We start from the raw sequence: 52,259 nt of genomic DNA, 5'->3' as shown, positions 1-52,259 counted from the left end.
ATGCAATAAGCAGCTTAAATACAGTAACTATGTGGCTTTCAGCCACTTTCACGGCACAGCTGTGAATAATTCAGGTTAAATATATCTATAAAATAATTATATATAATATATTTTAATCTATCAAAAAAAGGAACTTCAGAAGTGTTTTTAGGCTTCGGCGTAAAAACAAATTTGCAAAACCGGGGGTGTATAATTTAAATAAAAAAAGTGAGGAGAGATGTGCTTATGAAAGAGAAAAAACATGTTATTTCTGTGAGTAATGAGCCAGGTGCGGAGCTGGAACAAGAATTTAGCGAACGCCGCGCGGGGGAAAAGTTTCGCAGTCTGCGGAGAGGCGTGTGGATTGGATTTCTGCTGTTGTTTTGCTGTCTGTATGTTTTACCTGTAAAAGCTGCCGGGATGACGCTTGAACAGCTGCAGCAGAAATATCCCAACGGGGCTTACTGGAATCACTATAAGGCGTCGGGGCATGGTGATAGTCAATGCTATGGAGCCTGCGATAATCCGGACGGTTATACATGGAGCCCATGCCAGATACATGGAGGCGTGGCGGCTATGGGACGGGCAGACTGTAATAATTTCTATAAATATGGATATAGCCAGCAGTGCTGCGGGTTCGTGCGTAAGCTGGCAGATGACGTGTATGGGCAGAACTGCAAAGAATGGGGAGCGACCTGGGATGTTAATGCCATCAAGCCCGGAGATGTAATTTATTACAGCAATCACTGGGTTATGGTTATTGGCGTATCGGGAAATACGCTAACTTTTGGAGAGTGTAATTACCATGCGCATTATACAGAGTGCCCATGCTGTAACTGTAAGATCAAATGGGGACGTCAGATGAGCAAAGGAGAACTCAGGAAGAAAGGAGCAAAGATTTATTCTGCCCCCTATACGCTGCCGACTGTTTCCGGTTCTGCGCCTGCGGCGCCGGGAACGGTATCAGCCGCTGTAAATGATATGGGAATCGGCGACGCCCTAAACGTCAGCTGGAGCGTGGCTTTGGGAGCATCTTCCTATAGGGTGGATTTGCGCTGTGCAGCAAATGCAGCTTTAAACCAGTCAAAGGAAGTATTTGGAACTGGGACAGCTTTTAGCGTTTCCGGCGCCGGGACATATCAAGTGACAGTTTACGCTAAAAATGCTTATGGCACCAGTGGCGGGAAGACGTCCGGTAATATAACAGTGCATGGAAATGTAACGGTTACGTGGCAGGATTTTGACGGAAGCAGCCTGAAAACCCAGAGTGTAAAATGGGGAGGAAATGCTTCTGCGCCCGGTACGCCGGCCAGGGAGGGATATACATTTCAGAGTTGGAGCAGTGATGGCAAGAGTGTAAAAGAAGATACGGTTATTACGGCAAACTATCAGATTAATTCCTATGTTGTTACGTTTATGGACTATGAGGGAAATACGGTTGGAAGGCCGCAGAAAGTGAACTACGGAAGCGCCGCTGTTCCGCCGGAAGGAATTCCGGCAAAGCCGGGGTATATTTTCACAGGCTGGAATTCAGACGAATATCTGTGCGTGAAAAAGGCATTGAATATAGAAGCGGTCTATGTATGGGAAAATACGAATCTGCCCATTGTGACAGAAATCTTGTCTGCTAAAAGGAATGACGAAGGGACAGGGTATCAAATTTCTGTAAAAATGTCAAACTTTCCCAATGATTTTACGAAGGGGAAACTGGTAACGGCGCTCAAGACGAAAAACGGTAAAATGGCAGCGTCTGAAACGGATTCAGTCAGCTTACCTGTGTCGGGAGAATTGACGAAGGAAGTTTTTATTTTATATTCAGGACTGGCTACAAGTGTGGAGGTTTCCCTCGTGGGCGTAGCGGACGATGATACGACGGGAACTCCCAAGGCCAAAAGTGTCACAGCTTCCGTAGATGTGGGAAACGAATGGTCAGACTGGTCAGGGAATCCGGCTCCTGAAGGAAATAATATTCTGTCAGAAAGCAGGACGGAATATCGGTACAAAAAGAGAAAAACCATCAGGGCGTGTGCGAAGCCTGCAACGCCGGAAGGATATACCTACAGCGGATGCAAGGCGACGGGGACTTATACTGGCTGGGGCGCCTGGAGCGGCTGGAGCAGAAATTATTGCGCGTCTAATGTACAGACGAATGTGGGGACGCAGACAATGTATCGTTACTTTGCTTTTCACTGTTCAAACTGCGGGCAGCGGGATGATTTGTCCGGGGCATGTTCCAGGTGCGGGCAGTATACGCTAAACTGGGTAGAGGACTGGGGAACATGCAGAGGATATGACTATGGTCCGGGCTGGGTGAAATGGGGAAACAGAGGAAGAATATACTGGCAGAATACGTACTGGTACTTTGAACTGGACGGCACTTCCAATGGAATAGACCGGTCGGGTCAGGTGACAGCGCTGTTCTACCGCTATCAGACGCGGCAGGAATATTATGACTATGAATATTGGCAAACGGACTTTAGCGGCTGGCAGGGAGAGCGGGTTGCCGCAGATAAAGATACACAGGTAGAAACGAGAACGGCATACCGTTTTAAGACGAACTCTGTGGAAATTCCATGTTACAATTACAAGAGATATAAATACCAGAATCTGAATTCCGGCAATACAGTTTATACATATACCAGTGTTTATGCAGACAGCATGGACTTCCCGGGGGAATGGGAATACAACAAATCCTTTACGCAGCTACAGAAGATTGCGACGGTGGAGGAAGGGATTGATCTGTTTCATGGATATGGGGATTCGTCCTGGTATCGGGCAGATATTAACCAGGAGGGGGAAAGTACGCAGTTTGAGACAGTATCCTCTCTGGAGAATGGAAATGGAACCAGGCGGACGGCAGAAGGCATTGTTGAAGGAGCGGGAGGAAAATATGCGACTCTTTTAGTTTATAAAGGGCAGAATACGGATCCGACGGCCAGCCAGATTGAGTATGCAGCCCAGACACGGCTGGATGCAGACGGACATTATGAGTTTACGTTCATTACCAAAGAAGAGCCTACGGTTGAGACAGGGGATTTCATTATTACATTAGGAGTTGAGGGCGCGACAAATTATGCGACAGTGGGTACGATAGAGGCTCCAAAACCGGTCTATACGGTTGAATTTGTAGATGAAACGGGAGCAGGTATCGGCAGCCCTGTTAATGTAGTTTCCGGAGGGGACGCAGAAGCGCCGCAGGCGCCGGAAAAAGAAGGCTATGAGTTTATCGGATGGGATACAGGACTTCGCAATGTGCGCGAGAATCTGATTGTGACGGCACAGTACAGAAAGAAAACATATGCGGTGGTATTTGTGAACTGGGACAATACCAGTGTAGCGGTAAAGGAATTCGCGTATGGCGATGCGCTCACAGCAGATGTGATACCGGAAAAAGCAGGATTTACCTTTACTGAATGGGCAGACAAAGACGGAAATGCTGTTACAAATGTTACAGAGAACATGGTAGTTACTGCATCATATAAAGAAGCAGACTATACAGTTACGTTCCTTGACTGGGATGGAGAAATATTGAAACAGGATATCGTGGGATACGGAGAAGCAGCAAAGGCTCCTGAGATTGGAGCGCCCGCGGATGCAGACCTCTGTTTTGACGGCTGGAGCAGCAACGGTGAGGAGAACTTTGTGACAAGAAATCTAAAGATTTCTCCGGTCAGCAGACATGTCAGGACAGCAGAGGAGCCGAAATGCAGCGTTGCGGAAGGAATCTATAAAGAAGCTCAGACAGTAACCTTGACAACGGCTACGGAAGGAGCGGATATCTATTATTATATCTGCGATCCGGAGGAGGCATACTGTGCTTCTAAGCTTCTGTATGCAAACGCGCAGAAATATACGGAACCGATTCGGGTAGCCCAAAGCGCCTATTTATGTGCATATTCATCAAAGGATGGCATGGGTAACAGCGCAACAGCTTATACAGGAATCACTATTGAAGGGCCTGTTTCGGTATCAAAGATTACGCTGAGCAGCAGCCAGATTGCTTTGGATATTAACGGAAAAATGCAGCTTACAGCACAGGCGTTTCCGGAAGCGGCGTCGAACAGGCAGATTAAATGGAGCAGCAGCAATGAAACGGTAGCGATCGTTTCACAGACAGGTATGGTGATTGCTCTCGCTGAAGGAACCGCGGCGATTATTGCAGAGGCGGCAGATGGAAGTGGGAACCGCGCGGTTTGCAGCGTGACGGTAAAGAAACAGAAAGATGTGCCGGAAGGCGGTTCCGGGCAGAAACCAGCCGCGCCGTCAAAGCCGGATGCTTCTAATAAACTGACGGTTGGCGAAAAACTTTTGGATAGCGGCGGGAAAGGAATATACAAAGTACTCGGAACAGGAAGCCAGGCGTCCGTAGAGTATACAGCTCCGGCGAAGCAGCTGAAAACAATATCTGTGCCGGATACGGTTACAATAAAAAATAAAACGTTCTATGTGACGGCTGTTTCAGCCAATGCATTTAAGGGATGCAAGAAACTGCGGTCAGTAACCATAGGAAAAAGTGTAAAGACAATAGGTTCGAAAGCTTTTTATGGCTGCAAATCCTTAAAAACGATTAACTGTAAATCGATGAAGCTGAAAAAAGTAGGAAAAAACGCTTTTAAAGGCATTCATAAGAAAGCAAAAATTAAAGTGCCCAAAAGTAAATTAAAAGCTTACAAAAAGCTGTTTAAAGGAAAAGGGCAGGCAAAGAGCGTCAAGATACAGAAATAAAGAAAAGCGCTCAGGGTTTTTGCCAAGTATGGCGGAAACCCTGCAAAATCGGAAAAAGTATCAATAAAATAAAAAAGGAGAGATACGTTTATGAAAGAACAAAAAAATTTTAGTGCTTCAGGCAATGAACAAGGTATTGGGGTTACAAGGGAATTTGGAAAATGCTGCGGCAGGAGGAAAAACCGCGGTTTGCAAAAAGGAGCCTGGCTTGGGTTTGCAATGGCGATCTGCTGCACGCTGTTGTTTAGCATTCGCGCGTCTGCCGGGGACGTTACTATGCAAAACAAGAAATGGGTATCCGGGCAGCGGTATTCCTATACAGACGTAAACAAGGATGGGGAACTGGAGGAGCAGGATCATGGGATTGGATGCTATAAGATTAAGATAACAAAGCCGGGATATATCCGTGTGGAGGTAAAGACATCGCCGATTCCGGGGGCAAAGGGTTATGTTTCTCGGGGAACGTCAGTAAGAGTATTGGATTCCAGGAAAAAAGAGATTTATGATGATCCTAATGTTTATGCGGAGAAACGAGACTTTGACGTAGCGCTCAAAAAGGGGATTTATTATCTGGAGATAGATACGAATAAGAAATATCAAATGCGCTATACGTTTACGGCGACCGGGAAAATCAAAGGAAAGAAGCCTGCTGTGACAGCTTCTAAAGCATCTTTGCTTCCGGCGGGAAAGACTGTAAAGGGCGCCCTGTATTGGGATAGTTACGTACCTTATTATAAAATTGAAGTCCCTAAAAAGAAGAAAGTTACCATATCATTTAACGGTAAAATAAATGGCGAGATAGGAATTCAGATATTGGCGTTCAAAGGGAAAGAGTTTCGGACAATAAATAAAAAAGGCAAGATGGATGGAAAAGACAGTCTTAGCTGGTGGGATTTCATAGGGAGAGGAAAAAATAAGGTGTCGGGAAAGCTGGCGGAAGGCACGTATTATATTTGTCTGGTGGATTTTTCGGGAAGAGGGCAGTATTATACAATGAAGTGGAAATAAAGTGACAGTTTAGCCTGGGACTTTGCACTTGCAAATACCGCAAGGGGCAGGCGGCCGGCGGGTCGGAGAGTCCAAAATTCAGCAGAAGGGTGATTTTTTGAAACAGGGGTCTGAAAGCCTTATAAAATAAGGGCTTAAGATTCCGAAAAGTTATGATATTAAAAAGGAGGTCATGCTGATGAAACAAATAATTGTACTTATTTTATTAAGCCTGGCGATTTGCTGCGGGTGTGAAAAAAACGATGTGTCAGAACATGAAAGTGCCGCAGTGAGTATAAATGCAAATGATACGGCATCCTGGAGTTCTTCTCATGATACGGCGCCGATGCCGGAAAAAGTAGTTGAAGAAGAGGACTTAGTTGGATATTGGTCGCCAAATCCAGAAGAGGGGGAACCTGACGTTATTGAGTTTTATAAAGAGGACGGTATATTAAAGTACCGCTATTTCAGCGTCCTTTTGGGGAATGGAAACGGTTTTGGCATAGGAAAGGAGCGCACGATTTTTGAATATAATGCAGGAAACGTTGTACTCCGGGGTAATCAGGGAAGCTGCAGTTGCCAGATTGGAGAATCAGAGAGAGCATACATCTCTTTTTACTGCATGGATCCGGATATGGAAACCATCGCTGACCAGAAAGACGGAACGGTGTTTTACCGATGGGAAGAATTTACCATGCCGGAATAAACTCTTGGCGGAAAATACAAATTTTTACGGTTTACATCATAGAGTTATAAAATAAAGATAAAGGAGAAAAAGTAAATGGAAAAACAAAATACAACGGAAAATACAAAAAATAATTCGGAAAGTGGAAGCACACTTTTGGGAATGATCGTTTTAATTCTGATAGGCGTAGCGGTATGGCATTTTTGGGGTGGGAAGAAGTCTATTGTTGGGACATGGCAGTATGTAGGTATGCAAACAGATGATGGGTATAAAAATGAAGAAAATGATAAACTCATGATAAGTTTTCATAAAGATGGAACATATGTTGTGATATTCAATGGAATGGAGGATATTGGTACTTATAGCTATGACAATGATGAATTGGTTACACGGCAGCCGGGACGATATGATACCTTTGTTAAATGTGAGATTGACGGAGATAAGATGATTCTAACGACGGATGGGGGGTCAATAGAATGTAAACGTCAATAGATTTTGAGAAATGATGCGGAGATATCCAGAGGCGCGGAATACGCGTTGGATATCTCCGCATTGATAATCACCGCTTCTTTTTTACGCAAAGACATATAGGAATTTAAATAGCGCTTTCTTGGGAAGCGGGAGACCGGGATATATATGCATACAAAATCCCCGGTACATATCCCAGGCAAATCCCCGCTCTTCTTTTGTCATAGGCTTGCAGTCGAAGTTTGCCCGCACCGCCAGATCTAAAAGTTTCAAGACAGAGTCCTGTTCGAGCCACGGGAAGCTTTTTAGCATACCCGCTGCAAATGTTTCATCCTGGCAGTCTGCGTCCTCCTGGAAGCCTGCGAGGGACATCAATTTGCAGATATCGCAGAAAATCTCACGTACATCCGTCTGCCGACGCCGTTTGAGAAGCAGGCGCCGTCTCTGGCAGACAGCGAATACAGCCAGCGCCGAAAGCAGGAGCATACACAAGATCCAGACAGAAACAGCAGAGAGTGAGTTGCTGTTCCGGTCTTTTCCAGCGTTTGTGTTGCTTTCATTCTGCGGCCTGGTCATCGGCTGATTTTGGTTATTTATGTTCCTGTCGGTTTCATTTTCATCCATAGACGCCTGGGAATAGCCCGGCGTGACTTCTACCGGAACCCAGCCCTGGCCGGACAGATAGATTTCTGTCCAGGCGTGTGCCTGGCTGTCTTTTACCCATGCACGGTATTCCTTTCCGTTTTTGCGGAAAGAGTCCCTGGGGACTACATAGCCTGTGACGTAGCGCGAGGGGACGCCGTACATGCGGAACATCAGCGTCGCTGCAGTGGCAAAGTGTACACAATAGCCTTCATGCTTTTCAAACAGGAAATACTCTGCGAAATCTTTATCTTCAGGAAAATGCCCTATGCTCAGGTTGTATGTGGCATTTTTGTGCAGATAGTTTATGATAAAATTGCGCAGATCCAGAAAATCCTGGGGCTGGTAGGAGTTACATAAGTCCCGCAGCCTTCCCAGGCGTTCCTCGGGATAGGATGTGTAGTTCTGGTAAACAAAACCAGAATATTTCAGTTCTTCCTCTGCGTTGAGTGGCAAGGATGTATAATACCGTTCGTTTAGCTGGTCTCTGAAATAGCAGGTGTATAACAGGGAGTCTTCTGTTTTTTGGGCAGGTCTGGAGAGATAGGGGCGGTATGCGTAATCGCCCGCATCATCCTGTGGCTCTACCGTCAAGGTATGTCTGATAGGGGAGTCGGTATACAGACTGGAATCCAGGCTGTCAAGGGCGCTCTGATATACGGTTTCTTCCAGCGCATCTTCAGCCGCTTCCCATTTATCGCCCGTGTATTCCGCTCCAGTGTAGCATCTTAAATAAACCATATCGTCCGGCTTCTCGTCCAGCGTTACCCTCAGTACATCCTTGTTTTGGTCAGATACAAAGTCCGCATTGCCCAATTCACCGTTTCCAATTCCTGATGTAGCCCAGGTGCTGTTCCAGTCCGAAAACCAGCGGTTGATTTCCTGGATGACAGAGGTGCTTTGCAGTTTCTTTCTTATCTGCGGCGCGTCGGAAAAATACGGTTCCAGAGACGGCGCAACGAAATAAGAGCCTCCCGCCATCAGCAGGGCGAGGAGGGCGGTAAGGAAGAATACGCCTGCGCTCTGCCCTTTGGCCTGGCTTAAACCATCGGTAGCAAGCGCCCCGGAAAAGCAGCCGATCATCATACAGAGGGGGAGAAAATCAGGGATTTTTCCGACTGCGAGGGAAGCGCTGACAACGGCTGTCATGCTTACAAAGGCAAACATGCGGCCTCCGCGGAGCAAAAAGCCGGAGAACAGGATAGCTGCCCAGGGAAAAATCACGGTCAGCAGAAAGACAAACGCCTCTCTGGCGCCGGGCATGATATCCCTCGTCTTGGCGACGCCCCCGGTCTGGTATGCGCTGATTACCCGATAGATCACTTCTTCCGCTACGCTTCCGCCCTCCAGGAGCAAATCAAAATTTTTGTAGATAAGCCATGCATAAACCAGGCATGTCAGAATAGTCAGCAGTTTTGTATATCTTCCGGCCAGGCAGACAACGGCAAAAAAGAGTCCCATCAGAAGAAGGGCGGCAGACAGCAAAGCAAAATCACAGGGAATTTTAAACACGCTGAGAAAGCCGAATACACAGCCAAAAAGACCAAGATAGAAATAAATCAGCAGAACGGAAAGCCCGAGGACGCGCTCTCCAAGCCCGGCTTCGTGTTCTGGCTGTATCAGTTTGATTCCTGTCGTTTTCTTTTTCATAAGTTCCCCTTTCTGAAGCACATGCTTGTGCCATCTTGGCGGAGTTGGAAGCCTGATTCGGGACTGTCGGGAAATGACTGCATATATACAATATATTGTTATAATTTTCTACATAATGCACAATATATTGTGGACAAATCACATTTTTCGATAGCCCCACTTATTTCCTGGTTTATACTTCCAGGCGGCAGCCGGAAATCTGCGCTTCCAGATTCTCCGTTTGAAGCGCCATGATTTCCGTGCCGTTTACGGAAACAGAGGGGCGCATATCTATCCGCAGAATGCTTCCGAAATGTTCTCCCGGATATTCCATCCGGCAGGCTTCTGACAAGTCAAGTTCCTGTGTGTAAGGGACAGCCCCCAGAAGGCGGTCAGCCATTTCATAGACCTGTTCCTCACTCTGCACACAGCTCCGGCACACGCAGTCCTGCGTTTTATCGTACCATGCTGCATAATGGTACACGTTCGCCTGCTGCAGAGAAAAAGATACGGCGGCTGCCAGCTCAAATATGCCGTTCGCTTTCAGGAGAAGGTCTTTTTCGATTTTATTTGTATGGAAATCTATCAGGACAAGGACACTGCACCCGACTGGGCGGCTGAGTTCCTTTGTCATCAGTTCATCTGCCTTCGCGCTCAGTTTCCAATGCACGCGCTGCAGGGTGTCTCCGTCCCGGAATTCCCTGATTTGAAAAATTTCCGAAGGGTCATCCCCGCTCCGGTGCGGATCGTATTCGTTTCCGTCTACCGGAAAATTCCGGGTGCGTCCGCTAACTTCAACGTCCATCTGGTAAAATCCGGGAAGCACGTTTATAAAAGTATCTCCCTCGCAGGAGATTTTACGGGAAAATAGTCCCAGATAGTCAAAGACCTTTCCGCGCGTCCCATGAAAATAGTAGCGGCCGCAGTGTTCGGCGTATGCCATGCAGAAGGCAGCGCTTTCTTTCCGTGCGGGGATGCTCGCTGCGACTGGAAGTTTTTCGCTTTGGGATGTCCATGTGTGGCGCGCTTCTATCTGAAAACGGATTTTCGTTACCGGGAGAATTCCACGGTTTTTTAGTTTCAGAGTTATTTTGGCTTCTTCATCCCTGGAAGCTGCGGGTATCCTGGCTTCCAGCCTCGCAGAAACTTTTCGCTTCAGATACCAGGATAGCAGGAACATGGCTGCAAACAGCAGGATTTCGAAAGCCAGAAGAGTAGTGCCGTAGAAATTCTCGTACATGATTTCCACGTAGACAGTCAGCAGGACAATTCCGATGTAAAAAATAATCCGTTTCATAGTTAGAGCCTCTTTGGAGTAGGCCTGTCCACCTGTTCCAGGACGCTGTCGGCCACGGCGTCGGCGGTTACACGGCTCACTCTCGCTTTGGAGCTTAGGCGGATTCTGTGCAGAGCCACATCTTTAAATATAAAAACTACATCCGCAGGGGTTACATAATTTCGGCCATTTAAAAATGCCGCGGCTTTTGACATTTTAGCAAGGGCGAGGGTACCTCTGGGACTGAGCCCAAGTTCCAGCATGGGGTGAGTTCTGGTTGCCGCCGCCAGTTCCGCCATATAAGTAAAAATCCGGTCATGGATAAATACCTGCTCTGTTTCTTTCTGCATCAGCAGGAGCTCTTCGCCCCGGATGATGGGCAGGATATCGGAAATTGGGTTTCCGCTGTCACGCCCCTTTAAGATGGCAATTTCATTTTCCACATTTGGGTAGCCCATAGACAGGCAGATCATAAACCGGTCGAGCTGTGATTCCAGAAGCATCTGCGTTCCGGCGGAACCAACGGGATTCTGGGTAGCGATGACCATGAAAGGCTTCGGGACATCCCTGGTGATTCCGTCTACAGTTACGTGTCCCTCCTCCATAACCTCCAGAAACGCCGACTGGGTTTTGGGGGAGGTACGGTTGATTTCATCTGCAAGGAAAAGGTTGCACATAGCGGCGCCTGGACGGTATTCAAAAATGCCCGTTTCTTTTCTGTAAATCGAAAAACCTGTAATGTCAGAGGGCAGCACATCCGGCGTAAACTGTACCCTGTTCTGCTGCAGGGCGCAGGCTTTCGAAAATGCAAGCGCCATCGTGGTTTTTCCTACGCCTGGAATATCTTCGAGCAGGATGTGCCCGCCTGCCAGCATCGCCATCATCACTTTATAGATACAGTCATCCTTTCCGATGACCGCCCGTTTCACTTCCTGTATAATCATTCCCGCCTTTTCTGCGTACATGCGGTTTACCTCCTTTAAAAATGCCGGATCATAACGGCTGATAATCTATTCCCGCGAGCAACGAGCCAAGTGACTGCCTGCAGGCATTTGGCGACTGCCGCGAGGATCAAATACCCCGCCCCTTGGGGCGCTTCAAGTTTGATGCCCGTTGCTTGCCGCGGGGGCTTTGACTTCATCATATCATCCCGGACATGCATTTACAAGGAAATTTGTGACGGCGCAGGAATTACAAAGCAAATAGATAATAAGAGATTAAAAAATACAAAATAAAACCTTGAAAAAGTGTTGTGAGTGTGATATCTTAAGAATACAGAGATGTACGTTTTTGGAGTACGTTAAAAATATTTTCAAATTTTATTTCATGAAATCTTAATCAGTATTTCTGTAAGTTCTTTTGTTATATCTATGATTTACCCTTTAACAGATAGAGAATGTTACAACGATTTTCCATTATAAAAAAACGTTCTTCAAGCGTATGATTTTTGACAGCCGGAGTTTGGGTTTTGGGTGCTGTAAGTTTGACGTTTTGCCAGATTGCAGCAGGATGTCAGGCTCTTTGACGAAGTCCATTAGCCTAAAACATATGGCGGAGAGTAACTTTAAATTTATACGGAATGGGAGGACGGAACCATGAGGAAAACAGGCGTAGGAAACAGAGGAAAGGCATTGCTTATTTTTGTGCTGGTATTGGCACTGGCAGCTGTCTTTGTGTCGATTAACGGGATTGCGGGAAAAGAGAGCGTAGCGGTACGGGAAAATGAGACAGGACGTATAGCAGAAGAAAAACGGAAGTTCCGAATTGGACGGGGGCAGAACATGGAATTAAAAACGGCACAGAAGAAAGCAGATGCGTCAGGGAAGGGAGGGAAAAGGCCGCAGATAGAGAAAGCCAACTTTGAGCGAGTTACAGGGTCACCGGAGATAAAATATGCGGAATCGAAGGGCGATACAGAGTCTTCAGGGATAAAAAAGACAGAATCGGAAGGCAATACAGAACTGCCAGGGATAAAAGGGGTGGAACCGGAGGGCGATAGAGAACTACCGGAGATAAAATGTGAGGAATCGGAGAACGGTACAGAATTGCCGGGGGAAAAAGGGACGGAAGCGGAGAAGAACAGTACAGAACAGCCGGGGATAAAAGAGGCAGAATCAGAGAATGGTACAGGAACGCCGGGGATAAAATGTGAGGAATCGGAGAACGGTACAGAACGACCGGGGATAAAAGGCGCAGAATCGGAGAATGGCACAGAAACGCCGGGAATCAAAACTATGGAATCCGGAGAAACGACAGGGGATTCGGAAGTCAAGAGCGCCGCACCCGAGGGAACCATAAAACGTCCGGAAATAAAGGCAGCCGAGCCAATGTCTGAAACAACGGAAAAAAAAGCATCGAAAACGCTTTCTTTTAAGATTGAGGGGAAGGCAGAGGCATGGATGTATTACGGCATTTCGGACTTTGAAAGTGTCAGCCGTGGAGAGGGAGTCAGGAAATCTTTTGCGGATAGCTGTGAAGTGGAGCTGGGTGAAGCAGACGGTGAAAGGGTCTGGGTATATGCACAAGCTTATGGCGACCATGCGGAGTACCTGGAAGCGAAGGTTCCCAACGGCGTCGAGTATCGGATTTTACGGAGCATGGAGGGCGTCGGCGGTTTTGTGTTCCTTTCCTTTGACGCTTCGGATATGGAAGAGAAGAAGGGCACAGTGACTATCCGATTTGGGGAGAAAGCTGTGCCGCGGATGCTGGCACGGGCGTCGGGATCATTTAATACGATTTCAACAAAAAAGCTTACGGGCTTGAACTTTGCGTATCTGGGTTCCCAGCCGACAATGTACCAGAAGAGACCCGCAACAGGTGAAAGTGCTGTATGGGGAAATGGAACATGGACAATCAAAAGACCAACTGTTGATAAAGTATGCAGTCTGTTCGGAGTTCCAAAACCAGAGGGCGCGCGCTACACAAATGCAGGAGTCGATGCCGGGGGAAACATATATATGCGCTGCACGGGCGTTACCAGCCTTTCGGGAATATCAGGGGCTGACGGAGGACATAGCGGGCTGGGGGCTAACGAGGCGTATATCCGGTGCATTGATATAGAAACTACAGACACTACGGCAACTTATACGTTCCGGCTGTGGGCGGCAAATGGGGGACGTGGGCAGACGACGGAAGGATATATGCAAATCAGCACATATACACCGGGGCCTACGGATATTTCCTTTGAAAAAAGTATCAAAAATGGGGGAAGCGTACGGGATATTCTGGGATGCACGACTACAGCCGGAAAAGCCGGGGCAAACTTCCGGGTATATAAAGTAAACCAGAAAGGTCTGGAAAAAATTGCTCAGAGGATGAATACAAGTTCAAAAACAGACAGCGAATGGTGGGCGGGGATCACCTCAAAAGACGCCTGCAAAAAGATACTGCCGGAAGTCGTAAAGCTCATGTCTAAAGATAATGCAAAACCGGGCGAGAAATCTCCGAATCCAAACAGCGATTACTTTAAAATGGTCGGCGCTTATGCTACAGGAGCAGACGGAAGGACAGAAAAAATCCCCATTAAATCAGGAACAAAGGATTATTATATCGTATTTGAGCGCCGCTCCCCGGAAGGGCTGAATATGGGATATGACGGGACGGCAGGAGTACCTGAAGGTTCGCATTACTTTTATAAAGCATTCACGGTATACGGAGATGGGAAGGTTCTGATGCTGAATGCGAAAGGAGATTACAGTCTGGATGGAGGGGATGATATGGTCACGATCGGAGATTCCCCGGTATTGGCAAGCACAAGAGTAGGGAAAACAATTATCGGTTTCAATCCAACAAGCGTAGGGCTGGACTGGAAAGATTTCAGCGTGCAGGTTTCAGACAATGGGGGATTTACCGGAAACGTGGTATCTATGCCGCTCGCAGGAGAATATACCACGATACCAAATCTGTTTGTGGGAAAAGTATATTACCTCAGAGAGAATCCGGGCTCGGCGGCGGTTACATCGAAGGTTGGTTATAAAGTTTCTACGACTGTCTATTCATTTTATGTCACAGAAGAAGGAAAAGCTGTTTATTCGAATACAAATAAAGCAAATATCAATGCTCCGAACGCAGTGGATGCGACAGAGCATGATTATATCGGTTCAGAAACACAGGGTATCCCGAATGAATTGGATACAGGCGATGGGAGAGTTGTAAAAGTATCTTCCCTGCCTGCCGTTTCAGAGGGTAATCCGTGTTACTCTCTGGAGAATGCCGTCTATAAACTATACCGGAAAGCATCTCCTACCGCTGCAAATACCGGAGGTACAGAGGTGGGGACGCTGCGCACAAAGGCAGATGGGGCGTCAAATACAGTTACGCTTCCGGTGGGATATTATTATGCGGTAGAGACAGAGGCACCGGAAGGGTTTTTGATAAGCCGGGAACCGATACCGTTTGTGGTAGAGAGGGGGAAAGTCACGACGATAAGGGCGGTGGATAGTCCGGGGAATGACCCAATTAAAATTTTGTTGACAAAAGATGATTCTGAAACAAATGTGAATAGTCCACAGGGCGGAGCAGCATTGGAGGGGGCTGAATATACAGTAAAATATTATGCAGGGTATTATACGAAAGAAGAATTGTCTAGCGCAAGGTTACTTAAACCAGCTAGAACTTGGGTATATGAGACGGATGAAAAAGGGTATATCAGTATATCTCATATGACACCAATTAGGGGGGATGATGTTTACAAAGATGGGATGAATGATGTAATCATGCCAGTAGGTACAGTCTCTGTTCAGGAGACAAAAGCACCAGAGGGATATTTGATAGATGATACTGTTTATGTTCAGCAAATACGGATGGATGAGAATAATAAAGCAGTAGTTGCAACGAATACAAAAATCGTAAAAGAAGAACCTTGCCGTGGTGACTTTAAAATGCTAAAAATTGGTGATGATGGAAAAACTCTTTCTGATGTATCCTTTAGAATCACTTCAAAAACAACAGGGGAATCCCATGTGATAGTGACAGATAGTGAGGGCATACTAGATACTTCAAAAACACATAGTAACAATACGAACAGAGGAGAAGAGCCAGAGGATGGTATATGGTTTGGCGAACTGGGGGCGCTGGATGATGAGAAAGGAGCATTATTGTACGATACCTATGTGATTGAAGAACTGCTTTGTGAGAACAATAAGGATAAATTTATGTTGGAGCCGTTTGAAGTTACGATTGAAGAGGATTCTGTAGTAAAAGATATTGGAGTAAAGGAAAATGAAACAAAAGAAGAGCCAAAACTGAAGACAACAGCCGCAGATAGTGAGACATTGGAGAATAAAGCATTTGTAAATGAGACGACGACAATTGTAGATACCATAGAGTATGCAAATCTGGAAATTGGGAAGGAGTATACATTTAAGGGGTATCTTGTGGTAAAGGAAACAGGCGAACCTTTGCTGGATGCAGGCGGGAGTAAGGTTACGGCAGATAAGACAATTACAGTCGGGGGCACAGATGAGGGTTTTAGCTCAACGCTTCATGGCTCTTCAGATGCCCGATATGGAAGCGGGACTGTAGACTTATCGTTTACATTTGATTCGAGCTTGCTGAAAGGGAAATCTATAGTGGTATTTGAAGATTTGTATCTGGAAAAGTTTCATGTAGGAGCCCATGCAGACATTGAAGATACAGGACAGACGATAAGATTTTGCGCTCAGGAGATTTCCACAACGGCGACAGATAAAAATACAGGAAAACATTATGCGCCATTAGAAGAGAAAGTGATTCTCAACGATGAAGTGGCTTACAAAGATTTGATTCCGGGACAGAGCTATAAATTAAAAGGCGTACTGATGGATAAAGGCACGGGGCGGCCGTTGCTTGTAAATGAGGAACAGGTAGAGGCAGAAGTCGAATTTACGCCAGAGAAACCAGACGGAATGGTGAATCTTTCTTATACGTTAGATTCCAGAACATTAGAGGATGTGACAACAGTAGTTTTTGAAACTTTATACTATAAAGAGAGGGAAATTGCTTCCCATGCGGATATTCAGGATGAAAACCAGGAAGTGTATTTTACAGATGTAAAGTTCAAAACAGAGCTGACAGACGATGAAACAGAAGGGCACGAAGGGATTGTGAACAAAGCGACGACCCTTATGGACACGGTGTCATATACCGGGCTGATTCCGGGAAGAGAATATACGCTTACAGGAATCCTTATGGATAAGGAAACGGGGAAACCATTGCTGATGAACGGAAGAAAGGTAGAAAGCACAACGAGGTTTACACCAGAAACCCGGGAAGGAAGCGTACTTGTGAAGTTTGTTTTTGATTCGGATTTATGGAATGGAAAGTCTGTGGTGGCGTTTGAAACTATGTACCAGAATGGAAAAGAAATAGGAGTCCATGCGGATATCAATGATGTTGGACAGAGTGTGAAATTTCATAAGCCGGATATAGGAACTACAGTTGTAGATAATGAAACGGGAATTCGTGAGGCGTTTGCAAACGAAACTACATCCATAACTGATACGGTACATTATAAAAATTTGATACCTGGAAAAGAGTATAAATTATTGGGTGTGTTGGTGGATAAAAAGACAGGTAAAAAGATTTTGAGCGATATGTCGGCAGTGCAGGCAGAAACAGTATTTACTGCGGATACGTCTGAGGGAAAAGTGAAGGTGGAATTCACTTTTAATTCATCTATACTGAAAGGAAAAGAGGTAGTTGTATTTGAAACTTTGTTTTTAGATGAACGGGAGATTGCGGCGCATAAAGATTTAAAAGATGAAGGGCAAACAATCCGTTTTGTAGACATTAAGATAGAAACTTTCGCAGTCGATAAAGCCTCAGGGAGTCAGACTGTACATCTGGAAAAGCAGGTGACGGTAACAGATACAATAAAATATTCCGGTTTAATTCCAGGCAAACGTTATACGATAAAAGGAATACTTATGGATAAAGAGACGGGGAATCCGCTAAAAGCAGGGGGAGAAAAAGTGTCGGTCTCCAGAAGTTTTCAGGCAGAGAAAAAGAATGGAGAAGTGGAAGTAGAGTTTATGTTTGACGCGTCTAAGATGGAGGGTAAGAGTATCGTTGTCTTTGAGGAATTGTATTATAAGGAAAGGCTTATTGCTTCCCATGCAGACCTGGAGGATGAGAATCAGACAGTAAGTATAACAAAAAATGAAGAAAAGGAATCGGTGAAAAAAACATCGGTTTCTCCAAGAACAGAAGATAGAACAAATATCCTGGGATATCTTGGTTTGATGTGGGCGGCTATCGCTAGTGTGGGATGGATGTATTTAAAACGTAGAAAAGCGAAATAGCAGAGGATATTCGCAGTTCTTTCATTGCGTCTGACGCAAGTTGATTTAAAGCGTAACAGTTCAGCCCAGGACTTTGCACTTGCTGCAAAGTCCGTGAGAATGCATAAATTCAACCAGAGAATCCAGCCCTTTGCGAACAGCAAACTTTAAATGGACTGGATTCCGTAACAGTGAAGCCGTAGGCTGAACTGTTACTTTAAAGCTTATTCGACACCTTGCATATATTTACATTTTTAAATAGTTATTATATACTATGAATATAGATAATATGAATAATTTTGGAGGGATAAATGTGAATAAGAAAAAGAATTTTATGAAGGTCATTATAATCATTTTTGCATTTGCATGTTCGCTGGGGATGATAAATCCGTTGCAGATTGAGGCGAAAAAGCCAAAACTAAATAAGACTTCTATTACGTTACAAAAGGGAAAATCAACGATACTGAAAGTATCTGGAGCATCAAAACGAACAAAAAAGTATACCTGGAAAGTGAAAGGAAAAGCAGTAAAAATCATCAGTAAAAGAAAAAACTCGGTTAAGATAAAAGCTGTAAAGATTGGGAAATCTGTTATAAGAATAAAAATAAATGGCAGAACATTAAAGTGTACGGTAAAAGTTAGGAGTTCAAAAAAAATGACAGGCAACACACCGCCTGTTGTGACGCCAGAAAAGCCGGTGAGGCCGAAACCAGGTCAGGATATTCAACAACCGGAAACAAAACCCGAGGTGATACAGCCGGGAAGCTCTGGGGAAACGGAATCAGAGGAAAATAGTGAAAATATTACATTCCAATATACAAGGAAGGTTGGAAGTAATAATATCTATATCTACGATAATTTTACTATATTTACTCCGGCTTTTTTGAACATGTTTTTTTCCGATGAAGAAAGTAAGGCATGGATAGAAAAGTTATCATATGATGAAAAGTTTTTTATGACAGAAGCAATAAATAAAAGTAATAATAGCAGTGAATTGAAAGAATCCTTAATTGCTATTATAAAGAATCCGGATATTCTAGTTCAGAAGGAAGGGGTTAGAGCGGAAGTAAGAAAGAAAATAAATACTGAAGGAAGTAACCATGGATATGAGTTGGGAGTGTTAAACTTTCCATCTAATGATGCAAGATTTGATGTAATATATGAAGGTACCTGGTATACAATTCCAAAACCTGAATATGAAAAGATAATGGATGAACATGGTGAATTTAAGGGTACGGAATCAGAGTTTCTGGAGTTAATGGAAAAGATAAATATCCACAAATAAAATGAGTATCTTCTCAAGCGCCGCCTTTTATTCTTGCAAAGGGTGGTGCTTTGGGCATATCTGCGCTATACTGTAAAAAAGACAGGCACATACGTGTACACCGAAATTTTTTGGAAAGGCGGACTTACATATGAATATACGTTTCTATAATGCGAAGATTTTGACAATGGCAGATGGTTTTGAGATTTGCGAGGGAGAGCTGTGGGTGTCTGGCAGTGAGGTCGTGTACGTGGGAAATGCGGGAGTGCAGGAATCTCTTTTATGGGATAGAGAGATTGATGTGCAGGGAAATCTGCTGATGCCGGGCTTTAAGAATGCACATACGCATTCAGCGATGACGTTTCTGCGTTCTTATGCGGACGATATGCCTCTTTTTGAATGGCTGAACCAGCAGGTTTTTCCTATGGAAGCGAAACTGACGCCAGAGCATATTTATCATTTGAGCAAATTGGCAATTATGGAGTATCTTACCAGCGGAATTACTGCAAATTTTGATATGTACCTAACGCCGGATACTATGGTTCAGGCATCAGTAGATTGTGGTTTTCGCACAGTTATCTGTGGGGCTGTAAATGATTTCAGCCAATCTGTGGAAGAGATGGAAGGATGGTATCAAAAATATAATGGCATTCATGAGCTGATAGGCTGCCGATTAGGGTTTCATGCAGAGTACACCACTTCCAGGGAGATTTTGGAGGGGATTGCGGCATTGGCAGAGAAATATCAGGCTCCTGTTTATACACATTTGGCAGAGACGGAAGGTGAAGTGAAGCAATGCCTGGAGCGGAACCGGATGACGCCTGTAGAGTATTTGGACAGTCTTGGCATGTTCAAACATGGAGGCGGAGGATTTCACTGTGTCTATATGACGGAGAGGGATATGGAAATTTTGAAAGAGCGTGGGATGTATGCGGTGACGAATCCGGCTTCGAATTTAAAACTGGCCAGCGGTATTGCACCGATTCGTGATATGTCAGCAAAGGGAATTCCTATTGCTATCGGAACAGATGGGCCTGCGAGCAATAATTGTCTGGACATGTTTCGGGAAATGTTTCTGGTGACGGCGCTTGCCAAATACCGGGAAAAAGATGCCTCGGTGGTGGATGCAAATGAGGTGCTTTTTATGGCAACAGTGGGAGGAGCAAAGGCTATGGGATTGAATGACTGCGATACGCTTGAGTCCGGAAAAAAGGCAGATATGATTCTGATTGATTTACATCAGCCCAATATGCAGCCCCTGAACAACATTACTAAGAATGTGGTGTACAGTGGCTGCAGACAGAACGTGAAGCTGACTATGGTAAATGGGAAGATTTTATATGAAGATGGGAAATTCTCTATTGGTACGGAGCCGGAGGAGATTTATGAAAAAGCAAATGCCATCTGTAATTCTTTAAAAAATTAATTTGGGGAGGAGCAGCGACAGAGAATGCATTCCAGCCGCTGCATTTCCCGGACTTCTGCGCGCTGTGAAGTAATGATGGACTGGAGAATTGGTACCAGTTCCGGGCAGAGGGGAAAGTTTAAAGCGTTTTCTGCCATTTGGATAGCGCCTTCGTGATGGGGGATCATTTCCCGAATAAAATTTCCATTAATGCTGTTGTCTTCGCATGCATTTTCCATCCGGTAAAACATGTTGGTAGCGATTTGACGGAAGCATTGGAGATAGGAATATTGCTCAGGTTCTGTATTTTCATATTGGCAGCAGTTTTCCAAGATAGCAGTCATATTGGCAACGCCCCGCCGTTGCTCCATGATAATGTTTTCTGCAATATTCTGCAGTGGTATCCATGTGGTGTATTTCAGGAGAGAGACGGACATTTCAATCGCGGCTTTGTGGTGGGGAATCATTTGCACTATGAAATTGTGAGAAATGCTGTCTGTCAATTCGGCATCATGCATTCCGCAAATCATATCTTCCAGTATTTTATGGTATTGTTCCAGATAGCGTACGGAAGTTTTGCTGAGTTCTGTTTGAATGTTCATTTTACCAGTCCCGTTTTGTGTCCTTACTATAACTTTATGCTAGAAAGAATCAGTTAGTGATAAGATTCCTGAAAACTAATGGCATTTGTAAGTGCGTTGAAAAGTTATAGGGCAGATGTCAGGCTGGGTGTATCTGCCGCATAGTTTCTGCATATGCTGAAAGGAAAAGTACGAAGCAGGTACAGGAAATGGCAGATGACCAGAAAATAGAGAATCTTCTGAATCTTGCGCTGGGCGCAACAGCAGAGGAGAGGCGAAAATCTCCGGAATTAATGATAGGGTATGATGAAGAGGATCAGAGATGGGATATTATTGTAAAATATAATGGAAATATTCTGCGTCTGGAGGATGAGGAAGTCCGTATCACAGAGTTATCGAATGAATATGCAATTATGAATCTTCCGGAATCACGCATTGACGAAATAGCAGCACAGCCGGAAATCGAATATGTAGAAAAGCCCAAGCGATTAGTGTTTTCCGTTAATCAAGGGCGGGCGGCATCTTGCATTAATGTGCTGCAGACTGCCCAGTATAACCTGAGAGGTCAGGGAATCATTGTAGCGGTGCTGGATTCCGGAGTAGATTACGCCCATCCTGACTTCCGCAGGGAGGATGGAACTACCCGGATTTTAGCGCTTTGGGATCAGACGGCATCAGGGACGCCGCCAGAAGGATTTCGCATTGGTGCAGAGTTTACCCGGGAGCAGATTAATGCGGCGCTGGAGGCTCCAACGACACAGGAGAGATACCGTTTGGTGCCGTCACGCGATATAAACGGGCATGGAACCGGGGTGCTGGGGATTGCGGCGGGAAATGGGCGTGCTTCAGAAGGGCAATATCGGGGCGTAGCTTCCGAGAGTGACATTTTAGTGGTAAAGCTTGGTCTGCCGAGGCCTAATTCTTTTCCAAGGACTACGGAGATGATGCAGGCAGTGGATTATGTAATTCGAAAGGCCAGAGAATTTCGAAAGCCTGTTGCAATTAATCTGAGTTTTGGGACGGTATATGGAGGGCATGATGGCAGCAGCTTGCTGGAAACTTATCTGGATGACATGGCAAATATATGGAAAACAACGATTTTGGCAGGAACCGGGAATGAGGGGGCGGCAGCAGGGCATACATCAGGCAGACTTATAAATGGTGAGGTACAGGAAGCACAGATAGGTGTAGCTCCAGGCGAATTGTCTTTTAACATACAGCTCTGGAAATCTTATGTGGATGAAATGGAGATTTATCTGGTTCATCCATCGGGGGAGCGCGTGGGGCCGCTACAGGAAACGCTGGGTTCACAGCGCTATCAAATGGGAGAGACAGAGATATTAATTTACTATGGAAAACCCGGTCCGTACAGTACATCTCAGGAAATATATTTTGATTTTATACCAAAACGTGAATATTTGGACAGCGGTATCTGGAGGGTGCGCCTGGTACCAAGGAAAATCGTAGATGGAAACTTTGATATGTGGCTTCCTTCCGAGGGCAGCCTTAATCTTGGCAGCCGCTTTTATCAGCCAACACCAGATACGACGCTTACCCTTCCGTCCAGTTCCAGGAAATTAATTTCTGTGGGGGCGTATGATTCGCGCCTAATGACATACGCGCCATTTTCCGGGAGGGGGTACACCAGAGGGGAGCATTTTGTCAAGCCAGACCTGGCAGCACCGGGCGTAGGAATCATGACTACTGTGCCGGGGGGAGGATATCAGCCCATGACCGGGACGTCATTCGCAGTGCCCTTTGCGACGGGAGCGGCGGCGATGCTTATGCAGTGGGGAATTGTAGAGGGAAACGACGCGTTTCTGTATGGGGAGAAGGTGAAGGCGTATTTAAGGCGCGGGGCGAGGGAGCTTCCGGGATTTACAGAGTATCCGAATCCGCAGGTGGGGTATGGGGCGCTGTGTGTCGAAAATAGTCTGCCGGGGTAGAATAGAGTAGTTTTTTGGGATAATAAGCGCTTTATTTTGTGATGTATGGTGTCAAATAAAGTGCTTATTATACATTGTTTTGATGCTGAATTGACAGTTAATTAAGCTAAATATAAATGATGATTTTTTCTCACTAAAAAATTCATGAAGCGATTAAAAGAACCTATGTTCGAAAAAGGTTGAAGAAACAGAGGTAACATATATACTTTTACATAAAAAATAAGATTTTGATTAGTACAGTGTGGGAGAAAAAGGATGAGAAGAAATAAAGTAATTGTGGTGCAAAATATCAATATTACTGTTTCAGAGGAAAATTTTGACGATTATATCTGTATAACTGATATTGCAAAAGCCAAAGTTGGCGAGTCCAGAGGAGCAGATGTTGTCAAAAACTGGATGCGAAATAGAGCGACATTGGAATTTTTGGGTACATGGGAACAGATCTATAATCCTGCTTTTAAAGTGGTCGAATTCGACCACTTTAAAAGCGAAGCAGGTTTACATACATTTGTACTAAGTGTTTCGGAATGGATTGAAAAGACAGAAGCGATAGGATTATTTGTGAAACGTGGAAAATATGGAGGAACGTATGCACATAAGGATATTGCATTTGAATTTGCTTCGGCGATCAGCCCTGTTTTTAAACTATATTTGATCAAAGAATTTCAAAGGCTGAAAGAAGCGGAGAATGATGCAGAGAAAATTGAATGGGATGCAAAAAGATTTTTGTCCAAAAATAATTATTTGATTCAAACAGATGCGGTAAAAAATTATTTGATCCCATCAGGAAATTATAAAGAAAACTTAGAGTGGTTGGCATATGCAGAGGAAGCAGATGTTTTGAATGTTGCATTATTCGGATTTACCGCGAAAGCATGGCGGGATGAAAATCCTGAATTGGCAAAAAAGAATAATGTGAGAGACTTCGCGTCAATTAACGAACTTACAGTTTTATCCAACCTGGAAACTCATAATGCGCAAATGATCCGTGAGGGCAGAAATAAGACAGAAAGATTTCAGATTTTGCAAGAGATTGCAGAGTATCAGTTGAATGTTCTTAAAGCGGCGGAACAGATAAAATTGATTGTGGAAAAGTGATATACGAATATGGCACTTAATTATAATTCAGCTTGGAGAGGGTTATATGAAATATTCAGCAAAAACAAAACCAGGGATGGGAGATCCATATTGGTATGAGTGGTCTGTTGGACAACAATATATTATTGATATGCTTAATCCTGATAATAATATAAAATGTGTGGAATTACAAGCTAATGTTAAATTGGGATTGGATGACGTGGTGGTAACCTATGAAGGTGGAGAAAAGCTATTTGTTCAAGTAAAACATACACGATCAGACAATACATTAACATTTGGCGATCTTGTTTCGATTAATAATACTTCTGAGGATGTCAGTCATAGATATTCATTATTGGGTGAACTTGCACAATCATGGATTGCTGAAAAAAATAACTATCAGAAAACAAGAGTATGTTTGTCTACAAATAGAAAACCGGGAATAAAAGTTTCTTCTGCGGGAAAAGAAAAGGAAATTAAACGGCCGGCATTAAAGCTATTTCTGGAAGAGTTAAAATCTAAAATAATATATGCAGAAACATTCGATGAATTGGAGTTTCCTGAATATGAAGCGGCATGGAATGAATGGAAAGAGCAGCTAAATTATATTGAAAAAGCAGAAGATAAATTGCTATTTTTGAAATGTTTAGAAATAGAAGCAAATCAAATAGGACTGGAAGAAATTAAAGAGGATTTGTTACAAAGATTGCAGGCGGTATTTCATACAAAAAGAAATATAGCAGAATTATTGTTGGCAAAACTGGATCATGCATTAAGAGGATGGACAACCTCTGGTAGAAATAGTTCATGTGTTACGATAGAAGATGTATATACGGAGCTTGCGTTGGATGAGGATATGATTTCTTACAATCATGATCTTATTGCAGCAGAACCATTTTTCACAAGTAGAGATACTTTAGTAGATGATTTAGAAATAGAGTTGAAGAATGGCAATAGCCGAGTGGTTTTTTTGTCTGGAATTCCAGGAACGGGAAAGACAAATATTGTAAGTAAAATCAGTGGTAAAAGGAGTAGTATCGTAAATATTCGTTATTATGCATATGAGCCGATTGATCCAATGAAAGAATATCTTCCAATGGATGTGTCTAAACGGGTTAAAAAAGAAACTTTTTGGAATGAATTGTTTAGTCAACTAAGAAGATTATTAAAAGGACAATTGAAAAAGTATGAAGTTCCAGTTGTTAATGGATTTATGACACTGGAGGAAATGAGAGAGCAATTTTTTAAAATAGCATCTAAATATGCAGTAGATAATAATAGTATATTTGTTATAGCTATCGATGGTATTGATCATGCTGCAAGAGCGGGATACACATCAGAAACCTTTTTGGCATCACTTCCGAATCCAGAATATGTTCCGAGCAATGTTAAAATTCTTTTAGCCGGACAGCCTAAAGAAGCTTATAAAAACTATCCTTTATGGTTGTATGAAAAATCGGACAACCTAAAGGAAATATTTGTGCCGCCATTACAAATAGATGACATTTTGGAATTGGTAAAAAGTAAGTTTCCAGAAAAAACTTTAATTTATCAACAACAATTAACACGACTTATTGATAAGTATGCCCAAGGAAATACACTTGCAACAATTTTTGCTGTACACGAAGCTATTCAACATCCAGACCCAGTAGAATTAGAAAAACAGCTGCAAAATAGAAAACTTGGAGGAAATATTCAAGAGTATTATAAAACTATATGGGACGATGCAAAAAGAAATATGAAAGTTCCGTTTGTGGATTATAAAATGGCAGGAGTATTTGCATTTTTTAATGAACCAATTAATGCAGTAAAGTTATCTGAGGTATTTCCACATGAGCACATATCTGTATCAGGGTGGAATAATGTGTTAAAGGCTTTAAGTCCTTTGCTGATAGCAAACGATGACAACTATACCATTCTACATAACGATGTTAGGGTATATTTATCTGGTATTATAGGTCGGGATATGGACAATGTTCAGGAAGTCTATTCTGGACTTTGCGATTATTATCTGAATTTGAAAGAAAAGAGCCGTGCCTATTATAGTGATATTATCCGCTACTTGAAATTGGCTGGACGAGAAAATGAATTTACAAAGGTCTATTCTGCGGATTATATTATTTCAGCTTATGTTCATGGAGTTGAGATAAATGAGTTGCGGGAGATATCACAAGACATTCTAGAGTATATAATATCTGGTCAACCAATAAATTGGGAGTATATGAGATGTCTGGCTTTTGGTTATATGACGATTGATCAAATTGAAAAAAGCAGTTATGAAATTGAGGATACAAATTTCAGAAAAAGTTTGGCACCACTAAATATCCATCCCTATGAGTGTTATGTGCAATCTGAGTCTTTGTGGAATATCGATATACTAGAGACAGTTATAGCGTTGACAAAAAAATTATATGTTCACGGAGAGTCAAGTCGTGCTACAGCTTTATTTAAAAACTGGTTTTCTAAAATGAATATTCTTCAGATATATGCATGTCTAGAACCTCGAAATAAAGACAAAAACTTCCTATCTCCTGATCTTCAAAGTATAGCAAGTAATTTAGCGGAGTGTATATGTCATTCGGGAGAGGTATCGATTTTACAGGGAACGAGAAATTTGTTTGATATTGATGAACATTTTTCGCGTCATTTTGTTATGGCTTTGATAGAGAATTTTTTTGTGTTCCTGTCAGGACAACAACTTCAAAATGCGGTAAGCTCATTGGAGGTTGTTTTTATAGAGCCTCTTATTGTGGGAGTAAAACGATTAATAGATAAAAACCGATACGATGATATAAAAAGAGTGGAAAATGTTCTTCACGATAGGCTGTTTAAAGGTGATATGGGTATATTACTGTCTATATTTATGCAGATTGTATCAGCTCCCAAACGATGGATGCCAGAATACAAGGAAAAAATTTGGGGTCAAATAAAAGATATAGAATTACCTGATCATCAATATGAAAATTTGATGACTTATTATAGTATATATGCTATTGTTGCGGCATATTTGCAACCTACATCACGGACATCGATTGTATCTGCAATAACTGAGCGATATATGGAAAAGCATCAGCATAGTAATCGCGCCTATTTTGGAATGTATTTTAATAATATTTGCCTTATTGGTAAATGGTTATGTGCAAAACATACAGGGACAGAATTGTTAGAAAATGCAGCTGATTTGAAGCAACTTATGACAGCATTGTTTATTAAGAAATGGAAACCGAATGACAGAGATTTTGAGACGATTGGTTTATGCCCATATATAATGAAAGCTTATATTATATTGTCAAGGTGTGAATCACATATTTTTAGAAAGATTGTAGATGATATATGTGAGACAGTGTTTTCAACGAACCCTGTTAATCAATTACTGGAAGCAGGTATTTTTTATTATCAAAATGACAAAGAGAGAATAACGGATTGGTTTAATGAATGGTTGTCCGATGATGGATTAGTTTGGAAGGAAAGTATAGGTAATAGAAATAGGATTATTCAAGATTTTTGCGTTGTTAAAGAAAAGTATGATATCTGTAATTTGATTGATATGTCCAATGCATTAAAAAGGGCGAGTTGGTCAGTCATTGGATATGCATCACATAAAGAGTACTCCGCAGATTATTTATTGAGGTGGTACAATAAACTTGTTGAATATGATGATAAATATATTTACGAATATGCAAGAACTGTGAAAGATATATCGGATAAAATGGAACTTGTAGGAGATAATCGTCTCGAATATACCCTAAATTGTAAAATATTTGCGGATCTGTTCAGTGGAGGATATTCTAAAATTAAAGAATTACTACAGGATAATCACTACTTGGCACAAGGATTTGAGCAACCCACCTATTTTGTAGATGGTTTAATTGGCTTTCTGAAAAAAGCACAATTAAAAGAATCAGAATTGCTTTCTATGTGGGCGATCGGTATGGGACTTCTTGATTGGAGAAGTGAAGACAATCACGCGGCGATTCATTCCCTTCAGAGAGCAATAGAATTATGTGCAGAAAGAACTGCAAATAATTCTGTGTTTGATAGAATCAGGGAATATGGTGCGGCATATATTGATTTGGTTTCCGACCCGATTAAGTACATTATTCCAGATAGATGGTGTGACGCTAAAAAGGCAGAGCCAATAAATGCTATATCCATTGAAGTGGTTAAGCAATATCTCGTGAATGATGATAGTATAAATCAGTCAGAGTTAAAGAATAGTATCGAGATATTAATACGCAGGAATGAAATGCCTGAAGAAGTACTAAATGAATTGTTGATACATGAGTTTGAAAAAGAAACTTCAAGTATACAACACAACAGTTTTTTAGAGTATTTGGTCAACAAATCAGAGGCAGAGATTTCGGATCAGATAATTTGTGAATATTTAAAAAATATATTAGGGAGGGATCATTATTATCTGGAATTAGATTTGCCGGAACTTGTTTGTTGGAAAATACATCATCAGGGAGAAGCCTATTGCAAGGCTGGATTAGAGGAAGTTATTAAAATGCAGAGAAGCTGGATGACAGCCGTAGGACATTTTAAGGAACCGGAGATACAGCAAGAATATGACTATTGTCAGTTAATTCATTGGAATAAGGTAGATAATGTAGAATCACTTTTTTATCAAATATTAAAAATACTTATTCTGTCAGAAGATGCAGATGCTGCTTATATAGCTCTAACAGGTTTATTTGCGTTGCTTCGATCTGATGCCAAGTATCTTAAAAATATTGAAGACGATTGGGAAGAGTATCATTATAGAGCAAAAGAATGGTTGATGATGTTGTATGAGCTATTATGGTATTTGGATTATGGAAGTCGGAATTCACTATATGAGATTATAAAACGGCACTGTAAAGATGATGATTTTAATGTGGCGTTGTATGCAAATATTATGTTAGAGACATTGTGGTCGGATCGATTTGATGGATATTTTATTGAAAAAAAGGATTTTTTTAATGAAATTTCTGAGCAAGGATTTAAGAAATTGATAAAGACAAAAAGAAACACCCCTTGGATTAATAGCTATGATTGTGTTTTGGAAATGAAAGAGAGACTTGAAAAATGTTTTGGCACAGATTTTGACGATTTGGAAGAAAGAACAGCAGATTATGCAAGTGATTTATCAGAACTTCCGGAATTAATAAAGCTTAATAGGTCTTTTTCCAGTTGCAGAGTTGTTCTTGATAAGGTAAATAAGGCTTTCTTTCGTGTGCTTTATAAGGACTGGGAATCTGGCAGATGGGATGGAGTAGAAAATGAATTAGCACGAATTGTCTTGTCAGCGTCAGAACCATATACTTTATTGATCACACCATGCCATTGGGTTGGAAATAATGGAGTATTATTTGATCAAGTGGATGGGTTCCAGAAATTGGGAGAGGATGTTCAAAAATCAAAAATTAAGGAATTGCTAGAAGCGGGAGTATCGAATGACCATATGGTTATTGCAGGAGGCGTTGTTGACTATACCTATAAACAGGAGCTGATGGCTTTTATGCTAACATACTTGAATATTTCTGGGATGAAGCCCGAATATGCTGCTTATACATATGAAAGGAATTCAAGGTTAATTTTGCAAATGAGAGAAGACTTTTTGGAGAAAAAACATTTTAATATTTCTATACATCATAATGGAATAGAAAGTTTTAAGCATAGTAATATTATGTGCGGTTTAAGTAAAACGGCACTTTTGGCTCTTGGATGGCATATTGAAGTGGGAGCAAACTGTATGAAATTGCTCGATGAATGCGGAGAACAGATAGGATGGTTTGAGCATTACGGTGGAAGTAGAAGTGGTATGGGAAATCGATATCATAGTAATCAGCCATATATGCAAAGGTGGATTGTTCAAAAAGAGAAACTTGATAAATCAATGCGAGAAGCCGATATACCACATTCCGTGGAAAGAGTAGTAGATTTTTGTATACAGGATTATGAGTAAAAAATAATCAGGTAGTTATTTTGTGTAAACCTGGAAGAAGAGAACGAAGGTTGCAATATACAAAGTATCCGTGACAGACTTTTTACTTGACACTAATTCACCGTCAATTTTGCCCTAACTTAGCATTAGCGAACCGTACTCCCCACGAAGTTATACGGGTTTCAGCGGTTTTCACGTGGGAAAAGTAAAAAAAGTTTGTGACATTAACTTGACATACGCGGGGGATGGGGCGCTGTGTGTGAGGGATAGTCTGCCAGTGTAAGAGTATTTGCATGAATCCAGAAGGGTGAGCTTTACACTTTTTGATACTGCGTATTATAATAGGAACAGTAAAATAAAAATATTATTGCGATTAGAGATAATAAATAAGTCCCGGATAAAATGAGGCTGAAAGAAAGAGGAGCAGAGGATATGGATTACAAATTTTACGGCTGGGAACAGGCGAACGTACAGGCAGTTACAGATGAATATGAGGGAATCCGGACGCCGCGTGATTTATATGATGCGCTTTCTGGTATCTGGTGTGAGTACACTTGTGCTCCGAGAATGCGCGGAAGCTGGAGCGAGGAGAATAGGACGCTTGGGCAGTGCTCTATTACAGCATTTCTCGCACAGGATATTTTTGGCGGGAAAGTGTACGGGATACCCCGGGAAGGCGGAAACTACCATTGTTACAATACGGTGGGTGACTGTGTGTTTGATTTGACCAGTGAACAGTTTGGGGATGAAGCGCTGGATTACGAAAACAATCCGGAGCAGTTTCGTGAAGTGCATTTCGCGAAAGAAGAGAAGTGGGAGAGGTATGAGTATCTCCGGGATGAACTTAAAAATGCTTTTTCTGGCAGTCAACGGTAATTTTTCCGATTTCGGAAAGTCTAAATCCCATCTTCTGCTGCAGAGCTGGCAGTTTTTTGATTCGGTGAATATCCCTGTTATAAAAAGGAACTTTTCAACAAAAAAGATTTCATTTTTCTCTTTTTTATGGTAAAATTTACTGTAAAGAAATGATATCAGGGGTGGCTGCCTACTTTGTCGGAAGCGGAGAGAGCAACGGGCAGGATGCCGTGGAAAGGGGCAAAAGCTATGAAAAGTGAGGCAATTAGGAAAATATGCGAGGAAAAACAGATTCGCATGATTGATTTCAAAATGACGGATATTGACGGGCGGTGGAGGCACATCACGATTCCGGTGGAGCGGTTTGAGGAGAGCGTATTTACTTACGGCATTGGTTTTGACGGTTCCAATTATGGATATGCACCGATTGAGAAGAGCGATATGGTATTTCTGCCGGATGCGGATACTGCCTATGTAGACCCGTTTGCATCGGTTCCGACGCTGACGATGTGCGGTAACGTGTGCACGATTGGCAAAGGGGAAAATAAACCTTTTGACCAGTATCCTAAGAATGTAAGCCTGCGGGCGGTGGAGTACATGAAAGAGAGCGGTGTTGCGGACAGGATGGTGATTGGGCCGGAGTTTGAATTCTACCTGTTTGACAGCGCGCGTTTTGAAGTATCGCCGCAGCAGTGCGGTTACCGGATTGATACAAAGCAGGCAGACTGGAATTGCAGCCTGGATACGCCGGGGAATAATGGATATGAGGTTCACGGCAAGGGAGGTTACCATGTGGCGGCTCCCCAGGATGTGGGATATGATTTGCGCAGCCGGATGTGCATGATGATGGAGGACTGGGGAATTAAAGTCAAATATCATCATCATGAGGTTGGCGGCCCGGGGCAGATGGAGATTGAAGTGGAGCTTGCGGATATGCCTGAGATGGCAGATAATACGATGATTACGAAGTATATCATTAAAAATATGGCGGCGCAGGAGGGAAAAACAGCCACATTTCTGCCAAAGCCGATTTATCAGGAGGCGGGAAGCGGGATGCATGTGCATATGCTGCTTCTCAAGGACGGAAAACCTCTGTTTTATGATGAAAACGGGTACTCGGGGCTGAGCCATACCGCGCACTATTTTATCGGCGGGCTGCTGAAACATATCGCATCGCTGTGTGCGTTTACCAATCCTTCGACGAACTCCTTTAAGCGTCTGGTTCCGGGGTATGAAGCTCCGGTTACGATTGGCTATGCGACGTCTAACCGCAGCGCGGTGATTCGGATTCCGGCGTATGCCAAGGCTCCTGAGACGAAGCGGTTTGAGCTGCGAAATCCGGATGCGACGGCAAATCCTTATTATGCGTATGCAGCAATCCTGATGGCGGGGCTGGACGGCATTGAAAACCAGATTGACCCGGCAGAAAACGGCTGGGGGCCTTATGATTTCAATTTGTATACGTTGTCAGAAGAAGAGCAGAAGAGAATCAAAGGGCTTCCCAAGTCTTTGGATGAAGCGCTCGATGCACTTGAAGCAGACCATGACTATCTGACAAAAGGCGGCGTGTTCCCGCAGAGGCTTATTGACGTATGGGTGGAGCGTAAGCGCGCAGAATTAAAGAAGATGGAGCAAATTCCGAATCCGGCAGAGTTTAAGATGTATTATGATTTATAAAAACTTTGTCCATAAGAGAAAATGTGAAGGATATACTATGCATTAGAATACACCTTGATATGACATATAGAAATAGAGAAATCCCCGGGGATGTTTGTATTCTCCGGGGATTTCTTGAATTATATAGAGAGTTTTTGTCCGTTTCACGGAACTTTTACTTCGTTAAACATAACGCCGCCTTCCAGGACTTTCGTGTTTGTATAGCCCAGGGCTTTAAGACGGTTCTGCAGGAAGTATCCGCGTTTGCCTTTCGTACACACGAGCAGGAGCTTTGCGTCTTTCTCCAGACCTTCTATCGTTTCTGTCACTTGGGAAAGATTTACCCAGCGGGCGTTTGGGATGCCAGGGGCGGGCTGTACATCAAGAACCGTGTAGTCTTTGGCGGCTCCGGCGTCATATTCTGACGGGCTGATACTTTCCAGTATGCCGTCAAGCTTATTTTCTAATATATAACATGCGGTTACGAAAGGATGGATTGCTGTGGAAAATGGCGGTGCGTATGCAAAGTCCAGGGTATCGAAATCATCGAGTTTCATGCCCTGGGAAATCCCGGTTACCGCGATATCCACCATCTTATCTACCGCCCCGGCTCCAAGCACCTGAACGCCAAGGATTCTGCGGCTTTCCCGTTCGGCGGTGAGTTTCACGATAAAAGAAGAGGAGCCCGGATAATAGTGCGCTTTGTCATCTAAAATGCATACCGCAGAGACGGCGTCATATCCTGCCGCCTTTGCCTGTTCCTCTGTCAGTCCTGTCCGGCCGCCGTTTAATGTAGGAAGCAGGCGCACGACGCCGGTACCCAGGCAGCCGCCGTATCCGTTTCCAGCGCCGTACAGGCTCTTTGCCATAGCGCGGGCAGCCAGATTTGCGGTAGAACCCATAGCAGACCACTGCGGCTGTCCGGTCAGTGAATTTTTTACCATTGCGCAGTCTCCGGCTGCATATACATCGGGCAGGCTGGTTTTCATGTCCTCATCTACCAGAATAGTTCCTTTTATCATTTCAATGCCAGAGCCTGAGAGAAAGCTTGTAGCAGGCCGCACGCCTATGGCAAGGATAACCAGGTCTGCCGGGAGTGCGCCGTTATCTGTAGAGATGCTTTCGGCGTGTTCTGTTCCGTTAATTCCTTTCAGGCTTACGGAAGTAAGTACACGTATGCCGCCGGTTTTCAGCTTGCGTTTGGCGTATCCCGCCATTTCCGCATCAAAAGCATTGGGCATAATCTGGGGGGCGGCGTCAATAACCGTTACCTCCATGCCCAGTGCGGCCAGATTTTCCGCTGTCTCAAGACCGATAAACCCTGCGCCGCAGACTGCAGCTTTTCGACAGCTGTTTTTTTCGGCATAATCGCGGATCGCTACGGCATCGTCTGGTGTGCGGACACAGAAAACACCCGGAAGCTCCACACCTTCGACTGGGGGGATAAAAGGGACTGCTCCTGTGGCGATAATCAGTTTATCATAAGATTCCTCGAATGTTTTGCCATCTGTACGGCGGATAGATACCTGCTTTTTGGAGCTGTCGATACCGATAGCTTCACAGCCTGTCTGTACCTGTGCGCCAGTCAGCCCGGAATATTTTTGCGGGGAATTCACAATAAGCCCGTCTTTTGAGGGGATGTCCCCTCCGATATAATAGGGCAGTCCGCATCCTGCATAAGAAATATCCGTGCTTTTTGTAAAAATTTTTACTTCGGCCTGACGGTCGAGGCGTTTCAGTTTTGCGGCGGCTTTCGTTCCGGCCGCAACGCCGCCTAAAATTATATATTTCATTTCATAGACCTCCCGGGAACAGATTTTATGTGCCGCCGGTTCATCCGGAGGGATGGAGGCTGGCGGCACAGTAGTTTGTTTTTCTTTAATGAGAGCAGGTATGCTCTCCGCAGCCGCCTTCGTGGTGATGATGGTGGCTGCATTTTACGTTTGCATCGTACTCCAGCCTGTCCTCAAGGAAAGCGTCGGCTGCTTCGTCGGCTGAACCGGATACTCCGCCGTAGAGCCGGATTCCGGCATTAGCCAGGGCAGTCTGCGCTCCGGCGCCGATACCGCCGCAGATTAGTACGTCCACACCCTCATTTTTTAAGAATCCCGCCAGCGCCCCATGTCCGGCGCCGTTGCTGTTCACCACACGGCTTTCCTTTATAACGCCATTCTCAATATCATAAATTTTAAAATTTTCTGTGTGCCCAAAGTGCTGGAAAATATTTCCGTTTTCAAAGGTTACTGCAAGTTTCATAAAAATCGCCTCCTGTAAGTGATATCCTGCCGCCTGCTTTTCATAGATGCTGTGTAACAGTCCTGCATGATATGTTTTTCTTTCATGATAGCATAATATTTCGACTTGTGCTATACTTCCTTAAAAGTAATCAAAGATAAACTGTATCAATGGATTTTATTGAGAGAGGATACAAAGGATGATGAAAGAAAGATTAAAATACCTGATTATTGGAGCGGGGGCTACAGGGGGCTGCATTGCTACGTTTTTAAAGGGATCGGGGAAGGATGTGACGTTGATTGCGAGGGGAAAGGCGTTAGAGGCGATCCGGAAGAACGGCTTGCGGATTCGGAAAGGGGCTGAGGAGCGGCGCATTTTTGTGGAGGTTTTAGCGGAGGAAGAATATGGGGAGAAAGCGGATATTATTTTTCAGTGTGTAAAGGGCTATTCACTGGAAGAGACGTATCCGCTGATAAAGAAAGCATCAGATGGAAATACGGTGGTGATTCCGATTCTGAATGTTTATGGAACCGGAGAGAGGATGGCGCGGGAACTTCCGGGAATCCAGGTACTGAACGGATGCATTTACATTGCGGCATCTGTGGAAGAGCCGGGAACTATAAGGATGGGGAGCGATATTTTCCGTATTGTCTATGGCAGTGTGGATGGGAAAAAAGATCATCCTATGCTGCTTCAGGTTGAGAAGGATTTACGGGAAGCGGGCATCACCCCGGTATATACGGAGCAGATACGGCGGGATACGCTGCAGAAATATGCCATGGTGTCTCCGATGGCGGCTGTGGGGGCATTTTATGACGTCAGCGCAGGACAGATGCAGAAGCCGGGAGAGATACGGGAGCGCTATAAGGCGTGTATCCGTGAGATTGACAGTTTAGCAAATGCTATGGGAATTCCGTTTCCGGCAGACGTGGTGCAGACAAATCTGGATATTTTGGACAATATGGCGCCCGAATGCACCGCCTCGATGCAAAGGGATTTGAAAAGAGGCGGCGACTCAGAAATAGATGGCCTGATTTTTGAAGTAGTTCGTATGGGACAGCGGTATGGAGTTCCGGTGCCGAATTATGAAGAGATTGCGTCTAAATTTTTAAAATGAAAACTCTTTTTTCCGGAAGCATAATCGCCTACAATCTGCCCGCTTCCAAACAGTTTGTATTTGTAGGTGACAAGCCCCTCCAGTCCCACCGGGCCTCTGGCGTGGATTTTTCCGGTGCTGATGCCGACCTCTGCGCCGAATCCATAGCGGAAGCCGTCGGCGAAACGGGTAGAACAGTTCTGATATACTCCGGCGGAATCTGTGAGCTGCATGAATTTCAAGGCATTTTCCTGATTTTCCGTAAGGATGCAGTCGGTGTGGTGGGAGCCGAACCGGTTAATATGAGCAACGGCTTCCTCCAGGCTGTCCACCAGTTTCACAGAAAGAACCAGGTCTAAATATTCAGTGTCAAATTCCTCTTCGCCCATCACTTCACAGGAAATGATATCGGCAGCTTCTTTTGTGCCCCGCAGCTTTACACCTGCGCCTGTCAAGGCTTTTGCGGCAGCGGGAAGGAAGTCTCCGGCGATTCTGCGGTGTACCAGCAATGTCTCAACAGCATTGCAGGCGGCGGTGTACTGGGTCTTGGCGTCTACGAGAATCGGGATCGCCTTTTCCAAATCGCAGAATTCATCAGCGTAAATGTGGCAGACTCCGTCCGCGTGTCCCATTACAGGAATTTTTGTGTTGTTCATGATATACTGTACGAACTGGTTAGAGCCTCGGGGAATCAGCAAGTCTACACAGTCATGGCAGGAGAGAAGCTCGTCAATCTCATTGTGCTGCTCTGCCTGGAGCATGCAGCCTTTCGGAAGTCCGGATGCAGTAACGGCTTTATAAATAAGGTTAAAAAGAACTTTGTTTGTACGGGAAGTTTCTTTTCCACCCTTGAGTACCGCGCAGTTTCCGCTCTTGATACACAGGGCGGAAATCTGTACCAGCGCATCCGGCCTGGCTTCAAAAATAATGCCAATAACGCCGATGGGGCAGGTCACACGCTGCAGCGTCAGTCCCTCGTCCAGTTCCCGGCAGAGCTGAACCTGGGAGAGCGGGTCAGGGAGTCGGATTAAGTCAGCGATTCCTTCGATAACATCTGTCAGCTTCTTTTCATCAAATTTCAGACGCTTCATCACGGCAGGGGCGACGCCGGATTCTTTGGCGGCGTCCATGTCCGCCCGGTTTGCGGCAAAGATTTCTTCCCGGTTTGCAGTCAGGGCGGCAGCCGCGTCTGCCAATGCCTGGTTCCGTATTTCAAGAGAGAGGGCGGCCATAGCGGAGCTGTCCTCCTTCATTTTTCTTACTTCATTCCTGATATCCATAAGAGCTCCTTTCTGGCGGCAGCCACGCTGCCGGTGCGGGTTTGTGATAGACGTATTGTATCATATCAGAAGCGTTTTGCCAAACGCCAGGTTATGCAGGCGGCGGAATTTATACTTCAGTAAATCCAAAGACCGAACTGTAAAATAAATTTTGCTGCGTTTTATACAGCTGTGTGTTTGCAGGGCGGAGCGTATGAGAGTGGTTTAACGAATTTATGTATTGCGGAAGCACGGAGAACACTGTTATAATCGGAGAAAAAGCGATGTCGTAAAAATGCCGGAGGATTTTATGCTTACAAGGGAACAGAATATATTTTTGGCAAAGAAAACATTTGCAGAGCTGGTATATAACACAGCATACATCGAGGGGGCAATGTCACATTTCCACAGACGCAGATAATTATAGACGGGGTGGTTATAAAATTTTATGTTAATCACTAAAAAACTGTTTGAGAAAATGTATAAAAACGTTAGAACTGTGAGAGCAAGAGATGGAAAAAAGCCTGATTGAATGGATTTTGGAACAGAATAATAAGAGCAGTAAGGGACGCCTGGGAGAGCTTACGGGGAATAAATCCCTGAAGGATTTCCCGGATAACAGCAAGACAAGGGAAGAAGCAAAACGGCTGGAAGGGCAGAAGCTGCTGAAAGTAGACTGGTACGATGAAAAGAGCGTGATGAAGAAAATTTCCTACCGGGCGGAGGATTTGGAAACCTTTTACCGTATGGCAGGGCAGACGCCGCCTTGGCGCGTGCTGGAAGAATACAAAAAGCAGCTGCAGGCATTACTTCCGACGCTGAAAAAGGAGTGGATTCGGCAGTACTGTGAAGAAGAGCTGGTGGGGCAGCTGGAAAAGGGGAATATTCCCAAGAATCTTCAAAAAGAGCATTTCATGGACTGCCTGAGAGGGCTGGATGCGCTGGAGGAGCCTGGGTATAAGCGTCTGTTCAGTATCAGATACCTCTCGGATTCGAAAGAGTTTGAAAAGGAACTACAGCGTGTTATAGTTACGATCGCAAGAAACTATTGCCCGGATGTGACGGAGGGAATGGAGGATTCGGCGGTACTGTCCCAGATTTATCTTGAGGAATATTCGCAGGAACTTTGGATAAAAGGAAGCTTGCGGCTGAAACTGGAAAGACGGGAACAGGATTGCGGAGGGTTCGTGTATGGAGTAGCATTAAACAGCCAGACGCTGAAGAATGCAGAGATTTTGCCGGATCAGAAAATCACAAAAGTTATTACCGTGGAAAATAAGGCGAACTTTGAGAGTATGAAATATGAGGAAGGAACTCTTATTGTTTTCACGCACGGTTTTCTGGCTCCGGGCGAGCGGGAATTTTTGCGAAAACTGGTGAAGGCGCTGCCGGAGGGAACAAGGTATTACCATACCGGAGATTTAGATTTGGGCGGCGTGCGCATTTTCCACGATATCCGCACAAAAGTTATGCCAGAGCTGGAACCCCTGCAAATGGATGCAGATACGTTCCGCCATTATAAGAAGCTGGGTTTCGGCGAGAAAATCGAAAAGCAGGAGTATTGGGAAAAACTGCGAAAGGTTGCTGAACCCCGCCTTCAGGGGTTGATTGATGAAATATTAAAGGAAAGATGGGTCATAGAGCAGGAGAGCTTTCTGGCAGCGGGAGCACATAGGTGATAAGACTTTACTGATTCCTGTGTTCACAGTAACTGGCGAATAAAGAAATTGAAAAACAGGCGGCTTTGGATTATGATAATCTGGAGCTGTTTGGTTGTAGCAGAACGGATTGGCTGAGCTGTTACGCCTGTTTTTGAAAAAAGAGATATTTATCAGAGGAGGAATTTGCGATGGACAGAGAGATAGCGGTAATGTTATTGAAAAAGTATAACCAGGAGGAGTTTCATTTGCGCCATGCCGTGACTGTAGAGGCAGTTATGCGGTATTTTGCTGAGAGAAGAGGGGAAGATGTGGAGTTCTGGGGGCTTGCGGGGCTTCTTCATGATGTGGATTTTGAGAAATATCCGGAAGAGCATTGTGTAAAAGCGCCGGAGCTTCTGGCAGAGATTGACGCGCCGGAAGAGCTGGTTCACGCCGTGTGCAGCCACGGCTATGGTATCGTATCAGACGTGAAACCGGAAAAAGAGATGGAGAAAATACTGTTTGCGACAGACGAACTGACAGGGCTGATTGGCGCGGCCGCCCTGATGCGCCCGTCGAAAAGCACAAAAGACATGGAGCTGAAAAGCCTGAAAAAGAAATTTAAAGACAAGCGCTTTGCGGCAGGCTGTTCCCGAGATATCATACGCCAGGGGGCGGAACAGCTTGGATGGGAACTCGACGAACTGCTCGGCAGGACATTGGAGGCGATGCAGGAAAAGGAAGATGAGATAGAGAAGGCGTTTGGGGAGATTTATTGACTTTTTCTGGATAAAAGGTATACGTGTAGCAAATCATGATTTGTAAAATCGTGATTTGGTACATGGAGGGGAATAAAATTCATCACTTCATTTTGATTTGAATAGAAGTGGTGGATTTTATTTTTTGGGAGGAAACAAAAAAATATGTAAAAAAGTAATGATTTTTTGAAAAGTATGTGATATAATTTGACAAGAAATAATTTTAAGTTACACACAAGAAATCTTTAGAAGAGAAAAGATATGTTATGAGAGTAAAGTAGTATAAAATGTACAAATGTTTAAAATAAGGTAATGCATATGAGAGATATGGACACTAAGCATTTGGAAATACATTCAGAAAATTTTGATGAAATTGTAGAGGACATAAAGCAGAGAAACCTTTCAAGAAACAGAATGCCAAAGCTTATTATTGGAACGGGGCTGTCTATCGCGTATGGAATTCCTGGAATGAGTGCGAATACTCTTGGGAACGAAACGGGAGAGAAGCATAAATAAGGGGATAAGAGAGGTCAGGAAAAAACGAAAAAAGTCAGTACTATGATAAACTGGCAAATCTGGTTACCCGGTTAAAGGCCAAAGTGGATGATAATAAATATGGATTTGTGTTTAACGAGAAAGATACGGCAACTGCCGATTATCTTAATCGGTTTGCCGACAGAATTATGGGAAATGTCAGGCACGGGATAAAAGTCATAGACTTGTCTGAAGTACCCTCGGACATGTTTACCATTATAATCGGGATAGTTACGCGGCTGATATATGATATTCAGTTTTGGATAACCCCGGCAAAAGGCCAGGTAAGACACCCTTTGGTTCTGGTGTGCGATGAAGCCCATATCTACATGTCAAACGATATGTCCAAGATGAAAGCAGTAGAAAAAAGAGCGTTTGAAATTTTTGAAAAGATCGCAAAGGAGGGAAGGAAATATGGGATAGGACTTTTTATTGTATCTCAGAGCCCAGCCGAACTAAACACTACGATTATGTCCCAGTGCAATAATCTCATAAGTCTTAAAGTAACAAACGACAGAGATAAATCAGCAATGGCAGTGATGCTGACAGATTCCCTTGTTGGAATTGTAGAAATGCTGCCAAATCCGGACGTAGGCGAGTGTGTAGTCGTCGGTGACGCAATCATGTTACCCTCCAAAATTATTTTGGATAAACCGAAAGAAAAACCTAAAAGCGGGACGATTAATTTTGGGGATCGATGGTATGATGCGGAAGGGACTGCTTTTGATATTGATGCGGAGGCGGGGAATTTGATAAGGCAGGGGAGGGGGGAGCTAGAGAATATGATAGATAATCCACTGTTATCCGTCAGACTTTTGATTAATAGACTATGACAAAAGACATAATATTATTTGTTATTATGACGACCAAAACATTTAATAATTGTGATTATTTTACATTTTGCTATTACAATTGAGGGGGAGGATATATGCTTCAACTAATATTAAATCCTGTAGAAAATCTTCCATTTTTGTTTGATATAAAAATTTCCGATGAATTAAAAGGTTTATATGTATCCGATAAATTAAAAACTGAAAAAATAGTTCAAAACTCAAAAATTGGATTTTCAGGCAGAGAAATTACAAATTTAGAAATTCGGAATATTTACCAAAGCTGGAGTGAAAGACTAAATGTAAAACATCTTTCAATGAGACTTCTTTCTGGACTCCATGCCCATATTATATTGTTTATGGGATTGGGAAAGATTGGTGATACTATACTTCTTTTACCCGAATGTGCAGGAGGGCATTATGCCACAAAGCAAATATTAGAACGTTTAGGATATCATGTCATTGAAATGATTCCTGATATGAACAATTATTGTGTAGATGTTGTAAAAACCAAAGAATTGATAACACAAACAAAACCAAATTTAATTTTTGTAGATAGAAGTGAAGGACTTTACTATGAAGACTTCACTGAACTTATATCTGACGTACCGCCATCATGTGGAACCATATTTGATGCTTCCCAGTACTTGACTAATATATTAGAAAAAGATTTTATTTCTCCTTTTGATATGGGTTTCGATATAATGATGTCCACATTACATAAAAATTTTCCAGGTCCACAGAAAGCATTAGTTTGCAGCAGAGATGACAACCCATATTGGGATTGTATAGAAACCTCAATGTCAAACTATGTTTCAAATCTTCATGCTGAAAACATTATTTTGGCTGGCGAAATCTTGAAAAAGGAAAAAATACTTAAAAAGTATTCCTTTTTATTGTTATATAACAGTAAGCTTTTAGAACGTAACTTATTAAAGCTTCAATTACCAGTGGTTCCCCGCATCGAAGAAAAAGAGCAAACACACCATTTATGGTTGACTTTTTCTAATAACGAAAATGCATATCAATTTTATAAAAAACTCGAATTATGTGGATTATTGGTAAATTATAGGAAACTTCCATACAACTTAGGAATGGGAATACGCATGGGTACATCAGCCGCAACTTTACAAGGAATTAATCCTGATAATATTCAAGAACTTTCTTTGTTGATTGCAGATATTTATTTTGCTAAAGATATTGATTCAACGTTAATAGATAAAGTACAATTTTTTATAAACGGATTAATTCCGCTCACACGAACAGAATGAGGATATATATGAATCAAAAAGAACGGATGTTAGGGGGATATCCCTACCAAGCTGATGACAAATTACTTTCTAGAGAAAGAATTAGAGTTCGGAAACTAATAAAAAAGTACAATGCTTCTTCACCTTCAGAAATTAGAAAAAGAACAAATTTGTTACATAAAATATTAGGAAAACAAGGGGAAAAATGCGTTATACATCCTCCATTTTATTGTGATTATGGTTATAACATTGAGGTTGGAGAAAATTTTTTTGCGAACTATAATTGCATTCTGTTGGATATAAACAAAATAACTATTGGAAAAAATGTTATGTTAGCTCCAAGTGTAATTGTAACTACTGCGGGTCATCCGATACATTCTGAAGCAAGGAACTCGGGATGGGAATATGGAAAACCAATTAAAATCGGAAATAATGTCTGGATTGGAACAAATGTTGTCATTAATCCAGGAGTTTCTATAGGAAATAATGTTGTCATTGGATCAGGTAGCATTGTAATACAAGATATTCCAGATAATGTTGTCTGTGTTGGAAATCCCGCAAAAATTATTAAAAGAATTACAGAGGATGATAAACAATTTTACTATAAAAAAGAAAAATTTGATGTAAACTGGTGGGATAAATGAACTTTACAGTTCATTTATATTCCAGGTAGCGTATTTAATTTGTGTCTATGGCTTTTTGCCTTATTCCAGAGGCTGGGTGTGGGCAGCACCCACTAAGCCTTGTAAATGCTGGAAATTAGGAGGAATAAAATTTCAAAAACACAAAACCAATTACACCCTCTTATTCTACTGTGGAACAATTGGGTAAAAGGTAAAAATGATTCTAACATTCTCTGGGCTAAGTTTATAATTATATTTTTCAATGTACTTTATTATTTTGAGTTCTCGATTATATTTCCTTTCCTGTGCCTTCCTTTTTATGTTTTTGATTTTTTTTTCAAACTTTTGTATAGATATTTTTTTTATAAAAAATGAAAATAACACTGAATACAAATTCAATCGTAATTGTGCATATTGATTTCCTGAGTCCGGATTTGCCAATTCTTCATACTTTTGAGCTAATTCTAATTTCTGCTGTATTGTGTTCTTGAGTTCCTCATATTGGTCATTGCCATAAGATTCAATAATGGCAGGTGAACTTAACTGAATTAAAGACATTTTCAATTTAAAGGTTTCCGCATATGCTTGATATTCCAGTATATTTTCTCTAGTTGCAAATGCCATGTAATCCTCATAAAAACGCTCACATTCAGAAAAATTTCCATCATCAACCAACACAAGTTTAATATTGTACATATGATATTTTACAAATATAGCTGTCTTGTCTCCTATTTTATCAAACATTTCTATAGCTTTTAAATAAATACTGATAGTTTCTTTTGCAATCACTCTAAAATCAAATGTTTTCGAGTGCTCAATTTCAAGACGATTTTCAAATAGAAAATTATATTTTTCTAAGTCTAAACCTATTTTTTCAAATGCTAAGGAAAACAATATATCTTGTCCTAACATCAACCCAACTGCAAATTTTATATAATATGCTTCAAATTCTTCCAGCTTATTTTTTAGTATTCTGAATATCTTACTATTACTACCTATAAACAGTTTTAGTTTTTCCGGTTGAAAAATTCCTTCTAAAAAATATAATCGGAATAAATCAAAATACAGACGCCTCATTAAATGTAGTCCATCATAAGGGAAATCAGCAATTATAGTTTCTATTTCTTCTTGAAGATCACATGCTAAATTAAATAATTTTTGAAAATCAAAAATACCATGGTGCATATTAACATGTATTTCCCAATAATTACTTAAACTTTTTATATACAAATCATTAGAATTTAGTGCAGATTGTTTTATTTCAGGATATTTATTAATACTCTTATGATCAATCTGTACTAATTTATAGAATGCATCAGCATTCTGTTCAAGGTCCAGATAAAGAAAATAGAATTTTCTTGCTTCCTGTAACTTGCCACATCTATCACATAAAATACCAATCTCTTTATAATATTTAGTAATATCACAAACATTTTGTTCAAAAAGAAACTGCATTTCTGAATATAAATTTATGAAATTTACATTAGTTACAACATAACCAAATATTTTTTTTGCTTTAATAATATCTTGCGCCATCATACAATATAATAAATTTAAAATAGAGTTATTATCAGAGGCAAATAACTTTGATAGGTGACGAAAAAATTCAAGGTACCGTGCATTGTAATGTATTTCTTTTATACTTACTTTAAAATAAAATTTTGCTATCCGCTCATGAAAATAAAAATCTTCAAGAGAATTAGGATAATTTGTTATAAATCCTATTTTAGTTAATTCGTTCATGAGTCTCCTGCATTTTGTTTCTGATATCTGCGGAAGACATTTTACTAATATTCTAAAATTAAAACCACCAGTAAATAGGCTACATGCAATGATTGCTTGAAGCTCAGAACTTATTGTACATATTGTATTATTTTGTCCTAAAAATGACTGTATTTCTGGAAGCAAATTAAATACATCTAAATCTTTTTTCCAATATAATATATATAGATGAATTACTATTTCTGAATATTCAACCACCTGTTCTAAAGGGAAAAAGTTCTGGCAAAACATCATAAATTGTTCTTCTTGACGAACTATAAAATCATGAGGTTCCAGTGGAGCCAACGCATATTCAGTACCATTTTCCATAATGATTGTTTTAAGTTCATTTACTCTATCATTTTCTGATAAAAATTCTTCTGGATGGCGTAATAGTATAATTATAGCAAATGCATGATTATGTAATACTATCTTTTCCAATATACTAAGGCAGGTTCTTCCTGAAAGCTTATGCAAATTATCAAGAATTATCAGATAATTACTAAATCTTTCCACTTCATATTCTTTTATTAGTTTTTCTAAAGACATATCTGATTTACTTAAATCGAAATAAACAATATTACCATCTAGCTTTTGAAAAAGTTGGTTGTATTCTGCCTTTGAAATTAGATCTATTAGCAAATTTAAAATAGTTGTTGTCTTTCCACTGTATGAACTACCTTCAATCCAATATACACGCTTTTGAGACAACGTTGTATTACTTAATGAATTTAAAATATCATTCACCACAAATTGCTGTGTTTGTATAGTTTCTCTGTTATGAAAATAAAATAAATTGACTATATTTGAGATACAATTTTTTAATACTCTGGGAATGTATATATTTTTATATATATAAGTACATATATTATATGTCTTTCTCTTAATCCATCTGGAATTTTTAGAATTTCTCCTTATCAAATAACAGATTCCTGTTAATAATGATGGAATTGCAGTAACAATGAGTCCTGAAAGGATATCTTCTTGAAATGATGATAAAATAATATTGCGACCATTTAAAAGAAATATAATATTATTTTTGAAAAGAGGAAGTAAAACAAATGTCATTCCTATCAAAGTAAGTAGAAGCAGCGTATAACAATGTCCTAATATCCAGTCTAATATAGGCTTAAAGAAAAGCACGCGATATTTTTTTCTCATGATATTTTCCCCTACATAATTAATTTAACGGTAATTATAGTTAGACAAATAATTATATTATCTATTACCTCTTCTATGAAATCCAACAAACAACCATAAATCACCCATCCGATGTTATCCATTCTGACGGATAACAGTGGATTATCTATTAGATATCAAAGCAGGAAACTTGATATTATCTGGTAATGCCGATGAATTAGTAAATAAAAAGCATCCCTCTAAATCGTCCAGATTTAGAGGGATATTCCTTGCACATCTATTCTATATGAAAATCCTTCCGCGGATGCTTCCTCGTCAATATATCCCGCTGCTTAGACATCGCCACATGTGTATATATCTCCGTCACATTGATGGAGCTATGCCCCAGGATTTCCTGTATATATCGTATATCTACGTCCGCTTCTAAAAGGCTTGTGGCGAAGGTGTGCCGGAACATGTGTGGGGTAATATGCATGTCTATGGCGGCGAGGGCGGTGTATTTGTTTATCATCCGGCGGACGGACTGGTCGGAGAGTTCTCTGCCGTTCTGGTTTGCGAAGAAGTGGCCGCAGTTTTGGATTTCGGTGTTAAAATCGTTTTTGTATTTTTCGAGGATGTTGGCGACGGCGTCGCTTCCGATCTGGACTTTGCGCTCTTTGGAACCTTTTCCGTAAATTAAGATGATTCTGTCGTACAGGTTTACGGCATTGACGCTCAGGGAGCAGAGTTCGGAGATGCGGATTCCGGTTGCGAAGAGCAGCTCTATGACTGCGGCGTCCCGCAGTGCGTTTCTTTTCTGGTAATTTGTTTTTGCGTCTGATAGTTGCTTATATATAGTAGCTAAAAAGGTTTCGACAATATGTAGGGGGATGGTTTTAGGAAGAAGAGAAGGTTCCCGGAATTTTATTTGCATTTTGTTGAAGGGATTTCGTTGAATCAGTTCTTTATATTCGCAGTAGTGGAAGAGGGCTTTTAAGGAGGCTATCTTCCTTTTTACTGTTTTGGGCTTGTATTTTTGATGAAGCTCCCGGATGAAATCTTCCAGTAATCCGGTGGTAATTTCCGGAAGATTGACTGACGGGAGGTGGTTATAAAATTGGGCCAGGTCAATCCGATAGGCTTTTAGTGTTTTCACATCCAGCCTTTTTTGATGCTGGCAATATTCCAGGTAGTTTTTTATGCATGTGTGCAGGTCATTCATGATAAGTCTCCTTGTACATATGTTTGGGTTGTATAATGCAATAAATGCTGGCTGAATTGTAGCACATCTTTAATGGAAATCGTATAAAAATTTGGGGAGCGCTTTATAATGATTTTCAGAGGGCTGTTTATGTTAGAGCCTGTTTGAAAATTCATTCCTGCCATCTGCATGCCCCACTTTGTGTGATATCTGCGCCAAACTCATGTTACATAGCTTGTTATGTGCCCTTCATTTGGCACAAATCTCCCACAAATTGTGTCGCGTATCTGACAGAAAGCAATTTTCAGACACGCACTAGGGGAAAAGAAATTGTTTTATTTATGAAGAGGGGGGCAAAAAACAGAGAAACTATATAAAGATAAAAAATCCTTGTTTGCGGTCTTACAGGATGGTAAAATACAATAGTAAAATGTTCGGGGAATGTTATTGGATATATGGAAGGGTATGAACGATGTGTAAGAAGGGAGAATTCGAATGAAGTGTACAAATTGCGGAAGTGAGCTGCCGGAAGGCGCTGTTTTCTGCGGCGAATGCGGGATGAAAGTGGCGGGGCAGGAGAATGATCTGCCGTCGGAATGTTCCAGGGAGGATGCAGAGGAAATAGCAGATGCAGCGATGAAAAGAACTATGCCGCGTGTATATAAGACAGCGATTGCCGCAACAATATGCGCAGCAATAGGAATCGTGGGATTTGCGGTTAATCTGCTGTATTTTTCTGATGCAGATGAAGCAGGAAAAGTATCGGAGAGTACACATAAGGAAACGGAACAGACAGGGCGTACAGATACGGAGGATTCTGAGGCGGAAGATAAAAAGAACAACGGCGGAAAGGAAGCACCGCGCCAGGTTTCGGAGATAGATAAACGCTATCAGAAAGTGAAAGAGGCGGTTTCGTCGGGCGTGTATGAGAGGATTACTTTCGGAGATGGGATTTCTGCCTATTATGAGGATGAGGAATTGAAGCTCACGGGGGTTTCAGAGGATGTAGACGGCGTTTTGTATGACTGCTTTTATTACTATGAGGACGAGCAGCTGTTTTACGCGCATTATGCGGGGGAGGATGAGTACAAATTTTATTTTGAAGGGGACAAGCTGATCTGGCAGAGCCATGATGCTGATACGGGAACGGCGAAAAGCGGTGACGAAAAGGACGCAGATAAGGACGAAGCGTCTGCTGAGAAAGGAAAGAAGGTGCTTTCGGCAGGACGTTCCTATATGATAGATAAAAAGCTTGCTTTGCGGCTGGCCGGCAGCGTGGGAGAAACAAATGCCGCGTCGGGAATAGGCGCCGGGGAAACGGATCATATGCCGGGGACAGGCATCGGAGATATGGACTCTATGTCGGAAACAGGTGATGAAAATGCGGGCTCTATGTGGGAGACGGACAGTGAAGGGCCGGATTCCATGTCAGAAACAGACGCCGGCGATAGGGATTCTATGTGGGGAACGGAAAGCGGAAATATGGATTCTATACCGGAAACGGATGCTGTGCCGGGGACAACGGGGATGGAATCGTATCTGCCGGGCATCTACATGGGGGATGTTACAGAAGTTTCAGCCAGTTCTTCATTGTTTGAGAATAATATAACATATGAGGCAGGGTTTATGACGGACGGCGACGCCAGTACGGCTTGGATAGAAGGAGCGTCGGCACAGGATGCCGGGGAATCTGTGACACTGCGTTTTAATAGTTCTTACAAAGTGACAGGGTTTAACATCCATGCAGGATACCATGAGAGCAAGAGTATTTACCGTAAATATTCCCGCCCAAAGAGGATTTATGTGGAATTTTCCGATGGTTCCGGTGAAAGCTTTGTACTGAAGGATAAGTTTAAGGAGCAGAATATACAGCTGCCTCATCCTGTAGATACGCAATATGTGACGATTACGGTTGAATCTGTTTATCCGGGCAGCGAGTTTGAGAATATGGCAATCTCGGAGATCGAGATGTATTGATGAAAAGTAGCAATTCAGCCCAGGACTTTGCACTTGCTGCAAAGTTCGTGAAATAGCGTTTCGGTTGATGGGCATCAAGCCACCACGAAGTGGTTTTGCATGGCTTGATGCCAGGAACAGGAAGCCGAAGACTGAACTGTTACGATGAAAAGGCAGTTAACAGTGATTTTCAAAAGCGGTTTTAAAAGCATAAAATACCTTGACAAATATGGGATAAAAGCTTATAAATAGACGTAGGGTTCTGTGGCAGGTAAAGCGTACAGAGTTCGAAACCTGGAAGTTTTGTATCGAACAAAATAGGACGAAAAGAGAAATCAGAGGAGGATTATTCCATGAATAGGACAGAATTGATTGCAGCGATGGCAGAGAAAACAGAATTATCAAAGAAAGACGCAGAGAAGGCGCTCAAGGCGTTTACAGATGTAGTTGCTGAGGAGCTGAAGAAAGGCGAGAAGATTCAGCTGGTTGGCTTCGGAACTTTTGAGGTATCTGAGAGAGCTGCAAGAGAGGGAAGAAACCCGAGAAGCGGCGAGACGATGACGATTGCTGCATCTAAGTCCCCTAAATTCAAAGCAGGAAAAGCTTTAAAGGACTTAGTGAACGAGCAGTAAGATTGGAACAGCGGAAGAACGGAGCTGGCTCAGACCGAATGACAGGTGTGGGACAGCTCCTTTTTGATAGGATCCGGTTTGCAGGCCGGAAGATGTATCAACCGATGATTTTTGGTAACAGTGAAGCCGAAGGCTGAACTGTTACGATTTTTATGGAGGAGAACGAGATGAGACTTGACAAATTTCTGAAAGTGTCCCGCTTGATTAAGCGCAGGACAGTAGCAAATGAAGCCTGTGACGCGGGCCGTGTGTTTTTGAATGAGAAACCCGCCAAAGCTTCGGCAGCGGTAAAGGAAGGCGACGTCCTGGAAATACACTTTGGCACGAAAAGCGTGAAGGTAGAAATCCTGGATGTGCAGGAGACGGTGAAAAAGGACGAGGCAAAAGAACTTTATCGATATCTGTAACATAATTTCCGGCATCCCCTAATATATTTTAGAAAGACAGAAACAGGGCGGCAAGGAGGGGGCATGGAAGAAAAGCAGACGCAAGGAACGCATAAGGTAACGCTTTCCGGAAGGCACAGCGGGACAATTACAGGAGTATCCGATGTGCTCTCTTTTGATGAGCGGGAAATCCTTCTGGAGACGGGAATGGGAATGCTGACGGTGAAAGGCAGAGAGCTGCATATCAGCCGTTTAACGTTGGAAAAGGGAGAGGTTGATATTGACGGCATGGTTGACAGTATGATATATTCTGACAGCCGGAGCCAGAAAAAAGAAAATATGCTTGGGAGGCTGTTCAGATAGCATATGAGCCTGGGAATTCAGAATGAAATCTTTTTTTTCCTGGTCTGCACAGCGGCCGGGGTGCTGCTAATGTTTGGATATGATTTGCTGCGGGCGGTACGCCGGGTGTTTATCCATGAAGAACTGCTGGTTGCCGCAGAGGACTTTTTGTATTGTACGGCTGCAGGAATTATAGCGTTTATGGTGATTTTTATGAGGAACAGCGGCGTTGTGCGGGGATTCTCTCTGTGCGCTATGCTGCTGGGGATGGTCTTGTATCATATGAGCGCCAGCCGATTGGTTTTACGGGGGGTATCCGGGGTTTTACGACTATTTACGACAATTTTCAACAAAACAGTCGGATTCCTGTTTCGCCCGTTAGCGTTTTTTACTAAAAAAATCTATAAAAAAGCCCGAAAAGCATTGAAAAAGAGGATAAAAGGGGTTAAAATGACACTAGTCAAAAGAAGGGGAAGCAATTCATAAGGAAGGTCGTTTTATGAAAAAGAAAAAAGAAGGCAGAAGATGGGGCAACCGCAGTGCCATCCTGTGTATTACCATGGTTGTCGTCCTCCTGCTTGTGAACCTCGCTGTCCAGAGCCATGCGCTGAGGGAGAAGAATGCAGCATATGCAGAGCAGGAGGCCAGGCTGGAAAAGCAGCTTGCGGCTGAGCAGAAGCGCACCGAGGAGATTAATGGACTGGAGGAATATATGAAGACAGACGAGTATATTGAGAAGGTTGCCAGGGACAAGCTGGGGCTGATATACCCGGATGAGATATTGATTAAGCCGGAAAATTAATAAAGATAGAAATAAGGAGAGCGCTGCTGCGCTGCCGTTTGGGCGGTGCAGCGGCGTTTTTTGTCGAAAAGTTTTTTGGAATTGTTATACTGTTTTGACAAAAAACACCTGCCTGTTTCCGTATACTGCTTTTTGTGGGAGGGTACGGAAAATGGGTGAATTTGTAATTGCAGTCCTGATTGTAAGCGTGTTATGGGTAATGTGGGACGTGATTAAGCTGATATTAGGAGAACGCTACAGAGAAGAACAGATTTTAGAGTCGTGTGAGCCGGGACGTGAAAAGATGGAGCGGTATGCAGAGTCTTTCCGGCAGCTTGCAGGGACGTTTCGTAACATGCCCAGCAGGAAGGAAAAGTTTTCGGAAGAGGATATCGAAGAAATTTTCGGAGAGGTACAGAGGAAAGTGTGCAGTTTCTGTCCGGGATGGGATCACTGTTGGGAAAAAAACTGTGCAAGGACATACAGGGAGGCTTATGGGCTCCTGCAGGAGATAGAAGAGCAAGGCACAGGGGAACAGGCGCCTTTTCTGGAAATATGCTCTTGTGGGACAAGCTTCCTGGCGGCTATGAAAGAAAGTTTTCGGGTGGCGAAGCTGAATTTGATGTGGAGTAACCGTCTGCTGGAGAATCGGGAGGCTGTGGCGGAGCAGCTTTATGGGACGGCCGGAATTATGGAGGCAGCGGCAAGCCTTACTTATGAAGTGCGTCCTGTGGATGCAGGGCTGGAGAAGCAGATGGATATCAAGCTGAGGATGCATGGTATCGTGATGCGGGAAATGTGGGATGTCAGGAAAGATGCGGACAGGCTGGAGCTGTTTATCACCATGCGTTCTTCGCGGAAGGGACGCTGCATTTCTACCAGGGAAATTGCAGGCGTGGTTTCTGAGGTATGCAGCCGGAAGATGGTTCCGGAAAAAGATAGCCGCTCGATCATTAATCATGAGTACAGTACAGTGCTTTTCCTGGCAGAGCCGGAGTATATTATGTTGAATGGGGTGGCAAGAGTTACGAAGGACGGGGAGATGGTGTCGGGAGATAGTTTTTCCATGTTCCGGAGGGAAAATGGGCAGATGATTATGAGCCTGTCAGACGGGATGGGGTCGGGAACCTGCGCCTGCCGGGAGAGCGAGACGGTGATTGAACTCCTGGAGCAGTTTTTACATGCGGGATTTTCCAAGGAGACGGCAGTTCATATGATACATTCTACGATGATGCTGCAGAACAGTAACCAGATGTTTTCTACGGTGGATCTGTGTATGGTGGATTTGTATACAGGGGAATGCGAAATGATGAAAATCGGGGCGTCTACCACGTTCCTGAAACGGAAAGACTGGGTGGAATCTGTTTCGTCTACCAGCCTGCCCATTGGTTTTTTGCAGAAACTGGACTATGAGAGTGCGAAAAAGAAGCTGGAGCCGGGAGATTTTGTGATTATGGTATCGGATGGTGTGCTGGATGCGCTGCCCCACCGGAAAG

General features: G+C 42.8%; 35 protein-coding genes (1 of these 35 only partly in view). 26 read left to right on the top strand and 9 right to left on the bottom strand.

Features of this window, described 5'->3' with window-relative positions; translation table 11 throughout:
* Positions 1 to 225 precede the first annotated feature (225 nt).
* From NFR99_RS05170 to NFR99_RS05155, 4 genes are all read left to right on the top strand, one after another.
* A complete protein-coding gene (locus tag NFR99_RS05170) occupies positions 226 to 4,704 on the top strand; it encodes an InlB B-repeat-containing protein (protein ID WP_251353068.1) in 4,479 nt (1,492 codons plus the stop codon).
* Between the two features lie 90 nt (positions 4,705 to 4,794).
* Positions 4,795 to 5,712: a hypothetical protein gene (locus tag NFR99_RS05165; RefSeq protein ID WP_251353066.1), complete on the top strand. Its 918-nt coding sequence runs from the start codon at positions 4,795 to 4,797 to the stop codon at positions 5,710 to 5,712.
* A 178-nt stretch (positions 5,713 to 5,890) separates the two neighbouring features.
* Positions 5,891 to 6,397, top strand: a complete 507-nt coding sequence (locus tag NFR99_RS05160) for a hypothetical protein (RefSeq protein ID WP_251353064.1) — start codon at positions 5,891 to 5,893, stop codon at positions 6,395 to 6,397.
* A 75-nt stretch (positions 6,398 to 6,472) separates the two neighbouring features.
* On the top strand, positions 6,473 to 6,868 hold the full coding sequence (locus NFR99_RS05155; RefSeq protein ID WP_251353062.1) for a lipocalin family protein: 396 nt from the start codon (positions 6,473 to 6,475) through the stop codon (positions 6,866 to 6,868).
* Between the two features lie 81 nt (positions 6,869 to 6,949).
* Here the strand turns inward: NFR99_RS05155 and NFR99_RS05150 are convergent, their stop codons facing one another.
* The 3 genes from NFR99_RS05150 to NFR99_RS05140 all read right to left on the bottom strand — a co-directional run bounded on the left by NFR99_RS05150 (position 6,950) and on the right by NFR99_RS05140 (position 11,356).
* On the bottom strand, positions 6,950 to 9,136 hold the full coding sequence (locus tag NFR99_RS05150) for a transglutaminase-like domain-containing protein (RefSeq protein WP_251353060.1): 2,187 nt from the start codon (positions 9,134 to 9,136) through the stop codon (positions 6,950 to 6,952).
* Positions 9,137 to 9,308: 172 nt separating this feature from the next.
* Complete coding sequence (locus NFR99_RS05145; RefSeq protein WP_135975324.1) at positions 9,309 to 10,412, bottom strand: DUF58 domain-containing protein; 1,104 nt, start codon at positions 10,410 to 10,412, stop codon at positions 9,309 to 9,311.
* Between the two features lie 2 nt (positions 10,413 to 10,414).
* Complete coding sequence (locus NFR99_RS05140) at positions 10,415 to 11,356, bottom strand: AAA family ATPase (protein WP_251353058.1); 942 nt, start codon at positions 11,354 to 11,356, stop codon at positions 10,415 to 10,417.
* 630 nt (positions 11,357 to 11,986) lie between these two features.
* On the opposite strand from NFR99_RS05140, the gene NFR99_RS05135 reads away from it, so the two are divergent.
* The 3 genes from NFR99_RS05135 to NFR99_RS05125 all read left to right on the top strand — a co-directional run bounded on the left by NFR99_RS05135 (position 11,987) and on the right by NFR99_RS05125 (position 20,340).
* Entirely contained in the window at positions 11,987 to 17,671 is a 5,685-nt protein-coding gene (locus NFR99_RS05135) for a VaFE repeat-containing surface-anchored protein (protein WP_251353056.1), read from the top strand.
* Positions 17,672 to 17,963: 292 nt separating this feature from the next.
* The gene (locus NFR99_RS05130; RefSeq protein ID WP_251353054.1) at positions 17,964 to 18,935 is read left to right on the top strand and encodes an Ig-like domain-containing protein; all 972 of its coding nucleotides are present in this window, start codon (positions 17,964 to 17,966) and stop codon (positions 18,933 to 18,935) included.
* A 130-nt stretch (positions 18,936 to 19,065) separates the two neighbouring features.
* Positions 19,066 to 20,340: an amidohydrolase gene (locus NFR99_RS05125; RefSeq protein ID WP_251353052.1), complete on the top strand. Its 1,275-nt coding sequence runs from the start codon at positions 19,066 to 19,068 to the stop codon at positions 20,338 to 20,340.
* Here the strand turns inward: NFR99_RS05125 and NFR99_RS05120 are convergent.
* Positions 20,337 to 20,921 carry a DUF305 domain-containing protein gene (locus NFR99_RS05120; protein WP_251353050.1) on the bottom strand — a complete coding sequence of 195 codons (585 nt, stop codon included), beginning with the start codon at positions 20,919 to 20,921 and terminating at the stop codon, positions 20,337 to 20,339. The genes NFR99_RS05125 and NFR99_RS05120 overlap by 4 nt on opposite strands.
* A 188-nt stretch (positions 20,922 to 21,109) precedes the next feature.
* Here NFR99_RS05120 and NFR99_RS05115 point away from each other — a divergent pair, with 188 nt between their 5' ends.
* The 5 genes from NFR99_RS05115 to glnA all read left to right on the top strand — a co-directional run bounded on the left by NFR99_RS05115 (position 21,110) and on the right by glnA (position 32,381).
* A complete protein-coding gene (locus NFR99_RS05115; protein ID WP_251353047.1) occupies positions 21,110 to 22,846 on the top strand; it encodes a S8 family peptidase in 1,737 nt (578 codons plus the stop codon).
* Positions 22,847 to 23,101: 255 nt separating this feature from the next.
* Complete coding sequence (locus NFR99_RS05110; protein ID WP_120480803.1) at positions 23,102 to 23,944, top strand: KilA-N domain-containing protein; 843 nt, start codon at positions 23,102 to 23,104, stop codon at positions 23,942 to 23,944.
* 46 nt (positions 23,945 to 23,990) lie between these two features.
* Positions 23,991 to 29,870, top strand: coding sequence for a P-loop NTPase family protein (locus tag NFR99_RS05105; RefSeq protein ID WP_135975332.1), 5,880 nt, complete (start codon positions 23,991 to 23,993; stop codon positions 29,868 to 29,870).
* A 411-nt stretch (positions 29,871 to 30,281) separates the two neighbouring features.
* Positions 30,282 to 30,725: a YunG family protein gene (locus tag NFR99_RS05100; protein ID WP_251353045.1), complete on the top strand. Its 444-nt coding sequence runs from the start codon at positions 30,282 to 30,284 to the stop codon at positions 30,723 to 30,725.
* Positions 30,726 to 30,953: 228 nt separating this feature from the next.
* Positions 30,954 to 32,381, top strand: coding sequence for a type I glutamate--ammonia ligase (glnA, locus tag NFR99_RS05095; protein WP_135975349.1), 1,428 nt, complete (start codon positions 30,954 to 30,956; stop codon positions 32,379 to 32,381).
* A 143-nt stretch (positions 32,382 to 32,524) separates the two neighbouring features.
* On the opposite strand, the gene NFR99_RS05090 is transcribed toward glnA, so the two are convergent.
* Positions 32,525 to 34,153, bottom strand: a complete 1,629-nt coding sequence (locus NFR99_RS05090; protein ID WP_251353044.1) for an FAD-dependent oxidoreductase — start codon at positions 34,151 to 34,153, stop codon at positions 32,525 to 32,527.
* An 85-nt stretch (positions 34,154 to 34,238) separates the two neighbouring features.
* On the bottom strand, positions 34,239 to 34,616 hold the full coding sequence (locus NFR99_RS05085) for a NifB/NifX family molybdenum-iron cluster-binding protein (RefSeq protein ID WP_120480801.1): 378 nt from the start codon (positions 34,614 to 34,616) through the stop codon (positions 34,239 to 34,241).
* A gap of 178 nt (positions 34,617 to 34,794) precedes the next feature.
* Here NFR99_RS05085 and NFR99_RS05080 point away from each other — a divergent pair, with 178 nt between their 5' ends.
* Positions 34,795 to 35,712 carry a ketopantoate reductase family protein gene (locus NFR99_RS05080; RefSeq protein WP_251353042.1) on the top strand — a complete coding sequence of 306 codons (918 nt, stop codon included), beginning with the start codon at positions 34,795 to 34,797 and terminating at the stop codon, positions 35,710 to 35,712.
* Here the strand turns inward: NFR99_RS05080 and NFR99_RS05075 are convergent.
* Complete coding sequence (locus NFR99_RS05075) at positions 35,679 to 36,971, bottom strand: glutamate-5-semialdehyde dehydrogenase (protein ID WP_251353033.1); 1,293 nt, start codon at positions 36,969 to 36,971, stop codon at positions 35,679 to 35,681. The genes NFR99_RS05080 and NFR99_RS05075 overlap by 34 nt on opposite strands.
* 491 nt (positions 36,972 to 37,462) lie before the next feature.
* Between NFR99_RS05075 and NFR99_RS05070 the strand changes: the two genes are divergently transcribed.
* From NFR99_RS05070 to NFR99_RS05045, 6 genes are all read left to right on the top strand, one after another.
* Complete coding sequence (locus tag NFR99_RS05070; RefSeq protein ID WP_251353031.1) at positions 37,463 to 38,629, top strand: Wadjet anti-phage system protein JetD domain-containing protein; 1,167 nt, start codon at positions 37,463 to 37,465, stop codon at positions 38,627 to 38,629.
* A gap of 170 nt (positions 38,630 to 38,799) precedes the next feature.
* Positions 38,800 to 39,369 carry an HDIG domain-containing metalloprotein gene (locus NFR99_RS05065; protein WP_251353029.1) on the top strand — a complete coding sequence of 190 codons (570 nt, stop codon included), beginning with the start codon at positions 38,800 to 38,802 and terminating at the stop codon, positions 39,367 to 39,369.
* Between the two features lie 297 nt (positions 39,370 to 39,666).
* The gene (locus NFR99_RS05060; RefSeq protein WP_251353027.1) at positions 39,667 to 39,864 is read left to right on the top strand and encodes a hypothetical protein; all 198 of its coding nucleotides are present in this window, start codon (positions 39,667 to 39,669) and stop codon (positions 39,862 to 39,864) included.
* Positions 39,865 to 39,947: 83 nt separating this feature from the next.
* Positions 39,948 to 40,715, top strand: coding sequence for an ATP-binding protein (locus NFR99_RS05055; RefSeq protein WP_251353025.1), 768 nt, complete (start codon positions 39,948 to 39,950; stop codon positions 40,713 to 40,715).
* Positions 40,716 to 40,810: 95 nt separating this feature from the next.
* Positions 40,811 to 41,983 carry a hypothetical protein gene (locus tag NFR99_RS05050; RefSeq protein WP_251353023.1) on the top strand — a complete coding sequence of 391 codons (1,173 nt, stop codon included), beginning with the start codon at positions 40,811 to 40,813 and terminating at the stop codon, positions 41,981 to 41,983.
* 8 nt (positions 41,984 to 41,991) lie between these two features.
* A complete protein-coding gene (locus NFR99_RS05045) occupies positions 41,992 to 42,606 on the top strand; it encodes a sugar O-acetyltransferase (RefSeq protein ID WP_251353021.1) in 615 nt (204 codons plus the stop codon).
* A gap of 165 nt (positions 42,607 to 42,771) precedes the next feature.
* On the opposite strand, the gene NFR99_RS05040 is transcribed toward NFR99_RS05045, so the two are convergent.
* Both NFR99_RS05040 and NFR99_RS05035 read right to left on the bottom strand, forming a co-directional pair.
* A complete protein-coding gene (locus NFR99_RS05040; RefSeq protein ID WP_251353019.1) occupies positions 42,772 to 45,507 on the bottom strand; it encodes a hypothetical protein in 2,736 nt (911 codons plus the stop codon).
* Positions 45,508 to 45,763: 256 nt separating this feature from the next.
* Complete coding sequence (locus NFR99_RS05035) at positions 45,764 to 46,687, bottom strand: tyrosine-type recombinase/integrase (protein WP_251353017.1); 924 nt, start codon at positions 46,685 to 46,687, stop codon at positions 45,764 to 45,766.
* A 474-nt stretch (positions 46,688 to 47,161) separates the two neighbouring features.
* On the opposite strand from NFR99_RS05035, the gene NFR99_RS05030 reads away from it, so the two are divergent.
* The 7 genes from NFR99_RS05030 to NFR99_RS05000 all read left to right on the top strand — a co-directional run.
* Positions 47,162 to 48,643 carry an NADase-type glycan-binding domain-containing protein gene (locus NFR99_RS05030; RefSeq protein ID WP_251353015.1) on the top strand — a complete coding sequence of 494 codons (1,482 nt, stop codon included), beginning with the start codon at positions 47,162 to 47,164 and terminating at the stop codon, positions 48,641 to 48,643.
* A 332-nt stretch (positions 48,644 to 48,975) separates the two neighbouring features.
* On the top strand, positions 48,976 to 49,254 hold the full coding sequence (locus NFR99_RS05025) for an HU family DNA-binding protein (RefSeq protein ID WP_120480778.1): 279 nt from the start codon (positions 48,976 to 48,978) through the stop codon (positions 49,252 to 49,254).
* Between the two features lie 167 nt (positions 49,255 to 49,421).
* Positions 49,422 to 49,661, top strand: a complete 240-nt coding sequence (locus NFR99_RS05020) for an RNA-binding S4 domain-containing protein (protein WP_120480777.1) — start codon at positions 49,422 to 49,424, stop codon at positions 49,659 to 49,661.
* A gap of 63 nt (positions 49,662 to 49,724) precedes the next feature.
* On the top strand, positions 49,725 to 50,003 hold the full coding sequence (yabP, locus tag NFR99_RS05015) for a sporulation protein YabP (RefSeq protein WP_120480776.1): 279 nt from the start codon (positions 49,725 to 49,727) through the stop codon (positions 50,001 to 50,003).
* Between the two features lie 3 nt (positions 50,004 to 50,006).
* The gene (gene yabQ / locus NFR99_RS05010) at positions 50,007 to 50,468 is read left to right on the top strand and encodes a spore cortex biosynthesis protein YabQ (protein WP_120480775.1); all 462 of its coding nucleotides are present in this window, start codon (positions 50,007 to 50,009) and stop codon (positions 50,466 to 50,468) included.
* Positions 50,469 to 50,481: 13 nt separating this feature from the next.
* Complete coding sequence (locus NFR99_RS05005; protein WP_120480774.1) at positions 50,482 to 50,784, top strand: FtsB family cell division protein; 303 nt, start codon at positions 50,482 to 50,484, stop codon at positions 50,782 to 50,784.
* A gap of 151 nt (positions 50,785 to 50,935) precedes the next feature.
* Positions 50,936 to 52,259: the 5' portion of a SpoIIE family protein phosphatase gene (locus NFR99_RS05000; RefSeq protein WP_120480773.1), read on the top strand. 152 nt of this gene lie beyond the right edge of the window; the window shows 1,324 of its 1,476 coding nt (coding positions 1-1,324); its start codon is at positions 50,936 to 50,938; its stop codon lies beyond the right edge, outside the window.

This window comes from Hominisplanchenecus murintestinalis (assembly GCF_943193015.1).
Lineage (GTDB): Bacteria > Bacillota > Clostridia > Lachnospirales > Lachnospiraceae > Hominisplanchenecus_A > Hominisplanchenecus_A murintestinalis.
Note: the sequence above shows the minus strand (reverse complement) of the source record. Positions and strands in the feature narration are given on the sequence as shown.

Coding starts and splice junctions, on each gene's coding strand:
- NFR99_RS05170 (WP_251353068.1), top strand. CDS start 226: ATGAAAGAGAAAAAACATGTTATTTCTGTGAGTAATGAGCCAGGTGCG.
- NFR99_RS05165 (WP_251353066.1), top strand. CDS start 4,795: ATGAAAGAACAAAAAAATTTTAGTGCTTCAGGCAATGAACAAGGTATT.
- NFR99_RS05160 (WP_251353064.1), top strand. CDS start 5,891: ATGAAACAAATAATTGTACTTATTTTATTAAGCCTGGCGATTTGCTGC.
- NFR99_RS05155 (WP_251353062.1), top strand. CDS start 6,473: ATGGAAAAACAAAATACAACGGAAAATACAAAAAATAATTCGGAAAGT.
- NFR99_RS05150 (WP_251353060.1), bottom strand. CDS start 9,136: ATGAAAAAGAAAACGACAGGAATCAAACTGATACAGCCAGAACACGAA.
- NFR99_RS05145 (WP_135975324.1), bottom strand. CDS start 10,412: ATGAAACGGATTATTTTTTACATCGGAATTGTCCTGCTGACTGTCTAC.
- NFR99_RS05140 (WP_251353058.1), bottom strand. CDS start 11,356: ATGTACGCAGAAAAGGCGGGAATGATTATACAGGAAGTGAAACGGGCG.
- NFR99_RS05135 (WP_251353056.1), top strand. CDS start 11,987: ATGAGGAAAACAGGCGTAGGAAACAGAGGAAAGGCATTGCTTATTTTT.
- NFR99_RS05125 (WP_251353052.1), top strand. CDS start 19,066: ATGAATATACGTTTCTATAATGCGAAGATTTTGACAATGGCAGATGGT.
- NFR99_RS05120 (WP_251353050.1), bottom strand. CDS start 20,921: ATGAACATTCAAACAGAACTCAGCAAAACTTCCGTACGCTATCTGGAA.
- NFR99_RS05115 (WP_251353047.1), top strand. CDS start 21,110: ATGGCAGATGACCAGAAAATAGAGAATCTTCTGAATCTTGCGCTGGGC.
- NFR99_RS05110 (WP_120480803.1), top strand. CDS start 23,102: ATGAGAAGAAATAAAGTAATTGTGGTGCAAAATATCAATATTACTGTT.
- NFR99_RS05105 (WP_135975332.1), top strand. CDS start 23,991: ATGAAATATTCAGCAAAAACAAAACCAGGGATGGGAGATCCATATTGG.
- NFR99_RS05100 (WP_251353045.1), top strand. CDS start 30,282: ATGGATTACAAATTTTACGGCTGGGAACAGGCGAACGTACAGGCAGTT.
- glnA (WP_135975349.1), top strand. CDS start 30,954: ATGAAAAGTGAGGCAATTAGGAAAATATGCGAGGAAAAACAGATTCGC.
- NFR99_RS05090 (WP_251353044.1), bottom strand. CDS start 34,153: ATGAAATATATAATTTTAGGCGGCGTTGCGGCCGGAACGAAAGCCGCC.
- NFR99_RS05085 (WP_120480801.1), bottom strand. CDS start 34,616: ATGAAACTTGCAGTAACCTTTGAAAACGGAAATATTTTCCAGCACTTT.
- NFR99_RS05080 (WP_251353042.1), top strand. CDS start 34,795: ATGATGAAAGAAAGATTAAAATACCTGATTATTGGAGCGGGGGCTACA.
- NFR99_RS05075 (WP_251353033.1), bottom strand. CDS start 36,971: ATGGATATCAGGAATGAAGTAAGAAAAATGAAGGAGGACAGCTCCGCT.
- NFR99_RS05070 (WP_251353031.1), top strand. CDS start 37,463: ATGGAAAAAAGCCTGATTGAATGGATTTTGGAACAGAATAATAAGAGC.
- NFR99_RS05065 (WP_251353029.1), top strand. CDS start 38,800: ATGGACAGAGAGATAGCGGTAATGTTATTGAAAAAGTATAACCAGGAG.
- NFR99_RS05060 (WP_251353027.1), top strand. CDS start 39,667: ATGAGAGATATGGACACTAAGCATTTGGAAATACATTCAGAAAATTTT.
- NFR99_RS05050 (WP_251353023.1), top strand. CDS start 40,811: ATGCTTCAACTAATATTAAATCCTGTAGAAAATCTTCCATTTTTGTTT.
- NFR99_RS05045 (WP_251353021.1), top strand. CDS start 41,992: ATGAATCAAAAAGAACGGATGTTAGGGGGATATCCCTACCAAGCTGAT.
- NFR99_RS05040 (WP_251353019.1), bottom strand. CDS start 45,507: ATGAGAAAAAAATATCGCGTGCTTTTCTTTAAGCCTATATTAGACTGG.
- NFR99_RS05035 (WP_251353017.1), bottom strand. CDS start 46,687: ATGAATGACCTGCACACATGCATAAAAAACTACCTGGAATATTGCCAG.
- NFR99_RS05030 (WP_251353015.1), top strand. CDS start 47,162: ATGAAGTGTACAAATTGCGGAAGTGAGCTGCCGGAAGGCGCTGTTTTC.
- NFR99_RS05025 (WP_120480778.1), top strand. CDS start 48,976: ATGAATAGGACAGAATTGATTGCAGCGATGGCAGAGAAAACAGAATTA.
- NFR99_RS05020 (WP_120480777.1), top strand. CDS start 49,422: ATGAGACTTGACAAATTTCTGAAAGTGTCCCGCTTGATTAAGCGCAGG.
- yabP (WP_120480776.1), top strand. CDS start 49,725: ATGGAAGAAAAGCAGACGCAAGGAACGCATAAGGTAACGCTTTCCGGA.
- yabQ (WP_120480775.1), top strand. CDS start 50,007: ATGAGCCTGGGAATTCAGAATGAAATCTTTTTTTTCCTGGTCTGCACA.
- NFR99_RS05005 (WP_120480774.1), top strand. CDS start 50,482: ATGAAAAAGAAAAAAGAAGGCAGAAGATGGGGCAACCGCAGTGCCATC.